The organism is Gordonia sp. IITR100 (genome assembly GCF_002009645.1).
Lineage (GTDB): Bacteria > Actinomycetota > Actinomycetes > Mycobacteriales > Mycobacteriaceae > Gordonia > Gordonia hongkongensis.
In genome coordinates this window covers 171,421-220,452 of the sequence record NZ_MVKV01000007.1, presented here as the reverse complement: position 1 = coordinate 220,452, position 49,032 = coordinate 171,421, and the positions used below count along the sequence as shown (strand labels likewise).

48 protein-coding genes and 1 pseudogene (1 of these 49 only partly in view) are annotated in these 49,032 nt (G+C 69.6%); 31 read left to right on the top strand and 18 right to left on the bottom strand.

The annotated features are described in order from the left end of the window. The coding region (locus B1818_RS13060; RefSeq protein WP_254859662.1) for an HNH endonuclease signature motif containing protein at nt 1-957 on the top strand (957 nt) is incomplete at its 5' end. Nucleotides 958-984: 27 nt separating this feature from the next. On the opposite strand, the gene B1818_RS13055 is transcribed toward B1818_RS13060, so the two are convergent. Beyond that, nucleotides 985-1,845 carry a hypothetical protein gene (locus B1818_RS13055; protein ID WP_226514265.1) on the bottom strand — a complete coding sequence of 287 codons (861 nt, stop codon included), beginning with the start codon at nt 1,843-1,845 and terminating at the stop codon, nt 985-987. A gap of 162 nt (nt 1,846-2,007) precedes the next feature. Further along, nucleotides 2,008-2,595 (bottom strand): HhH-GPD-type base excision DNA repair protein, encoded by a 588-nt coding sequence (locus tag B1818_RS13050; protein ID WP_058252513.1) that lies wholly within the window; start codon nt 2,593-2,595, stop codon nt 2,008-2,010. A 49-nt stretch (nt 2,596-2,644) separates the two neighbouring features. On the opposite strand from B1818_RS13050, the gene B1818_RS13045 reads away from it, so the two are divergent. Beyond that, entirely contained in the window at nt 2,645-3,190 is a 546-nt protein-coding gene (locus B1818_RS13045) for a hypothetical protein (RefSeq protein WP_058252514.1), read from the top strand. Nucleotide 3,191: 1 nt separating this feature from the next. On the opposite strand, the gene B1818_RS13040 is transcribed toward B1818_RS13045, so the two are convergent. The 5 genes and pseudogenes from B1818_RS13040 to B1818_RS13020 all read right to left on the bottom strand — a co-directional run bounded on the left by B1818_RS13040 (nt 3,192) and on the right by B1818_RS13020 (nt 8,051). Then, nucleotides 3,192-3,854, bottom strand: a complete 663-nt coding sequence (locus tag B1818_RS13040) for a lysoplasmalogenase family protein (RefSeq protein WP_058252515.1) — start codon at nt 3,852-3,854, stop codon at nt 3,192-3,194. Continuing rightward, the gene (locus B1818_RS13035) at nt 3,851-5,131 is read right to left on the bottom strand and encodes a S9 family peptidase (RefSeq protein ID WP_058252516.1); all 1,281 of its coding nucleotides are present in this window, start codon (nt 5,129-5,131) and stop codon (nt 3,851-3,853) included. The genes B1818_RS13040 and B1818_RS13035 overlap by 4 nt, the downstream gene beginning before the upstream one ends. A 52-nt stretch (nt 5,132-5,183) precedes the next feature. Further along, nucleotides 5,184-6,086 (bottom strand): hypothetical protein, encoded by a 903-nt coding sequence (locus B1818_RS13030; RefSeq protein ID WP_058252517.1) that lies wholly within the window; start codon nt 6,084-6,086, stop codon nt 5,184-5,186. A 234-nt stretch (nt 6,087-6,320) separates the two neighbouring features. Beyond that, nucleotides 6,321-6,977: pseudogene (locus tag B1818_RS13025) on the bottom strand (GAP family protein). 243 nt (nt 6,978-7,220) lie between these two features. Continuing rightward, a complete protein-coding gene (locus tag B1818_RS13020) occupies nt 7,221-8,051 on the bottom strand; it encodes a hypothetical protein (protein WP_078112959.1) in 831 nt (276 codons plus the stop codon). A 299-nt stretch (nt 8,052-8,350) separates the two neighbouring features. Between B1818_RS13020 and B1818_RS13015 the strand changes: the two genes are divergently transcribed. The 4 genes from B1818_RS13015 to B1818_RS13000 all read left to right on the top strand — a co-directional run bounded on the left by B1818_RS13015 (nt 8,351) and on the right by B1818_RS13000 (nt 13,040). Further along, nucleotides 8,351-9,418: a thiamine ABC transporter substrate binding subunit gene (locus B1818_RS13015; RefSeq protein ID WP_078112958.1), complete on the top strand. Its 1,068-nt coding sequence runs from the start codon at nt 8,351-8,353 to the stop codon at nt 9,416-9,418. A gap of 7 nt (nt 9,419-9,425) precedes the next feature. Beyond that, nucleotides 9,426-11,081 (top strand): iron ABC transporter permease, encoded by a 1,656-nt coding sequence (locus tag B1818_RS13010; RefSeq protein ID WP_078112981.1) that lies wholly within the window; start codon nt 9,426-9,428, stop codon nt 11,079-11,081. Continuing rightward, nucleotides 11,078-12,121, top strand: a complete 1,044-nt coding sequence (locus B1818_RS13005; RefSeq protein ID WP_078112957.1) for an ABC transporter ATP-binding protein — start codon at nt 11,078-11,080, stop codon at nt 12,119-12,121. Before B1818_RS13010 ends, B1818_RS13005 begins: the two co-directional genes overlap by 4 nt. A 70-nt stretch (nt 12,122-12,191) precedes the next feature. After that, nucleotides 12,192-13,040 carry a DMT family transporter gene (locus B1818_RS13000; protein ID WP_058252568.1) on the top strand — a complete coding sequence of 283 codons (849 nt, stop codon included), beginning with the start codon at nt 12,192-12,194 and terminating at the stop codon, nt 13,038-13,040. Nucleotides 13,041-13,047: 7 nt separating this feature from the next. On the opposite strand, the gene B1818_RS24185 is transcribed toward B1818_RS13000, so the two are convergent. Further along, nucleotides 13,048-13,224, bottom strand: coding sequence for a hypothetical protein (locus tag B1818_RS24185; RefSeq protein ID WP_091344396.1), 177 nt, complete (start codon nt 13,222-13,224; stop codon nt 13,048-13,050). Between the two features lie 209 nt (nt 13,225-13,433). Between B1818_RS24185 and typA the strand changes: the two genes are divergently transcribed. From typA to cofG, 7 genes are all read left to right on the top strand, one after another. Further along, entirely contained in the window at nt 13,434-15,344 is a 1,911-nt protein-coding gene (gene typA, locus B1818_RS12995; RefSeq protein WP_058252521.1) for a translational GTPase TypA, read from the top strand. A gap of 69 nt (nt 15,345-15,413) precedes the next feature. Beyond that, nucleotides 15,414-17,387 (top strand): ABC transporter family substrate-binding protein, encoded by a 1,974-nt coding sequence (locus tag B1818_RS12990; RefSeq protein WP_078112980.1) that lies wholly within the window; start codon nt 15,414-15,416, stop codon nt 17,385-17,387. Continuing rightward, nucleotides 17,384-18,274 carry an N-acetyl-1-D-myo-inositol-2-amino-2-deoxy-alpha-D-glucopyranoside deacetylase gene (gene mshB, locus B1818_RS12985; RefSeq protein WP_058252522.1) on the top strand — a complete coding sequence of 297 codons (891 nt, stop codon included), beginning with the start codon at nt 17,384-17,386 and terminating at the stop codon, nt 18,272-18,274. Before B1818_RS12990 ends, mshB begins: the two co-directional genes overlap by 4 nt. A gap of 4 nt (nt 18,275-18,278) precedes the next feature. Next, complete coding sequence (locus B1818_RS12980; RefSeq protein ID WP_058252523.1) at nt 18,279-18,677, top strand: hypothetical protein; 399 nt, start codon at nt 18,279-18,281, stop codon at nt 18,675-18,677. 60 nt (nt 18,678-18,737) lie between these two features. Continuing rightward, the gene (locus B1818_RS12975; protein WP_058252524.1) at nt 18,738-19,877 is read left to right on the top strand and encodes a hypothetical protein; all 1,140 of its coding nucleotides are present in this window, start codon (nt 18,738-18,740) and stop codon (nt 19,875-19,877) included. Nucleotides 19,878-19,930: 53 nt separating this feature from the next. Continuing rightward, nucleotides 19,931-21,436, top strand: a complete 1,506-nt coding sequence (locus B1818_RS12970) for an NAD(P)/FAD-dependent oxidoreductase (protein ID WP_139363020.1) — start codon at nt 19,931-19,933, stop codon at nt 21,434-21,436. Beyond that, entirely contained in the window at nt 21,433-22,680 is a 1,248-nt protein-coding gene (gene cofG / locus B1818_RS12965) for a 7,8-didemethyl-8-hydroxy-5-deazariboflavin synthase CofG (protein ID WP_058252525.1), read from the top strand. The genes B1818_RS12970 and cofG overlap by 4 nt, the downstream gene beginning before the upstream one ends. A 245-nt stretch (nt 22,681-22,925) precedes the next feature. Here the strand turns inward: cofG and B1818_RS12960 are convergent, their stop codons facing one another. Together B1818_RS12960 and B1818_RS12955 are read right to left on the bottom strand one after the other, a co-directional pair. Further along, on the bottom strand, nt 22,926-23,300 hold the full coding sequence (locus B1818_RS12960; protein ID WP_058252526.1) for a rhodanese-like domain-containing protein: 375 nt from the start codon (nt 23,298-23,300) through the stop codon (nt 22,926-22,928). Then, nucleotides 23,297-23,950, bottom strand: coding sequence for a cysteine dioxygenase family protein (locus tag B1818_RS12955; protein ID WP_078112978.1), 654 nt, complete (start codon nt 23,948-23,950; stop codon nt 23,297-23,299). The genes B1818_RS12960 and B1818_RS12955 overlap by 4 nt, the downstream gene beginning before the upstream one ends. A gap of 441 nt (nt 23,951-24,391) precedes the next feature. Here B1818_RS12955 and fdxA point away from each other — a divergent pair, with 441 nt between their 5' ends. Both fdxA and dapC read left to right on the top strand, forming a co-directional pair. Beyond that, nucleotides 24,392-24,721 (top strand): ferredoxin, encoded by a 330-nt coding sequence (gene fdxA, locus B1818_RS12950; RefSeq protein ID WP_058252527.1) that lies wholly within the window; start codon nt 24,392-24,394, stop codon nt 24,719-24,721. A gap of 10 nt (nt 24,722-24,731) precedes the next feature. Further along, nucleotides 24,732-25,874 (top strand): succinyldiaminopimelate transaminase, encoded by a 1,143-nt coding sequence (gene dapC, locus B1818_RS12945; RefSeq protein WP_058252528.1) that lies wholly within the window; start codon nt 24,732-24,734, stop codon nt 25,872-25,874. Nucleotides 25,875-25,886: 12 nt separating this feature from the next. On the opposite strand, the gene B1818_RS12940 is transcribed toward dapC, so the two are convergent. Then, complete coding sequence (locus B1818_RS12940; protein ID WP_058252529.1) at nt 25,887-26,129, bottom strand: DUF3072 domain-containing protein; 243 nt, start codon at nt 26,127-26,129, stop codon at nt 25,887-25,889. Between the two features lie 48 nt (nt 26,130-26,177). Next, complete coding sequence (gene dapD / locus B1818_RS12935) at nt 26,178-27,143, bottom strand: 2,3,4,5-tetrahydropyridine-2,6-dicarboxylate N-succinyltransferase (protein ID WP_078112956.1); 966 nt, start codon at nt 27,141-27,143, stop codon at nt 26,178-26,180. A 178-nt stretch (nt 27,144-27,321) separates the two neighbouring features. On the opposite strand from dapD, the gene B1818_RS12930 reads away from it, so the two are divergent. The 10 genes from B1818_RS12930 (at nt 27,322) to B1818_RS12885 (ending at nt 35,932) form a co-directional block, all read left to right on the top strand. Next, nucleotides 27,322-27,837: a DM13 domain-containing protein gene (locus B1818_RS12930; RefSeq protein ID WP_058252531.1), complete on the top strand. Its 516-nt coding sequence runs from the start codon at nt 27,322-27,324 to the stop codon at nt 27,835-27,837. Nucleotides 27,838-27,841: 4 nt separating this feature from the next. Next, on the top strand, nt 27,842-28,939 hold the full coding sequence (dapE, locus tag B1818_RS12925) for a succinyl-diaminopimelate desuccinylase (RefSeq protein WP_058252532.1): 1,098 nt from the start codon (nt 27,842-27,844) through the stop codon (nt 28,937-28,939). Nucleotides 28,940-28,985: 46 nt separating this feature from the next. Beyond that, a complete protein-coding gene (locus B1818_RS12920; RefSeq protein WP_065632642.1) occupies nt 28,986-29,765 on the top strand; it encodes a TIGR00730 family Rossman fold protein in 780 nt (259 codons plus the stop codon). A gap of 43 nt (nt 29,766-29,808) precedes the next feature. Beyond that, entirely contained in the window at nt 29,809-30,366 is a 558-nt protein-coding gene (locus tag B1818_RS12915; protein ID WP_078112955.1) for a TIGR00730 family Rossman fold protein, read from the top strand. Nucleotides 30,367-30,421: 55 nt separating this feature from the next. After that, nucleotides 30,422-32,227: a long-chain-acyl-CoA synthetase gene (locus B1818_RS12910; protein WP_078112954.1), complete on the top strand. Its 1,806-nt coding sequence runs from the start codon at nt 30,422-30,424 to the stop codon at nt 32,225-32,227. A gap of 71 nt (nt 32,228-32,298) precedes the next feature. Then, the gene (gene folP / locus B1818_RS12905; RefSeq protein WP_137809065.1) at nt 32,299-33,123 is read left to right on the top strand and encodes a dihydropteroate synthase; all 825 of its coding nucleotides are present in this window, start codon (nt 32,299-32,301) and stop codon (nt 33,121-33,123) included. Continuing rightward, the gene (locus B1818_RS12900; protein WP_055475896.1) at nt 33,120-34,148 is read left to right on the top strand and encodes a glucosyl-3-phosphoglycerate synthase; all 1,029 of its coding nucleotides are present in this window, start codon (nt 33,120-33,122) and stop codon (nt 34,146-34,148) included. The genes folP and B1818_RS12900 overlap by 4 nt, the downstream gene beginning before the upstream one ends. A gap of 138 nt (nt 34,149-34,286) precedes the next feature. After that, nucleotides 34,287-34,685: a DivIVA domain-containing protein gene (locus tag B1818_RS12895; protein ID WP_078112977.1), complete on the top strand. Its 399-nt coding sequence runs from the start codon at nt 34,287-34,289 to the stop codon at nt 34,683-34,685. A 105-nt stretch (nt 34,686-34,790) separates the two neighbouring features. Beyond that, on the top strand, nt 34,791-34,958 hold the full coding sequence (locus B1818_RS12890; protein ID WP_004019232.1) for a DUF3117 domain-containing protein: 168 nt from the start codon (nt 34,791-34,793) through the stop codon (nt 34,956-34,958). A gap of 2 nt (nt 34,959-34,960) precedes the next feature. Then, the gene (locus tag B1818_RS12885) at nt 34,961-35,932 is read left to right on the top strand and encodes a putative RNA methyltransferase (protein WP_078112952.1); all 972 of its coding nucleotides are present in this window, start codon (nt 34,961-34,963) and stop codon (nt 35,930-35,932) included. On the opposite strand, the gene glgA is transcribed toward B1818_RS12885, so the two are convergent. Next, the gene (gene glgA, locus B1818_RS12880; protein ID WP_217700286.1) at nt 35,911-37,074 is read right to left on the bottom strand and encodes a glycogen synthase; all 1,164 of its coding nucleotides are present in this window, start codon (nt 37,072-37,074) and stop codon (nt 35,911-35,913) included. The two genes, B1818_RS12885 and glgA, sit on opposite strands and share 22 nt — an antisense overlap. 129 nt (nt 37,075-37,203) lie before the next feature. On the opposite strand from glgA, the gene glgC reads away from it, so the two are divergent. Further along, nucleotides 37,204-38,418: a glucose-1-phosphate adenylyltransferase gene (glgC, locus tag B1818_RS12875; RefSeq protein ID WP_078112951.1), complete on the top strand. Its 1,215-nt coding sequence runs from the start codon at nt 37,204-37,206 to the stop codon at nt 38,416-38,418. On the opposite strand, the gene B1818_RS12870 is transcribed toward glgC, so the two are convergent. The 3 genes from B1818_RS12870 to cofD are packed head-to-tail and all read right to left on the bottom strand — an operon-like array spanning nt 38,415 to nt 41,391. Further along, complete coding sequence (locus B1818_RS12870; RefSeq protein WP_078112950.1) at nt 38,415-39,011, bottom strand: NUDIX hydrolase; 597 nt, start codon at nt 39,009-39,011, stop codon at nt 38,415-38,417. The two genes, glgC and B1818_RS12870, sit on opposite strands and share 4 nt — an antisense overlap. After that, nucleotides 39,008-40,357: a coenzyme F420-0:L-glutamate ligase gene (locus tag B1818_RS12865; protein ID WP_078112949.1), complete on the bottom strand. Its 1,350-nt coding sequence runs from the start codon at nt 40,355-40,357 to the stop codon at nt 39,008-39,010. The genes B1818_RS12870 and B1818_RS12865 overlap by 4 nt, the downstream gene beginning before the upstream one ends. Then, on the bottom strand, nt 40,354-41,391 hold the full coding sequence (gene cofD, locus B1818_RS12860; protein ID WP_078112948.1) for a 2-phospho-L-lactate transferase: 1,038 nt from the start codon (nt 41,389-41,391) through the stop codon (nt 40,354-40,356). The genes B1818_RS12865 and cofD overlap by 4 nt, the downstream gene beginning before the upstream one ends. 689 nt (nt 41,392-42,080) lie before the next feature. On the opposite strand from cofD, the gene B1818_RS24180 reads away from it, so the two are divergent. Then, nucleotides 42,081-42,338 (top strand): WhiB family transcriptional regulator, encoded by a 258-nt coding sequence (locus tag B1818_RS24180; protein ID WP_171011557.1) that lies wholly within the window; start codon nt 42,081-42,083, stop codon nt 42,336-42,338. 64 nt (nt 42,339-42,402) lie between these two features. On the opposite strand, the gene B1818_RS12850 is transcribed toward B1818_RS24180, so the two are convergent. Beyond that, complete coding sequence (locus B1818_RS12850; RefSeq protein ID WP_058252540.1) at nt 42,403-42,924, bottom strand: metallopeptidase family protein; 522 nt, start codon at nt 42,922-42,924, stop codon at nt 42,403-42,405. Nucleotides 42,925-43,066: 142 nt separating this feature from the next. Between B1818_RS12850 and B1818_RS12845 the strand changes: the two genes are divergently transcribed. The 3 genes from B1818_RS12845 to manA all read left to right on the top strand — a co-directional run bounded on the left by B1818_RS12845 (nt 43,067) and on the right by manA (nt 46,208). Further along, nucleotides 43,067-43,576: a DUF3499 domain-containing protein gene (locus B1818_RS12845; RefSeq protein ID WP_171011554.1), complete on the top strand. Its 510-nt coding sequence runs from the start codon at nt 43,067-43,069 to the stop codon at nt 43,574-43,576. Nucleotides 43,577-43,767: 191 nt separating this feature from the next. After that, entirely contained in the window at nt 43,768-44,925 is a 1,158-nt protein-coding gene (locus B1818_RS12840; protein WP_078112947.1) for a hypothetical protein, read from the top strand. Beyond that, nucleotides 44,922-46,208 carry a mannose-6-phosphate isomerase, class I gene (manA, locus tag B1818_RS12835; protein ID WP_078112946.1) on the top strand — a complete coding sequence of 429 codons (1,287 nt, stop codon included), beginning with the start codon at nt 44,922-44,924 and terminating at the stop codon, nt 46,206-46,208. The genes B1818_RS12840 and manA overlap by 4 nt, the downstream gene beginning before the upstream one ends. A 10-nt stretch (nt 46,209-46,218) precedes the next feature. On the opposite strand, the gene eccE is transcribed toward manA, so the two are convergent. Beyond that, entirely contained in the window at nt 46,219-47,934 is a 1,716-nt protein-coding gene (gene eccE, locus B1818_RS12830) for a type VII secretion protein EccE (RefSeq protein WP_254859660.1), read from the bottom strand. A 224-nt stretch (nt 47,935-48,158) separates the two neighbouring features. Here eccE and eccB point away from each other — a divergent pair, with 224 nt between their 5' ends. After that, on the top strand, nt 48,159-49,032 hold the 5' portion of the coding sequence (eccB, locus tag B1818_RS12825) for a type VII secretion protein EccB (RefSeq protein WP_078112945.1). Its footprint extends 623 nt past the window's final position; 874 of the gene's 1,497 nt are visible here — the first part of the coding sequence; its start codon is at nt 48,159-48,161; the stop codon falls past the right edge of the window.

The following is a 49,032-nucleotide window of genomic DNA, read 5'->3' as shown; positions in this document are numbered from 1 at the left end:
CCTGTCGATCCTGGAGGTTCGGCGGCGAGTACCGAGATCGTGATTCACGTGGTGACCGACGCCGACACCCTGGCCGGGGGGTCCGGACCCGGCTGGGTCGACGGGCACGGAGTCATCTCCGACGAGCATGTGCGCGACCTCGCCGCCCGGCCCGACGCGACGATCAGGCCGGTCACCCCGGTCCGCACACCACCGTCGCAGGTTGTCGCCGGCGGTCCAGTCGTGACCGGCGAGGGCGGATACGACGACGAGCCCACGCGGACGGCGAACATCGCCGCACCACAGCAGGCTACAGATGACACCGGCGGCGCGAGTGACGCGTCGACGGAGCCGCCGTCGTCGGGGATGGTGGTGGTCTACCCAGCTGCCCTGCCTGGTGACCCGTATCGGCCGACGAGTGCGTGTGCGGAGTTCGTGCGGGTGCGCGACGGCTACTGCACCGAGCCGGGTTGCACGCGTTCGGCATTCACCGCCGATGTCGATCACGTCGCCGAGTACGACCACGCCCGACCCGCCCGCGGGGGTGCGACCTCGAGTGAGAACCTCAACGCCAAATGCCGTCCCGGTCATCTCCACAAGACCCACGGTGACTGGACCGATGTGCAGTACCGCGACGACGAGGGCCGTCTGGTCACCGAATACGTCACGCCCGAGGGGTTTGTGATCCCCGGCGAGGCCGAAACCCTCGAAGACCTCTTCCCCAACCTGCGTCGCATCCGGTTCGAACAAGCCGCGAAAGCTCCACCGACACCGCGGATCATCGTGCCCGAACGGCAAGGCCGACAACAGCAAGGCCGACAACCGCGCACGATCACCGAACGCACCGCCGCCAAACACGCGAAGCGGCGAGAAGAACGTGCCCGCAACAAGGCACAACGCGAAACGAACCGCCGCGCCCGAACCGAGGCAGCCCACCATCAAGCGACAACCCACGACGACGAGCCCCCGCCATTCTGACCCGGCGCTCGGCGTGGCCTGTGGCGGCTAACCCCGCGGGTACCCGTTCGTGTCCGCCGGAGCGTCTCCGTGTCCATTGCCGCCCGACCCCTTCGGCGGACGGGTGAGGCGTTTGGGAAGTCGCTCGGCGAGACCGCCGAGCGGTGCGACCGTCTGGTTGAGCAGGTCGACGGTCTCGGCGAGCTCGTGGACCGTTTCCTGCATGGCGAGCAGGTTGGGTCCGAGCTGCCCGATGACCTCGGTGAGCTCGGAGATCCGGTCCAGCGGCCCGCCCGGTGCGATCGCGCGCTCGACCGCGCCGTTCTCGCCCAGGAGCTGATCGAGCAGGCCGTCGTCCTCGGCGAGCCGGTCCAGGATGCCTCCCGCGGCGGTCACCTTCTCCAGCACGCCGTCGGGCGCGGTCAACTTGTCGACGATGCCGCCCTCGGAGGTGAGGCGCTCGAGGATGCCCTCGTTCTCGGTGAACTGGTCGACCACGCCACCCGGCCGGGTCAGCCGGTCCAGCGGTCCACCCTTCGCGGTGAGGCGCACCAGGATGCCTCGTTCCTCGGCGACCTGGTCGAGGAGTCCGCCCTCGGCGGTGAGCTTGTCGAGCGGACCGTTCGGGGCGGTGAGCCGGTCGACGACACCCCCGGGATCGAGAAGTCGTTCCAGCGGACCGCCGTTGGCCAGGATCCTGCCGAACGGCCGCTCGGGGCCGAGTAGTTCGGACAGCTGGTTGAGGAGAGCGAGCGGCGTCCGGAGTGATCCGAGCTCGTCGGCGTCGACGCCCACTGCCAGTGCGATCTCGTTCTGCACGCTCCCGGCCGTGATGCGGGCGATGGCGACTGCGGACTCGGCTGCGCTGAGCACCACCCCGGTGACCGCGAAACCGAGTCGGAACGGCATCTCGACGAGCGCACGGCCTGCGTCCGCCGTGGCCACCGGTCTACGGTCGACGCGGCGACGGTCGGGTGGCGGCCGATCCGGAAGGGACTCCATGCTTTCCGACCCTAGGCCAACGGACCGGCGTTCGGGGCGAGGGTTCGGTGATTCCGAAGGGCGGTGTCGCTACCGCGCACCGGTCGCCGGCGCCTCTGCCGCCTTGGCGGCCTTCGCCGCCTTCTTGAAGTCGCGGACCTTCTGCAGCGACTCCGGGCCGGTCACGTCGGCCACCGACCGGAACCCCTTCTTGCTGTAGTCGCCGGCGACCTTGGTCCAGCCCGACGGCTTGACGTCGAGTTGCTTGGCGACGAGCGCGACGAAGATCTTGGCCTTCTGGTCGCCGAACCCGGGAAGGGCGCGCAACCGCTTCATCAAGTCCGCGCCGTCGGCGGCCTCGGTCCAGATGCGCGCGGCGTCGCCGCCGTACTCCTCGGCGACGACTTTCGCGAGCGCTTGGACCCGGCCGGCCATCGACCGTCCGTAACGGTGGATGGCCGGGGGAGTGGCACACAGGTCGGCGAACGCCTCGGGGTCGGCGTCGGCGATCTCGACCGGATCCATCGTGCCGAATCGGTCGCGGATCTTGGCCGGCCCGGCGAAGGCCCGTTCCATCGGGAACTGCTGGTCGAGGAGCATTCCCGTGAGGAGGGCGAACGAATCGGTCGAGAGGAGTTCGTCGGCCGCGGGTTCCTGCGCGATCTGGATCTTCGGCATGGGGTCGATTCTGGCAGACGGCACCCGCGTGCGGCTCTAGACTGCCCCCATGATGAGCGGGGAGAACACGGTCGGCTTCGAGAACGGCAGACGCCGGCGGGGGCGCGTCGGAGTGGGAACGGTCGCGACGGTGGCCGGCGTCGTGATGGCGCTGGCGGTATCGCTGTTCGGTGCCGGCGTCGCCGTGGCCGCGCCGGCAGACGACGGGGCGAACTACGTCACCACCCTGCGGTGCGACAGCGTCAACCCTTGGCCGGCAGGCACGGTCAAGGTCCGTGTGGACGTGTTCAACCAGATCCGGCACCCCGCGGACGGACTACCCGGACCCGTCATCGCGCTCATCGGCACCGACCGTGCCCGAGCCGTGGCCCTCGAATACACCTACGAGGTGTCGGTGTCGTGGCGGAACCTGCGGACCGGACGTACCGGCGTCACCACGGTTCCCGGCCGCGGGTACACGGTCAAATGGCAGGTCGACATCCATCCGGGCAGCGGTCCCGTCGCCTTCACGATCCGTCAGAAGATCGGTGCGCTTGCCTTCTTTCCGATGACCAATCCGAAGTACTCGACCTGCTCGGGCCGCGCGGTCGCCTGACTCACCGTTCGGCGAGTCCGCCGATCAGCAGGTACTGCGCGGTGAAATAGCTCGCGAGCACCCAGGCCTCGCCGGCCACCCGGAGTCGAGTGTCGGTGACCAGGTGTCGTCGATTGATGATCGCGAGGTCGGAGAGCAGGAAGAACCACCCGCCGGCCCGCAAGCGCGGCTGCGGCGCCGGCACGTCCGCCGCCAGCGCCGACATCGTCGCGAGCGTGTTGCCGTACGTCCCCAGAACCGGCAGCAGGGCAGGGCGGTGTCGGCTCAGCACCGTCGCCGACTCGGCGAGAACGCCCACCCGCGGCGTGACGGACCGAACCGACGGTCGTGCGCCGGCACGCCACATCGCGACCGCGTAGCTCAACTGTGCGCCCGCGAAAGACGTTGCACCCCTGCGGAGACAACGATCCTTCGCCGCCGGGTCGTCGTGTTCGAACTCCTCCTGCAACATGAACCGGTCGCCGAGCGCGGAGAACCCGACGACGGACGCCAGGGCGACGGTGTCGGCGACCGGGCGGCGTCGTGCTCCGGCGGCCACCCGCGCCGCGAGAAGCGCGATCGGCAGCGGTTTGGTGATCGCGGCGCTGCGTCGATCACCGACCGAACCGGCGATCGTAGCTGCCGCGGCAGTGGCCGCATAGGCGATCCGGAACGTTCGGTTCACCGCAGGACGCGGGCGACGAAGGCGCGGATGTCGGTGTCGGAGAACCGCTTCGACTGGGCGCCGTCAAGCGTCAGATAGGTACGCGCCGACACCTTGCTGTCGCCGACCCGGGCGTCGTTGAGGTACTTGAGGGTGAGCGGTACGACGACGGAGGTGTCCTGCAGGGTCTGCGTCATCAGGACCGGACGCTCGAAGCCGCGAGTGGGCAGCTCGGTCGCCTTGGTCAGCAGGGCGGTGAGTTCGGTGTTCCCCGACAGCGGTTTGGTGAACAGCGAACCGATGGCGAGACCGTCCACCTCACGCGCGAACTCGGTGACACACGACGCGGCGGCCTTGGTCAGCCATTTCTTGCCGGTGTCGGTGAGGTAGGCGTCGAGATCGAGGTCGGAGTGCGCGTTGCGGATGGCGCTCAGCGTGTACAGCGCGTCGGCGGCCAGCCCGGACGGCATCGCCGCGGACGACGGCCCGAGATTGGCCACGAGCGAACCGAACTGGGCGGGAATCGAACTCGCCGCGGCACCCTTGAAGTCGAGCTTGCCGCCCTGGATGGTCGGGGCCAGTCGGGCCAGCGTGATCGCGGCCGCGGCTCCCTGGCCCTCGCCGACCACTGCCCACGAGCGCGACAGGTTGTCGGCGATGTCCCGAGAGGCGCGCACCGCGTCGACGATGTTGCGGGCAGTGGCCTCGAGATCGTAGTACTGCGGCGTGCCGGGGGTCCCGACGCCCGCGTAATCGGTACTGACGACGGCATATCCACGACCGAGCCATCGCTTGAGCTCGTCGGTGTCCTCGGCGGTGGGCCGCGACGACGGTGCGCACCGGTCGGCGATGCCGCGCGAACCGTGGGCCCAGGCGACGATCGGCCAACCGCCGGCCGGCGCCCGCCCGCCCGGCACCATCAACACGCCCGAGGACAGATGGGCCTTGCCGTCGGCGCCGGTGCTCCAGTACGTGAAGTCGTTTCCGGACCCGGCGCCCGCTACCGTACGTGCCCGGGGGAGTTCGCGATTGGCGTAGACGGCGCCCGGCGTCTGTCCCGGACCTCGCGTGTCGACGGTGCCCGCATTGTCGTCGGCGGGCGCGCTGTTGTCCGTCGACGACGGTTCTGCCGACGGCTCGGCCACGCCTGGCGTCGATGTTCCCGGAGGTTCGGCCGCGGCCGTCGCCGTCATGCCGAAGGCGGCCGGGGCCACGACGATCGTGAGGGCGGCTGCGGCCGCGAGGGCGCGTGCGAGGTGGGCACTCCGTGGTTTCGAAGTGTTGCCGTGGGGGTTCATGTGTCGTCAGTTCGTTCTGTGAGGCGTGACAGGATGCGAAAGGCGTTGTGTGTCAGGCATTGACGATGCCGACGGCAGGTAGGAACCAGCAGTTCTGGGTACCGTTGCTGGCGTTGCCGAAGACTGCCGACAGGATGGTGCCGCTGCCGGTCTTCACCGGTGCCAGCCGGACCCCGGACAGCAGGGGCAGCGCCGTCAGCGCGGTGCGGTCGGTGATCGGGTCGAGATCGGCGAAGCCGCCCTGGAGCGTGCTGGTGTTGAACCACGCGACCTGCATCTTGCCGCCGCTACCGGCCGTCGGCGAGGCGGGCACGAAAGCGTATGCGGTCTCGCCCTTCTCGACGAGGTTGAGCTTCTCGGGCAGCTTCACGCCGGGGATCATGTCGAGCAGCGGCTTGAGCTGGGTCAGGGGGTCGGTCTTCATCGGCCACGGACCCGCCACGGCCCCTGCCCCGGCGGTGACGAGTCCGAGCGGGTTGTCGGCGGTGGGTGCGGTGCAGAACGGCGACACCGACGGGGTGAGCGTCTGGATGCCGAGCGTGCGCAGCAGGGCGATGGGGTCGGTCGGGGCCGCGACCGGAGTGGCGGCCGACGCGGGTGCGCCTTCGGCGGCCGCGGGGAGCGGGAGAGCTCCCGCACGCCCGGCGATGTCCTCGACCGAGAGTTGTCCGGCGCTCCCCATGATCGTCTGGGCGGCCTGCACGGCGATCTGGTCGACACCCGCGGCCTTGAGCAGACGTACCGCCCCGGCCAGCTCGGCATCGAACGGGATCGACAGCGCGCCGAGCAGGTTGGCGGGGATGAGGGGCTCGGCCGTCGCCGGCGCCGAGGTGGCGGTGAGGGTGGCCGCCGCGATCGCCACACCCATGAGACCGGCGCCGCAGCGCTGGATCGCGCGGCTGCGAGTGACGCGACGCGGAGCGTCGGAACGCGTGAACCGAGACGTGAGGGACATGGCTCTCCTTGGGGCAACCGGCGGTGACGGCCGAGCACCCGCCACGTGTGGCGGGTGTGACAGATGGGACTCGAGTTACAAGAGACCACGAAGACTCGGAACCCGGCAAGTCGCGAGTCCGACCTGTGACATGGGCGCGATCCGCGAGAGACCGAAACCGCGGCGAACTGCGGGTTCAGTGCCCTTGAGCACGGTCTCGGACCGCCGCACAGAGGCCGACCACCGCCGGCACGCTCAGCTCGCGCCGCCGATTCCCTTGCCGACCAACACGACTCCGATGACCAGGATCAGCACCGCCATCACCGTCGCGTTGTTCGCCTGCAGCCACGACTTGAGGCGGTCGAGTGGTTCGCGCAGGCGGGCCGCGGCGAGCTGGTAGCCCACGACCGGGACCACGACCGAGGTCGAGGCCAGGAGTGCGAAGACCGCCACCGCGATCACGTCCTGCGGCATCGACAGCGCACCCGAGGCGATCGAGACACCCGCCGCCGCGCAGAGAACGAGATTCTTCGGATTGATCGCCGCCAGCGCGAACGCGATACCCATGGTGGTCACCGGACGCATCTCGTCGATGGCCGACATCCATTTCGGCCTCGCGGACTCCGCGTGCCGGGCACGCCACTGACGCAACCCGACGACGAGCAGGACGACACCGAGCGCGATCTTCACTTAACCGGTGCTCGACGACGATCCGTCGAGGTCGACGGCGCTTCCGAGGGCCACGAAGACGGCCACCGCGACGACGATGCCGACAAGCCAGCCGATCGCGAAACCGATACTCGTCGTGCGCGCATGGCGTCCCAGGAGCATGAGGATCGCCGCGATGATCGGGATCGGCGACACCGCGACACCCACCGCAAGGGGTAGTAACTCACCGAGCACGGGTCCCATCGAGAACTCCTCACGACATGGTGCCGACAGATGACGTTTGTACGCCATGAGAGTGGCGAATGTCGGACTGTTTGCGTGACGGACGGTCTTGATATGTCTTGCATGCCATTTCGCGTTCTGTTCGGCCGATGTTCACGTGATCTGCCGCGCCTTCCGATAGTGGCGCCCTGAGCGCAGGTCCTCTCACGACGAAGGCACCCCGTCTGCGAGCCGGGGTGCCTTCGTCGTGAGAGGAGAAAGAGATCAGATGATCGCGAGCCCGATCACCGGGACGATGGTGCAGGAGACAACCTGCCCCTTCGTCTTCGTGGTGACGTTGCCGTGGATCGCCGAGATGACGCGGCCCTTGCCGGTCCGCGAGATACCGGTGAAGGTGCCGGGGCCCTCCTTCACATTGATCTTCGGGTTCCGCTTGAGCGTCGTGGTACCCGTGCGACCGGTGTCGACGTTGAACCAGCTGACCGTGAGCGGCGCGGCCTTGTTGTCGATCGCCGGACCCGTGCCGAGCGAGGTATAGACGTAACCGCTCTCGCCGCGCTTGGGGCCGGGGGCAGGTGCCTCCTGCGGTCCGGCGGTGACCAGGGCGCGACCGAGCGAACCGCCGCCGGGGATGCAGCCGAGGCCGAAGGTCGGGTAGAGGAATTCCTGGATCTTCGGGGCGTTCGGGCCCTGCGGGATCTCGGGATCGCCGGGCTTGGGCTCGGCGGCGAGCTGACGCGCGGCCTGCTTGCGGCCGGGTTCGCCGAGGAAGTCGGCGATCGAGCGCCAGATCTTGCTGACCTCAGCCGGCATACCGGGGGTGTCGGCGAACGACTGGGCCTGGCGGAGCAGGTCGACCGAGACCTTGCCGTCGGGTCCGGGCGTCGCCACGGAGCCGATGATCGCGGGAGCGAACGCGCCGAGCGAGTCCAGCACGCGCTGGTCGACCTTCGGGGCCGGGGCGGCCTGCGCGGCCATCGGCATCGCGAGTGAGGTCGCCGCCGCGAGCGCCGACACGGCGACGAGGAGTCGACGGGTCCGGAGTCGACGCGGGGCATGGCCGGATCGCAACCTCAGTGGCCGGGAGAAACGCACTGGTATGTCCTAACGGTCGTGGCGCCGACGATCAGTCGATCAGCGCCTCGCGGGTCGTGTCATCCGCCCGGGTGTCGGGTAGCGGACAGTCCATCCTCTCACCCGGGTCGTCGCGGGTCATTCTAAGCCCCCCGCGGGTTTCACTGTCCAGACCGCCGGTCTGTTACGGGTGGGGTTGTTGTGGTAATTGATGCAATTGTTATCGAAGTGACGTCGGGGCGGTTGAATCGTACGGACAGGCGGCAACCTGGTTGGATGAGGAGAATCGGGGATCGGGGACGGTCGAACAGGAGTCTGAAGTGACAGAGCTGCGCGCTGACGCGTCGGGTCGCCCACGCGGGAGGTCGCGACTGACGCGCCTGGTGGTCGGTGCCGTCGCGGTCGTACTGGCAGCGACGACGGCCAGTGCCTGCGCCGACGACTCGTCGTCGGGCGGCGAGGTCACGCTGCTCACCCACGATTCCTTCGAACTGCCGGAGTCGGTGATCGACCAGTTCCGCCAGGAGACCGGACTGACCCTGAAGATCGTGAAGTCCGGGGACGCCGGACAATTGGCGTCGACGGTGTCACTGACCCCGGGTGCGCCCAAGGGAGACGCGGTCTTCGGCATCGACAACACCTTCGCCTCGCGTCCGATCGACGCCGGCGCCCTGGAGTCCTATGAGTCACCCGCCGCGGCCGACGGTGCCGCCGATTTCGCGGTGCCCGGCGCGGAGGGGCAGCTCACGGCCGTCGACCGCGGGGATGTGTGCCTCAACATCGACGACGGCTGGTTCGAATCCAGGTCTCTGACCCCACCGGCGAGCTTCCGCGACCTGACCCGCCCGGAATTCGCCTCGCTCACCGCGGTGACCGACCCGGCGACCTCCTCACCGGGCACGGCGTTCCTGCTCACCACCGTCGGTGCGCTCGGAAACGGCTGGCAGGACTACTGGAAGCAGGTCGTCGGCGGCGGCGCGACCATCGTCTCGGGCTGGGAGGTCGCCTACAACCAGCTCTTCACCGCCGGAGAGGGCCGTGGCGACAAACCCATCGTGCTGTCCTACGCCTCGTCGCCGGCGGCGACGCCCGGGACGAGCGCGCTGCTCGATAGCTGCTTCCCGCAGGTGGAGTACATCGGCATCCTGAAGGGCACCCGGAACTCGACCGGCGCCCGCAGGCTCGTCGATTTCATGCTGAGTCCCACTGTGCAGAAAGAACTCCCGAACTCGATGTATGTCTACCCGGTGCAGCGCGACACCCCGCTGCCCGCGGGATGGCCGGCGCGCGCGGAGGTGCCCGCCTGGATGTCGTCGTTGCCGCCCGCCACGATCGCGGAGAACCGCGAGATGTGGCTCGATCAGTGGCGTGCCGCGGTCGGCCGGTGACGACTCGGTGACCCCGGCCGGGACAGTGGTGACCCGGGTGGCCCGGGCCGCCGGACCGGTTGCGCTGTGGGTGGTCCCGGCGCTGTTCGTCGTGGTGCTGTTCGCCTGGCCGGTGATCGCGCTCGTCCGGCGCGCCGTCACGATCGCCCGTGACTCCGGGGTGGGCCTGATCGAACTGCTCGACCGCACCGACGCCCTGGGGCTTCTGGGCGTCACCCTGGGCCAGGCGGCCGCCTCGACGGTCCTGGCGCTCGTCGCCGCCGCACCCATCGCGTGGTTGTTCGCCCGGGTCCGCGGGACCACCGCGGTCGTGCTCGCCGTCGTGGTGACCGTGCCATTCGTGCTGCCGACGGTCGTCGTCGGTGTCGCCTTCCGTTCTCTGCTGTCCGGCCCATTGGCGTTCCTGCACATCGAATCCGGGCTGCCGGCCGTGCTCGCGGCACACATGTTCATCAACATCGCCGTCGTCGTCCGCGTCGTCGGGGCGGCCTGGCGCAACCTCGACCCGCGGCTGCTCGAGGCGGCACGGTCGCTCGGGGCGGGCCGGATTCGGGCGACCATGACCGTGGTCGTGCCGCGCCTGGTGCCCGCCACGGCGTCGGCGGCCGCGCTGATCTTCCTGTTCTGTTCCACCAGTTTCGGCGTCGTGATCATTCTCGGCGCCGGGGAGCTGCGGACCCTGGAGACCGAGATCTACACGCAGGCCATCGGATACTTCCGGATTCCCGAGGCGGTCGCGCTGTCGATGCTGCAGATCGTGGTGGTCATGGCGGCGCTGCTGCTGACGCGGGTGTTCGCCGATCCGGCGAGCCGCGGATCGGGTGGCGGCGCCCGGCGGGCCGAACGGAACCGCAGGGTCGCCGGCGGCCGCTGGACGCGGCCGGCGGTCTGGGTGGTGGGGGCGTGGACAGCAGTCCTCCTCGTCGGACCGGTCCTGGTGCTGATGGTGCGGTCGGTCCGACCGGTCGCCCACGGCGACTGGACCCTCGCCGGCTACCGCGCACTGGCCGAACCCGTCAACGGGGTGACACCCCTGGAGAGCCTGCGCTATTCGCTGGTGACCGCCACCGCGGCGACCGCCATCGCCCTGGTGGTCGGTACGCTCGCCGCCGTCGCGCTGCATCGCGCGCACGGAGTCGTCGGGGCGATCGGCTCGGCCGTCTCGCTCATCCCGCTCGGGATCAGTGCTGTCACACTCGGATTCGGCTACCTCATCGTGCTGGCGTCGTTGCCGTACGAGATCGCCGCATCGCCCGCGGTCATCCCACTGGTCCAGGCCCTCATCGCGATTCCGGTGGTCATCCGCATCATGATGCCCGCACTCGAGTCGGTGCCGGTCCGGTTGCGGCATGCCGCGGCGACGTTGGGAGCCACGCCGTTTCGCGTGTTCGCGACCGTCGACCTGCCGATCGTCGGAAGGTCGATGGGGGCTGCCGGTGGGTTCGCCTTCGTCATGGCCCTGGGCGAGTTCGGCGCGACGAGCTTCCTCGCCCGCGCGGACACGACCACTCTTCCGGTACTCATCGGGTCCGCTCTGAACCGCCCGGGGGCCGAGAACCTGGCCACCGCCATGGCCGCCTCGGTGGTCCTCGTCATCGCGACGGTCGTCGCAGTCGTCGTGGTCGAGGCGTTCCGGCCCCGCTCGGAGGTGCCGCTGCTGTGACCACGCAGAGTTCATTGGAGATCTCCGACCTCACGGTCGCGTACGGCGGCGAGACCGTCATCGACGGTCTGTCGTGGCGGCTCGGGGGAGAGGGGTCGCTGGTGACCGCGATCCTGGGCCCGTCGGGGTGCGGCAAGTCGACCCTGATCCGGACGATCGCCGGACTCGAGTCGCCGGTCGGTGGAACGGTGCGGTTCGGCGGAGTCGACCTCGCCGGCGTCGAGGTCCATCGGCGGGACTTCGGGGTCGTCTTCCAGGACGGGCAACTGTTCGGCGGGCGCAGTGTCGCGTCGAACGTCGCGTACGGGCTGAAGGTGCGGCGCTGGTCGCGCCGCGCCATCGCCGATCGCGTCGCCGAGATCCTCGACGTCGTCGGACTCACCGGTTACGACAAGCGTCTCGTCGAGACCCTGTCGGGCGGCCAGGCCCAACGGGTCGCGCTCGCGCGTGCCATGGCCCCGCGTCCGCGTCTGCTGTTGCTCGACGAGCCGCTCGCCGCGCTCGACCGGCGGTTGAGAGACGAATTGGCCGTGGAGATCTCGGAGATCGTGCGAGCGGCCGGCGTGCCGACGATGGTGGTGACCCACGACCACGCCGAGGCCGCCACCATGGCCGACGAGATCGCGGTCATGCGGGACGGGGTGATGATCCAGACCGACGTTCCGGCGGCGCTGTGGCGACACCCGGTCGACGAGTGGACCGCGCGTTTCCTCGGCGCCACGACCGTCGTCGATGCCCAGGTCCGGTCGGGCGTCGCGCAGACCGTCCTCGGTGAGATGCCGCTGGATCGTCCCGACGGTCCGTGCCGGCTCGGCCTGCGGCCCGAGTCGGTGGCGATCGGACCCACGCCGTCCGATGCGCCGGAGAGGCCGGGAACGACGGCGACCGTCGTGCTCGTCGCCGAACTCCCGGCCGGCCCGCGCGTGCGCATCGACACCCCGGTCGGCGAGATCGATGCGGTCACCGATGCCTTCGTCGCGATCGGCGACCGGGTGCGGATGCGTCTGGTGCCGGAACGGGTCGCGGTGATCGGGTCGTGACGCCGCGTGGGCCGGCGAGGAGGTCGTCGTGCCGGTGACACGACGAGACGTGCTGGTCCCGCCGGGACTGATGGTCGTCGGAGCGACATCGATGTATCTCGGCGCGGCCGTCGCCGTCGGCCTGTTCGACGTCATCTCCCCGGCCGCCGTCGCGTGGTTGCGGATCGCCGGGGCCGCGCTGGTGTTGCTCCTGTGGGTGCGTCCACCCCGCGGCGCCTGGCGCTGGGAGCGATTGCGCCTCGCCGGATGCTTCGGGCTGATCACCGCCGGGATGAACATCGCCTTCTACGAGGCGCTCGCGCACCTGCCCCTGGGCACGACCGTCGCCCTGGAGTTCCTGGGCCCGATCGTGGTGGCCGCGTTGGGTTCTGCGACGCGTCGCGACGTCGCCGCACTCGTCCTGGCGGCGGTCGGCGTGGTCCTGATCGCGGACGTCCGATGGTCGGGAACGGCGATCGGCGTCGTCCTGGCGCTGACCGCGGCCGCCTGCTGGGCGGGGTACATCGTCCTGGGCAAACGGGTCGCGGCGCGAGGCACGGGCGTCGAGGACCTGGCGACCGGTTTCGCGGTGGCCGCGTTGCTCACCGCGCCGCTCGCGTGGTGGGTGGCCGACGCGGTACGCGCGGGGGCCGCGTTGCCGGTGGTCCTGGCCCAGGGGTTGCTACTCGGCATCGCCTCGACCGCGGTGCCGTACGCACTCGACCAGATCGTGCTGCGGCGGGTCGGCCAGGCGAGGTTCGCGATCCTGCTCGCGCTGTTGCCGGTGACGGCGTCGGCGATCGGGTTGCTCGCGCTGGCGCAGGTGCCGCGGCCCCTGGAAGCGGTCGGGATCGCGCTCGTCGCGGTGGCCGTCGCCGTGCGATCGGTCGACGACGACAACCGGTCCGACGATCGTGCGGCGGAGATGCCGCCGGGGTGACCGGGAATCAGGCGGCGCGCGCCTTCTTCAGTGCTTTGTGCAGCTCTTTCTTCGACATGTCGGAGGTGTCGAGCTTGCGCATCCGGTGAATGACCACCGGGCAGCGAACACAGCGCGTCGAACTCTTGCAACACTTCTTCTTGGGCTTCAGAGAGCCCACCTTGGTCGGGTCGACCTTCCCCATACGGCGAGGTTAGCAGACCCTAACTACGACTCTTGTGGGTGCTGTGATCGCGGTCTCACCGCCCGAGCCGATAGTCTGTGACGTTGAATCCCTAGGTGATCTGCTCCCCGCGCCGGTCAGAGCCGTTCGGCTGCGAACGTTCCAGACGTTCGGCAGTGACCCGGACGCCGGCCGCCGCTGCCGGTCCCCAACCACACGAAAGAGAGCCAGTGAGCGCTGTCCCCACCTTCCGCAACGTCGCGATCGTCGCGCACGTCGACCACGGAAAGACCACACTCGTCGACGCCATGCTGCGCCAGTCCGGCGTCTTCGGCGAGCGCGCCGAGGTCGTCGACCGGGTGATGGACTCCGGTGACCTCGAACGTGAGAAGGGCATCACCATCCTCGCCAAGAACACCGCGGTCCACCGGCGCCAGCCGGACGGCACCGAGGTCGTCATCAACGTCATCGACACCCCCGGCCACGCCGACTTCGGCGGTGAGGTCGAGCGCGGCCTGTCGATGGTCGACGGTGTGGTCCTGCTCGTCGACGCCTCCGAGGGCCCGCTGCCGCAGACGCGCTTCGTGCTCCGCAAGGCGCTGGCCGCCGAGCTGCCGGTGATCGTCGTCGTGAACAAGACCGACCGTCCGGATGCCCGCATCCAGGAGGTCGTCGACGAGACGCAGGATCTGCTCCTCGACCTTGCCTCCGACCTGGACGAGGAGGCCGCGAAGGCCGCCGAACTCGTCCTCGAGCTCCCCGTGCTCTACGCCTCGGGCCGCGCCGGTGTCTGCAGCACCGAGCAGCCGGCCGACGGCGAGATCCCGGCGGGGGAGAACCTCGACTCCTTCTTCGACGTCCTGCTCGAACACGTCCCGGCGCCCAAGGGCGACCCGGACGCACCGCTGCAGGCACACGTCACCAACCTCGACGCGTCGGCCTTCCTCGGCCGTCTCGCGCTCGTCCGCATCCACAACGGAACCCTCCGCAAGGGCCAGCAGGTGTCCTGGTGCCGCGAGGTCGACGGTGAAGCCGTCGTCGAGCGCGCCAAGATCACCGAGCTCCTCGCCACCGTCGGCGTCGACCGGGCGCCCGCCGAGTCCGCATCGGCCGGTGACATCGTGGCCGTCGCCGGTATGCCGGAGATCATGATCGGCGACACCCTCGCCGACCTGGAGAACCCGCAGCCGCTGCCGCGCATCACCGTCGACGAGCCGGCGATCTCGGTCACCATCGGCACCAACTCGTCGCCGCTGGCGGGCCGGGTGTCGGGCCACAAACTGACCGCCCGCATGGTCAAGCAGCGTCTGGACACCGAGCTGATCGGCAACGTGTCGCTGCGCGTGCTCGACATCGGCCGGCCCGACGCCTGGGAGGTGCAGGGACGCGGCGAGCTCGCCCTGGCCATCCTCGTCGAGCAGATGCGTCGTGAGGGCTTCGAGCTGACCGTCGGCAAGCCGCAGGTCGTCACCCGCAAGGTGGACGGCAAGGTCCAGGAGCCGTTCGAGCATCTGACCGTCGACGTGCCCGAGGAGTACCTCGGCGCGGTCACCCAGTTGCTCGCCGCCCGCAAGGGCCGCATGGAGCAGATGAACAACCACGGCACCGGCTGGGTCCGGATGGAGTTCATCGTGCCCTCGCGCGGCCTCATCGGGTTCCGTACCGACTTCCTCACCGAGACCCGCGGCACCGGCATCGCCAACGCGGTGTTCCAGGGCTACGACGCCTGGGCGGGCGAGATCCGGGCCCGCCACACGGGTTCGCTCGTCAGCGACCGGTCGGGAACGGTCACCCCGTTCGCGATGATCCAGCTCGCCGACCGCGGCACGTTCTTCGTCAACCCGGGCGACGACTCGTACGAGGGCCACGTCGTGGGGATCAACCCGCGCCAGGAGGATCTCGACATCAACGTCACCCGCGAGAAGAAGCTGACCAACATGCGTCAGTCCTCGGCCGACGTGATGGAGACGCTCGCCAAGCCGATGCAACTCGACCTCGAGGGCGCCATGGAATTCTGCGCCGCGGACGAGTGTGTCGAGGTCACCCCGGAGGTCGTGCGAGTGCGTAAGGTGCACCTCGACTCGACGACGCGCGCCCGTGAGCGCTCGCGGGCCAAGTCCCGGGATGCCGCCGTCAGCTGAGTGTCGATGGCGCTCCGGCGCCACACTACGGTGGCGGGTGCGTCCGACGGACCGAGAAGCTTCTTCGTCATGGGGGTATCCGAGGTGAATCGCGCGAGACCACGACCGGGCCGCGAGGCCGCGAACCGGGTCCGTGGGCGGTTGCTCGGCATCCTCTCGTGCAGCGTCGCCCTGCTCGTGGTGCTCACCGCCTGCATGTCGGATCCGCCGCCCCCGGTCCGCGACACCGGGCCACCGCCGACCCCGACCGAGTACCCGGTGGAGAAGACGATCTACATCGCCACCGACTCGGTCGGATCGGGCTTCAACCCGCACATCGCCGCCGATCAGAACCCGGTGACGACGGCGGTCGCGGCGATGACGCTGCCCAGCGCGTTCGCGCCGGTCCAGACCCCGGGCGGGACGGTGTGGGAACTGCAGCGCTCGTTCGTCACCTCCGCGGAGGTGACGTCGCGGGCGCCGTTCACCGTGACCTACCGCATCCACACCGACGCCCAGTGGTCCGACGGCCTGCCGGTGACGGGCGACGACTTCAACTTCCTGTGGCAACAGATGTCCCGGCAGCCCAACGTCGTGGCACCGGCCGGCTACCGGCTCATCGACTCGGTGCAGTCCCGGGAGGGCGGCAAGGTCGTCGAGGTGCGGTTCGAGTCGCCGTACCCCGCGTGGCGAGAGCTGTTCACCGGATTGCTGCCCAGTCACGTGCTCAAGGGTGCGCCGGCGGGCTTCCAAACCGGGATGGACACCGGCAAGCCGGTCTCGGCCGGGCCCTACGCGATCGTGGGGATCGACAAGACCCGCGACGAGGTCCGCCTCGCCCGCAACGACCGGTACTGGGTCACCCCGCCCCGGTTGGATCAGATCGTCCTCCGCCGCGCCGGCACGTCGGCCCAGATGCTCGACTCCGTACGATCCGGCGACTCGGCCATCGTGGCCCTCGGCGCCTCGCCGGCCACCGACGCGGAACTGACCGCGCTGCCCGGTCTCGAGACCGCCCGCAGCCTGACGTCGCGGTCACTCGGTGTCAGCGTGAACGCCCGCACCGACGCGATGAGCTCGGTGGAGGTCCGGCGCGCGATCCTCGGGTTGGTCGATCCGCGACTGACCACCTTCGCCGGTGCCGGCGACTGGGTCGTCGAACCGTTCGCGAACACCGTCTTCGCGCCGTCGGATCCGGGCTATTCGCCGGTCGACCGCCCGCGCCTCGGACCGGCCGAGGTCGACGCCCTGCTCGGCGCCGCCGGTTACCGCCGCGCCGCGCCCGAGCCCGTCGGCTCGGCATCCCCGGTGCCGTCGGCGTCGTCGTCGGAGCCCTCCTCGGTGTCGCCATCGTCCCCGTCCGGGTCCACGCCCGCGTCCGAGGCGCCGTCCGCCGGCGGCTCGGCGACGCCCGGGGTGAGCGAGACCCCGATCGAGGGTCTGGTCGAGGTGCCGGAACTGCCCGAGGGAATCCTGCCGTTCCAGCGCGACGGGCAGGACCTCATCGTCCGTGTCGGTGCGGTCGCCGGCGATCCGCGGACCACGTCGGCCGCGTCGAGCATCGTCGACCAGCTCCGAGGTGCAGGGGTGCGCGCTCAGGTCGTGACGCTGCCCAACAGCGAGCTGTACGGGTCGGCGCTCACCAACCAGCGCGTCGACCTGGTCGTCGGGTGGTCGGGGCTCGGCGTGCCGCCGGCGTCGTCGCTCGCGTCGCAGGTCGACTGCAACCAGCCCAAGCCCGGTACCGAACCGTCGCCCGCGACGCCGCCGACGCCCACCAGCATCGCGCCGAGCGGTGGCGATCCCGGGGACAGCTATGCCAGCAACGTGTCCGGGTTGTGTGACCCGCGGCTCATCGAGCTCGCGCGCACCGCACTCTCCGAGGACGACCCGATCCCGACGCTGAACGAGGCCGAGCCGCTCCTCGCCGCGCAGGCGATCTACCGGCCGCTGTACCAGGACTCGATGGTCGTGGGCACCACGTCCGCGGTGCGCGACGTCCCGCTCACCGGACCCATCCAGGTCTCGATCTTCGGGACCGCGGTGAACTGGGAGCTGTCGTGACCGGTACCCCCGCCGGTCGTCGGTTGCTGCTCGTGCACGCGCATCCCGACGACGAGACGATCATGACCGGCGGCACCATCGCCCGGTATCTCGCGGAGGGCGTCGACGTGCGGGTGCTGACCTTCACGCTGGGCGAAGAGGGTGAGGTGATCGGGGACGAGTGGGCGCAGCTGGTCGCCGACGGCGGTGCCGATCAGTTGGGGGGCTTCCGGATTCTCGAGCTCTCGCGGGCACTGGCCGCGCTCAGCCCCGACGGCCGCGCGCCGCTGCGGCCGCGGTTCCTCGGCGGCGCCGGGCGCTGGCGGGACTCCGGCATGGCCGGCGCGCCGTCCGCGAACCACCCGCGCGCACTCGTGCGGGCACCGTTCGACGAGCCCGTGAGAGCGTTGGTCGACGTGCTCACCGACTTCGCACCCCAGGTGGTCGTCAGCTACGACGTCTCGGGTACGTACGGCCATCCCGACCACAAACTGGTGCACGAGGTCACAACGGCCGCGGTCGCCCGGGCCCGGGAAGTCGGGCCGGGCCCGACCAAGATCTACGAATCGGTGACCGAACGCACCGCACTGGACTCCGGGCTCGCCGGCGTGGCCGCGGTACCCGACGGCTGGCGGATGCCCCGCGACGGTGAGCTGCCGAGCTATCCCGACGTCGACATCACCACCGAGATCGACATCAGCGCGTACCTCCCCCAGAAGGTGGCCGCCCTGGCCGCCCACGCCACGCAGGTGACCGTTGCGGCGTCCGGGACCGAATACGCGCTGTCGAACAACATCCTGCAGCCGATCGCCCGCGCGGAGCATTTCATCCTCACCGAACCAGAGCGTCACGAGTCCCTCGGTGCCACGGACACGCGCGAGTCGGACCTGTTCGCCGGGATCGACTGACTCGATGGCCCGCTTTGTTCGGCCCGTATCGGGTTCCGTCGTCGACCGACTGCTCCTGGGGTTCCTCGTCGTCGACGGGTTCGCGATCGGGCTCCTGAGCGTCGCGTTCACCTATCAGCGCTTCGGCGGCGTCGCCCTGCCCGTCGCGGCACTTGCCGCCGGCGTGGTCAATGCGGTCCTGCTCTGGCTCGCGGCCGGCCTCACCGCGACCCCGTGGCGGTACGGGCCCCTCGCCGCATGGGGGCTCGTCGTCGTGATCGCCGGCGGGCTCCCCGGCCCGGGCGGGGACGTCGTGCTCTCGATCAGCAGTGGTTACCTCGTGCAGACCCTGCTGCTCGTCGTCCTCGGTGTCGGGCCGTGCGCCGCGCTGGGCTGGACGGGGCGGCTGCCCGAACCCGACTGACCACCGCTCCGCAGGGGCGCTCCGCGTTGTGTCGCGAGGGGCGGCGTTAGAGTGAAAGACATGCTTCTGCGCGCGTGGGCCGAAGACATCATGGCCCCGATCGAGCGCGTCACGGCCGCACTGAGCCGTGTCCGTGACGACCCGACTCTCGGGGCCGACGCCCTCGACGATGACGGCTGGGTCGCCCTCCTGGGTGCCTCGGGTGCGCAGCTCGACGAATTGTGCGAACTGGCCGACACCGTGCGTCGGCAGGTGACCGACGCGGAGGTGTTGACCTTCGTGGTCAACCGCAACTTCGACACCGGGGTCGTCAGCCGGCTCGGACCCGACGACCCGGGTCTCGACGAACTGGTCGCCGAGGCGGTCGCACTCGGCGCGACCGAGATCTGCATGCAGGGACCCCTGCCCGCCGAACTGCCGGCCGACGGATACGTCCGACTCGTGGAGGACATCACGGGTGCCGCCGACGGGCTCCACCTGCACGCCTATCGGGCCCCGGAGATCGTCGACGGCGCCGAGCGTGCCGGGATCACGATCGTCGAACACCTCGAGCGGCTGCGGACAGCGGGCCTGGGGTCGGTGCCGGGGACCGCCGCCCAGATCCTCGACGACACCGTCCGGGTGACGCTCTCACCCACCGGCACGGCGCCGCCGGTCGGCAGCTGGGTCGACGTCATCGAGACCGCCCACCGCGTGGGTCTCTTCTCCACCGCGACTATGCTCTACGGGCACGTCGAGACGCCCGCACACCAGATCGCCCATCTTCGACTGCTACTCGAGATCCAGCGTCGCACGGGCGGTTTCAGCGAACTCATCCTGATGCCACTGCTTCCCGAGAACGTGCCGCCCCACTTGGCGGACACCGCCTCGCGGACCGCGTCGGAGCGAGAGACCCGCGCGTTGCACGCCGTCGCCCGCCTCATGACCGCAGGCCTCCTCGATCATCTGCAGGTGGCGTGGACCAAACTGCCCGCGGCCACCGTCGATCTGGTGTTGCGCGGCGGGGCGGATGACCTGGGTGGGCTGTTGCTCGACGGCACCCTGATGCCGGGCGCGGGACCGGAGTCAGGTCGTGTCCTCGACGCCGCGGCTGTCGTCGACATCGCGGCGCGAGCCGGACGGAGGCCGCGTCAGCGCACCACCCGCTACGGGGTGCCGGAGCCCGACCGGCAACTCCCGCTGCCACAGGTGTCCGCGTGAGCCGGAGCATGTCTTCCGGGCGGGCGGCCGGAGCGCAGCAGCGCGCGCTGACGATGGACGACGTGGATGTCGCCATCATCGGCGCGGGCTTCGCCGGGCTCGGGATGGCGACGCAGCTCGCACGCCGCGGGCGGGAGTCCTTCGTCGTGCTCGAACGCGCCGACGGCGTGGGGGGCACGTGGCGCGACAACACCTATCCCGGCATCGCCTGCGACATCCCCGCCCATCTGTACTCGTTCTCGTTCCGGCCGCCGGCCGATTGGTCGGCGCGGTTCCCTCGTGGCGCCGAGATCCGCAGCTATCTCGAACAGATCGTCGTCGACGAACGACTCGCCGACCGCATCGAACTCAATCGCGAACTACGCGAAGCGGTCTGGGACGAGCAGGGGGCGCACTGGGTGATCACGGCGGCGGCGCCGGACGGCCGGGCCCTCACCTTCCGCGCTCGCTCGCTGGTGCTGGCGGTCGGACGGTTGTCGGAGGCGCGCATCCCCGACATCGACGGACTCGACACCTTCCCGGGACAGGTCGTCCACACGGCCGCCTGGCACGACGACGTCAACGTTACGGGTGCGCGGGTCGGGGTCGTCGGAACCGGTGCGTCGGCGGTGCAGCTCATCCCGCATCTCGCCGACGCCGCGGACGATCTCGTCGTGTTCTGCCGTACGCCACCGTATGTCGTGCCGCGCGCGGACCGTCTCTACACCGACGACGAACGCGCTGCCATGCTCGACCCCGTCGTCGCGGCGGAGGTGCGCGACCGACTGCTCACCGAAGCCGATGCGGCGTTCCGGCAGCGGCTCGGGTTGCATCCGGACATCGACGAGATCCGTTCCCGTGCACGGGATCACCTCCACGGGCAGGTGGCCGATGCCGACCTTCGTGAACAGCTGGCCCCCGACTACGAGATCGGTTGCAAGAGAATCCTGCTCAGCGACGACTTCTATCCGGCACTGCAGCGGCCCAATGTGGTGTTCGAGTCGAGTGCTCTGACGTCGGTCGCCGAGACCAAGGCCACCGCGCACAGTGGTCACACCTACGATCTCGACGTCCTGGTGATGGCAACCGGTTTCGAATCCGCACGCCCGCCCGCCGCATCGCGCATCACCGGTCGTGCCGGTCGGCGGCTGTCCGACCACTGGTCTGCAGGCATGACGTCCTATGCCTCGACCGTGGTCAGCGGTTTCCCGAACATGTTCGTCCTCGACGGGCCCAACGCGGCGCTCGGCCACAACTCGGCGATCTACATGATCGAGACGCAACTCGACTACGTCCTGGGCGCGCTGGAGTACATGGCCGGCAACGGGATCACGACGCTGGCGGTCTCGCCTGCCGCCGAAGACGAATACACGCGGGAGATCGACGCTCGCAGCGAGTCGACGGTGTGGCTGACCGGTTGTGAGAGTTGGTATGTCGACCCCGACAGCGGTCGCCTGACCCTGTTGTGGCCGGGCACCGCGGCGTCGTTTCGCGAACGCAACGGCACCTTCGACCCCGAACCGTACGAACCCCGTCCCGACGACGCCGGCACCGGAACACCTGAGGAGGGTGAGGAATGACCGAGCAGTTGACCGTCCGCGCGGCCCTGGACGCCGCGCGCGACCGGGCGCCGATCGGTCTCGACGAGGCCGTGACGCTCCTGTCCTGCGCCGGAGACGACCTGGTCGAACTGCAATCGATCGCCGGGGCGCTCCGAGACGAGGGGCTGGCCGCGGTCGGCCGGTCCCGGCAGATCACCTACTCCCGCAAGGTGTTCATCCCGCTGACGCGCCTGTGCCGCGACCGGTGCCACTACTGCACCTTCGTCACGGTCCCCGGAAAGCTCGCCCGCGCGGGGGAGGGGCTCTATCTGGAACTCGACGAGGTCGTCGACCTCGCGCGCCGCGGTGCCGAACTCGGCTGCAAGGAGGCGCTTTTCACGCTGGGTGACCGCCCCGAGGACAGGTGGCCGCAGGCCGGCGAATGGCTGGCCGAACGGGGTTACTCCTCGACGCTGGACTACGTTCGTGCCGCCGCGGTCGCCGTGTTGTCGGAGACAGGTCTGCTGCCGCACCTCAATCCCGGGGTGATGAGCCTCGAGGAACTGCTCCGTCTGCGCCCGGTCGCACCGTCGATGGGCATGATGCTGGAGACGACGTCGCGTCGCCTGTTCACCGAGAAAGGCCAGGCACACTACGGAAGTCCCGACAAGGACCCGCTGGTCCGCATGCAGGTGCTGCGCGATGCGGGCACCGCTCGTGTCCCGTTCACCACCGGGATTCTGGTCGGGATCGGCGAATCACTCACCGAGCGGGCCGAATCGCTGCTGGCTCTCGCGGATGTGCACGCCCGAGGCGGGCACATCCAGGAGGTGATCGTGCAGAACTTCCGGGCGAAGCCGGACACCGCGATGCGCTCCACCCCCGACGCGGAGATGACCGAGTTCCTCGCCGCCGTCGCGGTCGCCCGGGTCGTCCTCGGCCCACACATGCGGATCCAGGCGCCCCCGAACCTGGTGTCGCCCGCCGAATGTGCCGCGCTGATCGCCTCCGGCGTCGACGACTGGGGTGGGGTGTCGCCGCTGACTCCCGATCACGTCAACCCGGAACGCCCGTGGCCTCACCTCGACGCCCTGGCCGCCCGCACCGCGGAGTCCGATTTCGTTCTCACCGAACGCATCACCGCGCAGCCGCCGTATGTGCTGAACGGTGCCGACTGGATCGACCCGGCACTGACCCAGCACGTCGCCGCGCTCGCCGACCCGGTGACCGGCCTCGCCGTCGACACCCGCCCGGCTCCGCGTCCGTGGCCCGCCGTCGCTTGAGAATCACTCTGCGCCCTCGAGGTTGCGTGCGGAGTCCCGCCCCCGCTCCCTGAGGAGCGCCCGGAGCTTGCGGAGGGCGCGTCACGAAGGGTCTTCGCAACCCGACTCACCAGGACCCTTCGTGACGGCCTCCGCAAGCTCCGGCCTCCTCAGGGAGCAGTGATTGGGCTCGCGCCGAGCACGGCGAGTTCTTTCGTAGTCCACGACGGCCGCCAGGCCGCAGACACCGACGTGCGATCGAAGGGTCAGCCGAGAACGGGTGCGAGCGCTTCGTATCCGCCGACGACGTCGGTGGCGCGATGTAATCCGAGATCCTGCAGGGCCGCGGCGGCCAGGCTCGACGTATACCCCTGGGAGCACAGGACGATCCAGCGGACGTCATGGTCGACGGCCTGGTCGATGCGCGCGTCGCTCGCCGGGTCGCACCGCCATTCGAGGACATTCCGTTCGATGACGAGAGCACCCCGGGCCTCGCCCTCCTCCGCGCGCTGCGCCGCGGGACGGATATCAACGAGCACCGCCCCGTCGGCCAGCTCGGCGGGGACGTCCACGGCCTCGACCCGCGCGATCCGCGACCGTGCGTCGGCGAGCACGTCGTCGATGGTGCGGGGAGTGCTCATTCGGGCTGGTCGGTGAGAACGGTCCGGTCGCGGCGCAGGTGGCCGCCCTCGGAGATGTCGTAGTAGGACATCGCGGTCAGCGGCGGTGAGTAGGCGTGCACGCTGAGCGTCGGGGTCACCAGCGGGCTGGTCTCCGCACCGATCTCCGGTGCGGCGACGACCGGGTTCCGCACGACGTCGTGCACCCACCCGAGAGGGAAGGCGGCCTGGTCGCCGGCGTCGAGGATGCGCACCGCCAGATCGTCTCCCGTCCAGTGGTACTCGCGCAAGCTGCCCGACAACACCGTCAGGGCACCGAGCGAACCGGCGTGGTCGTGGAGTTCGGTGGCCTCGCCCGGGGTCCAGCTGATCAGCCACACGTCGACGTCGTCGTCGGCGTGCAGGCGCGTCGACCAGCGATGCCGTTCGTCCCAGACGTCCGGGAGCAGGTCGTCGTGGCGACCGTCGAGGACGTCTGCGACGCCCTGGTCGGTGATGCGGAGGAGGTCGGCGGGCCGGAGCCGCGTCGGCAGGTGACCAAGGGCGCGCGGGGCCGCAGTACCCGGACGCTCGCGCAGCGGCGACGACGTCCGAGCCCGATTCCGGGCGGAGGAAAGAGACGATATGGCGGACTGAGGCGCCCGTTCGGTGCGGGCGAGGGTGGAGGTCATGGCGAATCCTTGCGAGGGTCGAAGAGGATGTGGTGAGGCCGATCGGTTCAGCAACAGCACATCGACATCGACCGCGCGGTGGGTCGGTGCGGCACCCGGGCACATGCGCCCCTGGGTCGGTGTCCGGTGAGGACGGATTCGTCGACGACGATCATGCGCCCGACTCTGCACGCGGATCGTCGCGGCGTCGAGGTTTGGCGGCACGCTGAACGAAACCCGGAGCGGCGTCTCGCGGTCGGCGATGTGATCCTCGTTACTCAAACCCGGATTCGGGCGCCTCTGGACGGGGGTCGATTTCGTCGCAGCGTCTCCCGGGGCGGATACTGTGGGGTGCGGTTCGACCAGCCCTCGGGCCGCACCGGCGCCGACGCCGGAGTGCCGTTCGACGCCGAACTGCGTTTCTCGTCGCGCCGACCCGGATCTTCCCTAGCGAAGGAGTGAGTGGTGACCTACATCATCGCGGAGCCTTGCGTCGACGTGTTGGACAAGGCTTGCGTGGAGGAGTGCCCCGTCGACTGCATCTACGAGGGTGGACGCATGCTCTACATCCAGCCGGATGAGTGCGTCGACTGTGGCGCGTGTGAGCCGGTGTGCCCGGTCGAGGCGATCTTCTACGAGGATGATGTTCCCGACGAATGGGAGCCCTACGTCAGCGCGAACGCCGACTTCTTCGACGACCTCGGCTCCCCGGGCGGCGCCAGCAAGGTCGGCAAGACCGAGGCCGATCCGGCGTTCATCAAGGGTCTCCCGCCGATGAACGAAGAGGACTGACCGCCTCCGCATGAGCAGTCCTGTCTCCCGTACGGCTGCGCCCCTGCGCGTCTCCTCGACCCGCGTCAGCGGGCGTCTGCCCGACTTCCCGTGGGACACGATCGCCGATGCGAAGGCGACGGCTCAGGCCCACGCCGATGGCATCGTCGACCTGTCGGTCGGGACGCCCGTCGACCCGGTGCCCGCACTCATCCGCGACGCACTCGCCGAGAACTCGGCGTTCCCGGGATACCCGACGACGATCGGGATCCGCGAGTTGCGGCAGGCGGCCGCGGAGTCGCTGATCCGACGCCACGGGGTCACATCGCTCGACGAGTCGGGAATCCTGCCGGTCATCGGTACCAAGGAGGCGATCGCGGGCCTGGCCTCGACCTTCGGGCTCGGACCCGGCGACGACGTGGTGATCCCCGAGGTCGCCTACCCGACCTATGAGGTGAGCGCCCTGCTCGCCGGTGCGCGGGCGGTGCGGGCCGATTCGACCGTCGCGCTGGGACCGATGAACCCGGCGCTGATGTTCATCAACTCGCCGTCGAATCCGACCGGCAAGGTCCTCGGCCTCGATCATCTCCGCAAAGTCGTGGGATGGGCGCGCGAGCGGGGGACCGTCGTCGTGTCCGACGAGTGTTATCTCGGTCTGAGTTGGGAGGGCGAGCCGCTGTCGATCCTCGACCCGAGGGTCTGCGACGGCGACCACACCGGACTGCTCGCGGTCCACTCACTGTCCAAGATCTCGAACCTGGCGTCGTATCGCGCCGGATTCTTCGCCGGCGACACCGAACTGATCGCCGAATTGCTCGCGGTCCGCAAGCACGCCGGACTCATCGTGCCGTTCCCCGTCCAGGGAGCGATGACCGCCGCACTGGCAGACGATGCACACGTCCATGAGCAGCGCGAGCGTTATGCCGAGCGTCGTCGGCTGCTCAAAGCAGCTGTGGAGGGTGCGGGATTCCGGGTCGACCATTCCGAGGCGGGCCTGTATCTCTGGGCCACCCGGGACGAACCGTGCCGGGAGACCGTCGCCTGGCTCGCCGACCGCGGAATCCTCTGTGCTCCAGGCGATTTCTACGGTCCGGCGGGTGAGCGCCACGTTCGGATGGCGCTCACCGCCACCGATGAGCGGATCGGTGCGGCCGTCGCTCGTCTGACGGCCTGACACCGGCCCTGCTCAGCCGCGACCGCTCTTCTGTTGCAGGCGGTCGATCTCCTCGGACGCCTCGGCTTTCGTGAGGTCGGCCGAGAGGGTCTCGCCGGCCTCCCGTGCGAGGGTGTCGAGATAGCTCCGCTGCGCGCCGGTCATCGGCTCGTCGCCGGTCACCCAGTCGTCCGGGTCCTTCTCGGTGGAGTTTCCGGCGCCCGCGCCGAGGACGTCGTCGATATCGTTCGTCGAACGATTGTTCGATGTGCTCATGGGCCCACCATACGTCGGGATCACGAATCCGGCCAGTGAGCCCCGGTGTCAGTCGTTCTTGTGCAGCGCCTCGTTGAGGGCGATGCCGTCGCCCTTCCACGGCACGACCTCGACCGCGCCGGTCAGGCTGTTGCGACGGAACAGCAGGTTGGACTGGCCGGACAGGTCGCGCGCCTTGATCTGCGTGCCGTCGGGTCCGGTGACCTTGGTGCCGGCGGTGACATAGAGGCCCGCCTCGATGACGCAGTCGTCACCCAGCGGGATGCCGCAGCCGGAGTTCGCGCCGAGGAGGCAGCGCTTGCCCAGCGCGATGATCTCCTTGCCGCCGCCCGACAGGGTGCCCATCGTCGAGGCGCCGCCGCCGATGTCGGAGCCGTCGCCGACGACGACGCCCGCGGAGATGCGACCCTCCACCATCGACGACCCGAGGGTGCCGGCGTTGAAGTTGACGAAGCCCTCGTGCATCACGGTGGTGCCGGCCGCGAGATGCGCGCCGAGGCGGATGCGGTCGGCGTCGCCGATCCGTACGCCACCGGGCACCACGTAGTCGACCATGCGCGGGAACTTGTCGATCGAGTAGACGGTGACCGGTCCGCGGGCGCGCAGCTTCGCCCGTACCGACTCGAAGTTGTCGACCGCACACGGGCCGTGATTGGTCCACACCACGTTGGTGAGCATCCCGAAGATGCCCTCGAGGTTGGCGCCGTGCGGGGTGATGAGGCGATGCGACAGCAGGTGGAGTCGGAGGTAGACGTCGTAGGCGTCGATGGGTGCGGCGGAGATGTCGGCGATGCCGGTGCGGACCGCGACGGTCTTGACCCCGCGGGCCTCGTCGACGCCCACCAGCTCACGGAGGTGGGCCGGTGTCGACTCGTCGTCGAGGATCACGGTCTCCGCGGTCTCGACCCCGTCGAGTTCGGGTTCGGGGAACCAGACGTCGAGGACGACGCCGGGAGTCGAACCCCCGTCGATCACGGTCGCGATGCCAGTTGCGTGTGCGCCAGTAGATGTCACGACAGGTGAGTCTAGGTGATCGACACCGGCGCCCCCGCCCCGCCACCGGTGCCCCGGCGTCATCCATTCGGCCCAAAGACCTGGTCACGCGCTGTGCGCCGCTCGTAGGGTCGCCAGCATGACCGGTCATCCCCAGCCATCTGTACCGCCCCGGCGCCGCCGACGCCGCTGGCCGTGGGTGTTGGGCGGGGTCGGCGTCGTGATCGTGGCGGCGCTGGCGGTCGGGGCCGTCGTCTTCCAGCCGTGGCTGATCTTCGTCGACACCGAGGTCGACGACGCGATCCCGGTCGCGGTCACCCCCACGACGTCGACGCCGGGGCAGCCGCCGCCCGCCGGGCCGGTGGTCGTCTCGCGCGGCAGCCTGATCAGCCATGAGCACTCGACATCCGGAACGGTCTCGATCATCGAACAGCCCGACGGCTCACGCGTGCTGGCGATCGAGGACCTGGACACGACCACCGGCCCTGATGTCCACGTGTGGCTGTCGCAAGGGGACGTGGTCGAGGGGTTCGCCGGGTGGCGAACGGCCGCGGACGTCCCGCACGTCGACCTCGGCATGATCAAGGGGAACAAGGGCAACCAGGTCTACGAGATCCCCGCCGACGTCGAGCTGGCCGACTATCCGTCGGTGTTCCTCTGGTGCGTGAAGTTCAGCGTCTCCTTCGGCGCCGCGGAGATGGGCTCACTACGGTGAGGGAGTGAGCACCGACCTCGACCTGACCGCCGACCCCGTCGAACTGACCGCCGCGCTCGTCGACATCGAGAGCGAGTCGCGCAACGAGTCGGCCATCGCCGACGCGGTCGAGGCCGCGCTGCGCGCGCAGACGAGCGGATTCGAGATCCTCCGCCATGGCAACCGGGTCCTCGCACGGACCGACCGGGGGCACGCCCAGCGGGTCATCCTCGCCGGGCACCTCGACACCGTGCCGGTCGCCGGCAACCTCCCGCACCGCCGCGAGATGGATTCGGAGGAGGGCGACGTCCTGCACGGATGCGGCACCGTCGACATGAAGTCCGGTGACGCGGTGTTCCTCCACCTCGCGGCGACGCTGCCGGAGCCGGCCTCGGATCTGACGCTGATCTTCTACGACTGCGAGGAGATTGCCGCGGAGTTCAACGGCCTGAACGACATCGAACGCGAACTCCCCGAGTGGCTCGCCGGTGACGTGGCGATCCTCGGCGAGCCGACCGCGGGGCTCATCGAAGCCGGATGCCAGGGGACGCTGCGGGTCCGGTTGTCGACGACGGGAACCCGGGCGCACTCGGCCCGGTCGTGGATGGGCGACAACGCCATTCACAAGCTCGGCGGTGTCCTGACCACGCTGGCGGGCTACGAGGCCCGTCGGGTCGACATCGACGGCTGCGAGTACCGCGAGGGTCTGTCGGCGGTCGCGGTCGGCGGCGGGGTGGCCGGCAACGTGATCCCCGACGCCGCGCACGTCGATGTCAACTTCCGCTTCGCCCCGGACCGTTCGATCGACCAGGCGCTCGACCACGTGCGCGAGGTGTTCGCCGCCGACCTGGCCGACGGCAGGATCGGGCTGGAGGTCACCGATTCCGCGGCCGGCGCCCTGCCGGGGCTGGGGCACCCGGCGGCCGCGGCGCTCGTGGCGGCCGCGGGCGGACGCTTCCGCGCGAAGTACGGCTGGACCGATGTGTCGCGGTTCTCGGCGCTGGGCATCCCCGCGGTGAACCTGGGCCCCGGCGATCCCAATCTCGCGCATCGCGTCGACGAACGGGTGCCGGTGGAGCAGATCCGCGCGGTGACCGACCTACTGCGCACCTACCTGTCCTGAACTGGCGAGACCGGCGGGACCGGACAGCGCTGCTAGCGTGACCGCCATGTCGACCACGCCCGAACCGGAACCCGTCGAAGACGGAACGAACCCCGACACCTGCTACGTCGGCCCGATCCGGATTCGGCGAGACCAGCGCGGCAAGACCACGGACCGCCGCCTGCTGGAATGGGTCGACCCGCGCGACGCCACGCGTCGTTCTGAACGGACCATGCGTGACTCCTGGCGGGTCCTGCGCATCCAGTCCGAGTTCGTCGCCGGGTTCGATGCGATGAGCGAGGTCGCCGAGGCCGTGACCGTCTTCGGCTCGGCGCGACTGCATCCGGAGTCGCCGGAGTACGCGCTCGGTGTCCGCGTGGGCCGAGCGCTGGGCGAGGCCGGTTACGCGGTCATCACCGGTGGCGGACCCGGTGCGATGGAGGCCGCCAACCAGGGCGCACATCAGGCCGGGGCGCAGTCGATCGGACTCAACATCGAGCTGCCCTTCGAACAGGGCCTCAACCCGTGGGTCGATCTCGGCATGAACTTCCGCTACTTCTTCGTGCGCAAGACGATGTTCGTGAAGTACGCGCAGGCGTTCGTCTGTCTCCCCGGCGGGATGGGCACCCTCGACGAACTCTTCGAGGCGCTGACCCTCGTGCAGACCAAGAAGGTGGTCCGGTTCCCGATCGTGCTGGTGGGCAGCGACTTCTGGGGCGGCCTGCTTGCCTGGATGCGCGACGTCCTCGCCGCGCGCGGGATGATCTCGCCCGAGGATCTGGACCTGCTCACCGTCGTCGACGATCCCGACGACGTGGTCGCCGCGATCGAGGCCGCGACACCCTGAGGGTCGATATGACCTTCCCGGCCGACGATGGCACGATTGCCCGGTGAGTACTGTCTGCGTCTATTGCGCCTCCGGTCCCGTCGACCAGCCCTACCTCGATCTCGCCGCCGAAGTGGGTCGGACGCTCGCCGAACAGGGGCATGTGGTCGTCTCCGGTGGCGGGAACATCTCCATGATGGGCGCGCTGGTCAACGCCGCTCGCGAGGCCGGTGGCCACACGGTCGGCATCATCCCGCGCGCACTGATGAAGCACGAGGTCGCCGACCTCGGGTCGGGCGAACTCGTGGTCACCGAGACCATGCGCGAACGCAAACGCCTCATGGACGAGCGTGCCGATGGGTTCATCACCCTTCCAGGCGGGATCGGGACGCTCGAGGAGCTCTTCGAGACCTGGACCGGGGGCTACCTCGGGATGCACGACAAACCGGTCGTCCTGCTCGATCCTGTCGATTTCTACGCGCCGTTGCTCGACTGGCTGCGAGAGTTGTCGACAACCGGGTTCGTCGCCCGACGATCGCTCGACCGGCTGCTCATCACGCGGTCGGTCAACGACGCGGTGGAGTTGGCGACAGCACGGGAAGGCCTTGCTACCGGCCGGTAAGGTAGCGCCTGAGTGCGCGGGGCACTCGAAACGCCAGCGGGAGAGCGGAGGGCAGATGTCCCAAGGGGTCGAGCAGCAGGACAGTCGGCAGCAGAGTGTGAAGAAGACCGTCGGTATCCCCGACATCCTTCGCGGCGTGGTGAAGATGGCGCCACATGCGACCGGGATGATCAAGCACGCGCCGGGGCTCATCCGACGCCCACCGGAGGCCAAGCGGACCATCGGTTCGGTCTTCCAGAAGCACGCGGCCGAACACCCCGACCGGCCGTTCGTCCGGTTCGAAGGCCGCACGACCACCTACGGCGAGGCCAACCGCCGCGTGAACCGTTACGCCGCAGCACTTTCCGCCGACGGCGTCGGCAAGGGCGACGTGGTGGCGCTGCTCTCCAAGAACTGCACGACCGACCTGCTGCTGATGCTCGCCACCGTCAAACTCGGCGCGATCGCCGGGATGCTGAACTACAACCAGCGCGGCGAGGTGCTCGAGCACAGCGTCGGCCTCCTCGAGGCCAAGGTCCTCATCCACGATCCCGAGTGCGCGGAGGCCTTCGAGTCGATCCCGGAATCGGTCCTGCCCGAACACGTCTACGATTTCGCCGCGTTCGACGCCGCGGCCGAGGGACTCTCGGAGGCCGATCCCGAGGTCACCGAGCAGCTGCCCGCATCGACCAAGGCGTTCTACATCTTCACCTCCGGCACCACGGGGATGCCGAAGGCCAGCGTGATGAGCCACAACCGGTGGCTGGCGAGCCTGTCCGGCATCGGCGGTCTCGCCGTTCGGTTGCGCCACAGCGACACCATGTACGTGCCGCTGCCGCTCTACCACAACAACGCGTTGTCGGTGTCACTGTCCTCGGTCCTCGCCTCGGGTGCGTGCATCGCCATCGGACGCTCGTTCTCGGCGTCGAAGTTCTGGGACGACGTGATCCTCAACCGTGCGACGGCCTTCTGCTACATCGGCGAGCTCTGCCGCTATCTCCTCGTCCAGCCCGAGAAGCCCACGGATCGTCAGCATTCCGTGCACACCGTGGTCGGCAACGGTATGCGCCCGGACATCTGGGACGAGTTCCGCGAGCGTTTCGGGGTCGACCGCGTCGTCGAGTTCTACGGGGCCAGCGAACTGAACCTCGCATTCGTCAACGCGTTCAGCGTCGACAAGACCGCCGGCTTCTGCCCGCTCCCGTACAAGATCGTGGAATACGACGAGGAGGGGAACCCCAAACGCGGCGACGACGGTCGGCTCGTGAAGGTCGGCCGGGGTGGTACCGGCCTGCTGCTCGCCCAGATCAGTGACCGGGTCCCCGTCGACGGCTACACCGACTCCGAGGAGACCGAGAAGAAGATCATCCGGGACGCCTTCAAGGACGGCGACTCCTACTTCAACTCCGGTGACCTGGTCCGCGATCAGGGCTTCGCGCACATCGCCTTCGTCGACCGGCTCGGCGACACCTTCCGGTGGAAGGGCGAGAACGTCGCCACCACCCAGGTCGAGGGGGCGGTCGACTCTTATCAGGCCGTCGCCCAGTCGGTGGCATACGGCGTCGAGGTCCCCGGTACCGACGGTCGCGCCGGGATGATCGCGATCAAGCTGCGCGAGGGCGCCGACCTCGATCCGAGCGCGTTCGCCCGCCACCTCTACGACGCGCTGCCGTCGTACGCGGTGCCGCTGTTCGTTCGGATCGTCGACGACTTCGAGCAGACCTCGACCTTCAAGAACCGCAAGGTCGAGCTGCGCAAGGAGGGGTACACCGACGCCGAGGCCGAACGGCTCTACGTGTTGCTCGGCAAGGAGAAGGGCTACACGGAGTTCTACGACGACTACCCCGACGATGTCGCCGCCGCCAAGGTGCCCAAGGGGTGAGTTCCGGCCCGGAAACGTCGGCATCGGACACGCTGTGCGGGCGGCGGGTGCCGACCGACCGCGCGTTGGTGATGGCGATCGTCAACCGCACCCCTGATTCGTTCTACGACCGAGGTGCGAGCTTCGACGACGCCGCCGCCCAGGCGCACGTCGACCGGGTCGTCGCCGAGGGTGCCGACATCATCGACGTCGGTGGGGTCAAGGCCGGACCCGGACGCGAGGTCGACGCCGCGACCGAGGCCGCCCGGGTCGTCGGCATGATCGCCTGGATCCGCGACCGCCATCCGGACGTGCTGATCAGCGTCGACACCTGGCGCAGCGAGGTCGCCGACCAGGCCTGCGCCGCCGGCGCGGATCTCATCAACGACACCTGGGCGGGATTCGACCCCGACGTCGTCGACGTCGCCGCCGAACGCGGGGCCGGGATCGTCTGCTCGCACACGGGTGGCGCGCGGGTGCGGACCCGGCCGCACCGCGTCGCATACGGGGATTCGGTCGACGCGGTGGTGGCCGACGTGATCCGGGAGGTGACCTCCGCGGCCGACCGGGCGCTCGCTGCCGGGGTGCGTCGAGACTCGATCGTTATCGATCCGACGCACGATTTCGGCAAGAACACTCACCACGGGCTGGCTCTGTTACGCGGTGTAAAAGATCTTGTTAACACGGGCTGGCCGGTCCTGATGGCGCTGAGCAACAAGGATTTCGTAGGGGAGACTCTGGGTACAGACCTAACGCACCGATTGGAAGGGACTCTGGCCGCGACAAGTCTGGCCGCCGCCCAAGGCGCCCGGATCTTCCGCGTCCACGAAGTCGCTGCCACTCGTCGCGTGGTCGACATGGTCGCTGCCATCGCGGGAGCGAAACCACCCGCCCGAACAGTCAGGGGACTCGCATGACCAAGCAGCAGAAGCGACGTAAGCCCAGCACCGTCAGCCGGGACAAGGCCGCCATGTGGCCGACGGTCGCCCAGACCCCGGGGACCGAGCAGCGCTGGTCGGCAACCCACACCTGGGAGCAGCCGGACTGGACGATCGACGACCTCGTCGACGCGAAGAACGGCCGGACCATCTCGGTGGTGCTGCCCGCGCTGAACGAGGAAGAGACCGTCGCCGACGTCATCGCCACGATCATGCCGCTGTACGGCACCCTGGTCGACGAGATCATCGTGCTGGACTCCGGGTCCACCGATGCCACCGCCGAGCGCGCGCTCGCCGCCGGCGCGCAGGTGATCTCCCGCGAGGAGGCGGTACCCGAGCTGGACCCGGTCAAGGGCAAGGGTGAGGTGCTGTGGCGTTCGGTCGCCGTGGCGACCGGCGACATCATCGCATTCGTCGATTCCGACCTCATCGACCCGGACCCGATGTTCGTGCCCAAGATGCTCGGTCCGCTCCTGCTGAACCCCGAGATCCAGCTCGTGAAGGGCTACTACCGGCGCCCGCTGCGCACGGGCGGTACGCACGACGCGAACGGTGGCGGACGCGTGACCGAGCTCGTGGCACGCCCCCTCCTGGCATCCCAGAAGCCGGATCTCACCGCGGTCCTCCAGCCACTCGGCGGCGAGTACGCCGGCACCCGCGAGTTGCTCTCGTCGGTGCCGTTCGCGCCGGGCTACGGGGTCGAGATCGGCCTTCTCATCGACACCTATGACCGGTACGGCCTGGCCGGGATCGGTCAGGTCAACCTCGGGGTCCGAACCCATCGCAACCGCCCGCTGGTGGAATTGGGGGTCATGAGCCGCCAGATCGTCGGAACCCTGATGCGCCGCTGCGGCATCGAGGACTCGGGCGTCGGGCTCACCCAGTTCACCGCCGAACCCGACGGCTCCTTCACGCCGCACACCACCGAGGTCTATCTCGAGGATCGTCCGCCGATGAACACCGTGCGCGCCCTGACCCCCAAGGCCGAGGAGATGGCCTCCTAGGCGGCTCCGGACCTGATGGGCCGGACCTGATGAACCCGGCCCCGACCCGGCGACGCCGCCCGCCCTGACGCGGGTGGCCGTCGCCGGGTCGGTGCTGTGCCGGGCCGTCGTCCGGGCGCTTCTGCCAGGATGGAACGCATGCAGACGCTGCTGCTGTACCTGCTGATCATGGGACTCGTCGTCGCGATCGTGTTCGCTGTCGTCTGGTTCGTGTTCGGACGCGGAGAAGATCTGCCGCCGGTCGAGCCCGACACCACGCTCACCCGGTTGCCGTCGGTGGGCATCACCGGTGACGACGTGCGTGCGTTGCGCTTCGCCCAGACCCCGCGTGGTTACAAGCAGGCCGAAGTCGACTGGGCGCTGGCACGTCTCGCGCGTGAGGTCGACGACCTGCGGTCGGTGATCACGCGTCTGCGCGAACGGGAGTCGGTGCCCGGGGCGGAAGCGGGCGCGGCTCCGGACGATCCCGCCGCTGGTATCACCGGGAACGGCGGCGTGGACGCCGGGCGGTCCGGCCCGCCGAGCACCCCCCGGTAGGGGCCGTACGTCGAGACCGCGCGGCGCGCGTGTCGCGCACTGACAATCGTGTGCGACCCGGGCACGTATCATGTTCGGAGCAGGGACCTTGAAGGGAGCTTGAGAATGGCGGCAATGAAGCCACGTACTGGGGACGGCCCCCTCGAAGCGGCCAAAGAAGGGCGTGGAATCGTTGTCCGGATTCCGATCGAAGGTGGAGGTCGACTGGTCGTCGAGCTGACCGCCGACGAAGCAGCCGCGCTGGGCGAGGAACTCCGCGGGGTAACCGGCTGAACATGCCCCACGAGGGCAGTTCCCATGAGGCCCGGGCGGACCCACCGACTCCGCACCGGGCGCATGGCCTCACTTCGGTACTCGAGATCCTGCGCTGCCCGGTGTGTACCGGGCGCCTGTCGGCCGACGGCGCGTCGCTGCGCTGTCCGCAGGCGCATTCTTTCGACCTCGCCCGTCAGGGCTATGTCTCACTGCTCGACGGCCGGTCCGGCGCGCTGCGCGCCGACACCGCAGCCATGGTGGCCGCCCGAGCCCGCGTGCACGACTCCGGTTTCCTGCTCCCCGTGGTCGATTTCGTCGCCGGCCGCGCGGCCGAGGTCACGGGTGGACACGACCGGCCGGTGATCCTCGACGCGGGGGCCGGTGGCGGACACTATCTTCGCGCCGCGGTCGAGGCGAGTGGGGTGCCCGGCGGTGACGGACGGTCCTCGGCCGCCGGAATCGGCCTGGACCTCTCGAAGTACTGCGGGCGGGCCATGGCGCGGGGACCCCGGCCCCTCGCTGCCGTCGTCGCCGACGTCTGGCTCGGACTGCCCGTCGTCGATGATGCTGTCGCGGTGGTGCTCTCGGTGTTCGCGCCGCGCAACGCGAGCGAGTTCGCCCGCGTACTGGCCCCTGATGGCGCACTGATCATCGTGAGTCCGGGGCCCGACCACCTCGGCGAACTCATCGAGCCGATGGCGATGCTGCGTGTCGACGAGGCCAAATCCGAGCGCCTCCGTGCCTCGCTCGACGCGGGCTTCGAAGTGGTCGACGAGTCACCTGTCCGGTACTCCGCAGACGTCGACGCGCAGACCGTGGGGGATCTGGTCGCCATGGGCCCGTCGGCATTTCACTCCGACGAGGCCGACATCCGCTCGCGGGCCGCGGCCTTCGCCGGGGACGGTCGGGTGCCGGCCACGGTGTCGGTCGTGGTGACCACGTGTCGGCCCGTCCGCGGACGCTCACCCGCTCAGCGCCGTACGGACTCGTAGACACCCAGCGTCTGTTCGGCGATCGACGCCCAGGAGAACTCGGCCTCGGCGCGTTCGCGGCCGGCCACCCCCATCGCCGACGCCGCCGCATCCGAGGCCACCGCGTTCACCGTGTCGGCGAGATCGTGTTCGAAGGTCGCCGGATCGACGGGGTCGTACCGCACGAGGCGGCCGGTGACGTTGTCGCGCACCACCTCGGGAATGCCGCCGACCGCCGAGGCCACCACCGCGGTACCGCAGGCCATCGCCTCGAGGTTGACGATGCCCAGCGGTTCGTACACCGATGGGCACACGAAGACCGTTGCCGCGGTCAAGATCTCGCGGATCCGGGGGAGTGGGAGCATCTCGCGCACCCAGTGGACGCCGGGACGCGAGGCGGAGAGTTCGCCCACCGCGCTCTCGATCTCGGCGCCGATCTCCGGCGTGTCGGGGGCACCAGCACAGAGGACGAGCTGGATGTCCGGATCGAACCGGTGCGCCGCGGCCACCAGATGTGCGACGCCCTTCTGCCGGGTGATCCGGCCGACGAACGCCACGATCGGGCGGTCCGGGTCGAGCCCGAGTGCGGTCGGCGTCGAGTCGGGTCCGAACGGATCGTCGACCGGGAACCATTGAGATGTGTCGATCCCGTTGCGCACCACATGGACACGCTCAGGGTCCAGACGCGGGTAGGTGTCACAGATCTCGGTGCGCATCCCCGAGCTCACCGCGATCACCGCGTCGGCGTACTCCACCGCGTTGCGTTCCACCCAGCTCGACACCCGGTACCCGCCGCTGAGTTGCTCGGCCTTCCACGGGCGCGACGGTTCGAGCGAGTGGGCGGTCAGCACGTGCGGCACGTCGTAGAGCTGTCCCGCCAGGTGCCCGGCGAGGCCGGTGTACCAGGTGTGGGAGTGCACGACGTCGGCACCGGACGCACCCACCACCATCCGCAGATCGGCCGACAACGTGGTGATCGCCGCATTCGCCCCGGCCAACCCCGGGTCGGGGGTGTACACCGCGGCGGTCTCCCGCTCGGCGCCCATGCAGTGCACGTCGACGGTGATGAGATCGCGCAGATACCGGACCAATTCGGTGACGTGGACCCCGGCGCCGCCGTAGACCTCAGGTGGATATTCCCGTGTCATCATCGCCACCCGCATGATCTCGACGCTAGTGCCAACGCGCGCAGATCGCCATCGGTGCTGCCAAACCCTGGTCGCGACCGACGCCACGCATACTGACCGCCCGGTCATCTGGCCGACGGCTTCGATCGCGGTTAAGTTGGGGGAGTGAGATCTGAGCCGCACGTCCTCGGCATCGTCCTCGCAGGCGGCGAAGGCAAGCGTCTGTACCCGCTGACGATGGACCGCGCCAAACCTGCGGTGCCCTTCGGCGGCGCCTACCGGCTCATCGACTTCGTGCTGTCGAACCTGGTCAACGCCGGTTACGAGCGCATTTGCGTGCTGACACAGTACAAGTCGCATTCGCTGGACCGGCACATCTCGCAGACCTGGTGGACGTCGGGATTCCACGGCGAGTACATCACCCCGGTGCCGGCCCAGCAGCGACTCGGACCACGCTGGTACACCGGCAGTGCCGATGCGATCTTCCAGTCGATGAACCTCATCACCGACGAACGACCCGAGTACATCGTCGTCTTCGGAGCCGATCACGTGTACCGGATGGATCCGTCGCAGATGGTGGCCGCGCACATCGAATCCGGCGCCGACGTCACGGTGGCCGGGATCCGCGTGCCCCGAGCAGAGGCGGTGGCCTTCGGCTGCATCGACTCCGACGAGAGCGGGAAGATCACCCGCTTCCTGGAGAAGCCGGCCGATCCGCCCGGCACGCCGGACGATCCCGACGTGACGTTCGCGTCGATGGGCAACTATGTGTTCACCACCGAGGCGCTGGTCGACGCGCTGCGCGCCGACGCCGCCGACTCGGACTCCGACCACGACATGGGCGGTGACATCATCCCGGCCTTCGTGCGCCGGGACACCGCCTTCGTCTACGACTTCAAGGACAACCAGGTACCCGGTGCCACCGAACGCGACACCGGTTACTGGCGCGACGTCGGAACCCTGGATGCGTTCTACGAGGCGCACATGGACCTGGTGTCGGTCCACCCGATCTTCAACCTCTACAACGGCCGCTGGCCCATCCGCGGCGAGACCCACAACCTGCCGCCCGCCAAGTTCGTCCAGGGCGGGGTCGCGGAGGACTCCGTGGTCGGTTCCGGATGCATCATCTCCGCCGGCACGGTGCGCAACTCCGTGCTGTCGTCGAACGTCATCGTCGAGGACGGCGCGGTGGTCGAGGGCAGCGTGCTGATGCCCGGCGTGCGCGTCGGCAAGGGCGCGGTGGTCCGCAAGGCCATCCTCGACAAGAACGTCGTGGTCGGTGACGGCGAGCAGCTCGGTGTCGATCTCGAGGCCGACCGCGAACGGTTCTCGGTGAGCGCCGGCGGTGTGGTCACCGTCGGCAAGAACATCCAGGTTTAGCGCCGCCGCCCGTCGCGTAGGGCCGCGTCGATGAGCGTCGCGATGTCGTCTCCGGCGTCGTCCGGAAGCGCGTCGACCGGCCACCAGCGGAGGTCCACGGACTCGTCACTGCATACGACGCGGGGGAGTTCGCCGTCGGGCGTCGGGGCGGCGACCACCCGGTAGCGGACGTCGAGGTGGCGGGTGGGGACTCCCAAGGAGCAGGTGATCGGGTGGGTGTGGAGGTGGACCATCCCGTCACCGGCGAGCGTGGGGTCGGCGGTGTCGAGCACGAGTTCGGGCATGCCCGACTCTTCTCGCGCCTCGCGTAGCGCCGCGCCGGCGAGGGAATCGTCGGAGGGTTCGCAGTGACCGCCGAGCTGTATCCACTTCCCGACGCGGGGGTGCAGGGTCAGCAGAACGTGTCGGCGCGTCGCGTCGAAGACGATCGCCGAACCCGTCAGATGTCCTGGTGCGCAGGCCCGAAGACACCCGTCCGGGGACGCGGCGAGGAACTCGAGATATGCGTGACGCAGGGAGTCCTGGGCGGGATCGGGTGTCTCCCACCGTGTCAGGGCCTCGACGGCGGAGGCGTGCAGCGACTCGGCGGTCACAGTTCGACGACCCACTCCGCGGTGGGGGCGGGGTCGCGCAACCCGGCCGGTTCGAGCGGATGTCCGATGGCGACGGCCCCCAGCGGTTCCCAACTCGGATCCAGATCGAGGACGCGGCGCACCGCCGGCGCGGCGAAGATGGTCGACCCGACCCAGCAGCTGCCGATGTCGCGGACCGCCAGCGCGGTGAGCAGGGTCGCGACCGCCCCGCCCGCGGCCACGGTGAACATCGTGTGCTCGGCGGCGTTGCGACGATCATCGGGGTAGTCGTGGGCGCCCTCGGGCACGAGGAACGGGATCACCAGTTCCGGGGCGTCGTAGAGGATCTGGCCGCGCCGCAACCGTTTCTCGATGGACTCGGTTGTCTTGGAATCCGATTCGAGGTCGGCGCGCCACTCCTGCGCCATCGCGTCGAGGAGTTCCCGGCGCCGCGGGCCGGACCGCACCCAGACGAAGCGGACCGGATGCGTGTGGTGCGGAGCGGGGGCGGTGAGCGCCTCGCCGAGTGCGGCACGCAACTCGGCGGGGTCGACAGGCCGGTCGGCGAAGTTCCGCACCGAACGCCGCGTGCGGATGGCCTCGCGACGTCCCTGGGCGATCGCCTCCTCGGTCCCGAGGCGAAACAGGTCCTCCTCGTAGGGGCGGATCAGATCGGCGGCCGTGGTCCCGTCGTCCGCCGGACCGAAGCCGCGGACGACGGCGACGGGGACCGCCGCGAGTTTGCCCTTCACGAGATCCGCCGCCGCGGCGAGTTCGTCGGCCACCGCGATCTCGGTGACGATCAACGGGTTTCCGTAGTCGTCGACACCGCCCTCATACGGATGGGTCACGGCGATGCCCGACGCGCCGATGGCGACGTCGGTCTGCCCGGTCCGCCAGGCGCGGCCCATCGTGTCGGTGATGATCACCGCGACGTCGAGGTCGTCGGCCTCGGCGATGGCGAGTCGGAGGGCCGCCGCGCTGCGGTCGGGGTTCTCCGGGAGCAGCGCGAGCTGGTCGCTGCGTACGTTCGAGCCGTCGATCCCGGCCGCGGCCTGCACCAGGCCCAGCCGGTTCTCGGTGATCAGGGTCCGGTTCTTGCGTGCCAGCACGCGTACCGATTCGTCGTCGACGAGGCGCCGGCGCAACGCGTCCCGCTCCTCGGGGTCGCTCGGCGCGTCGACCATCCGGCCCTCCGCCTTGGAGATGATCTTGCTGGTGACCACCAGCACGTCGCCGGACTCGAGCCAGGGTGCGGCGCCGAGGATCTCGCCCGCGACGTCGGAGTCGGCGGTGAACTCGGGCAGGCCGGTCACCGGCCGGATCTCGAGATGTCCCGGTGCGCGGTGGTCGGGGCGAGCGGTCACTGCACGCCCTTGTTGGTCTCGGGCAGCGGTACGTCGACGAGCGCGCAGGCCGCACGCACCATCTGCGCGGTGGCCGCGGGGTCGGTCATGAGCAGCGGTGCGGTACCGACGGCGATGCCGTCGACAGCGGCGTGGTCGCCGTCGGCGATGAGCCAACCGTCGAGAATCCCGTTGCCGCTGCGGGCGCCGTAGTGTCCGGCGATCCCCTGTGCCGAGGACTCGACCTCGATCACGGACAGGCATTCGTCGGCCATGCCGCGCAGGGGACGGTTGTCGATGACCGGTGAGATCCCGACCACCGGGGCCTTGGTCTGGCGCAGCGCGCTGCGCATCCCGGGAACACTGACGATGGCGCCGATGCTCACGACCGGGTTCGACGGCGCGAGGAGGATGACATCGGCGTCGGCGATCGCGTCGAGGACGCCGGGTGCCGGCGCCGTGTCGTCCGAACCGACCTGCGCGAAGCCAAAGGTGGGGATCTGCGCGCGATGGCGTACCCACCATTCCTGGAAGTGGATCGCGACCCGTTCGCCGTCCTCGCCGTCGGGTTTGGCGACCACGACGTGGGTTTCGTGACGATCGTCGGTGACGGGCAGGAGCCGCACCCCGGGGACCCAGCGCCGGCACAGGGCGGCCGTGACGTCGGACAGCCGGTACCCGGCGTCGAGCATCTGGGTCCGGATGAGGTGGGTCGCGAGATCGCGATCGCCGAGGCCGAACCAATCCGGGTCGGCCCCGTATGCGGCGAGTTCCTCTTTCGCGCGCCAGGATTCGTCGCGCCGACCCCACCCGCGTTCGGGATCGATCCCGCCCCCGAGGGTGTACATACAGGTGTCGAGGTCGGGGCAGATGCGGACGCCGTGCATCCAGGCGTCGTCGCCCACGTTCACGATGGCGGTGATCTCGTGCTCGGTCGCCGGGGCGCCGGACGCACCGTCCTGGGGGGCCGGGAACGCCGTCGGGCCGAACAATTCGCGCAGACCGAGGAGGAATCGTGCCCCTCCGACGCCCCCGACGAGTACGGTCACCTTCACAGCAGGTACTCCTTCACACCGCCACTGTAGTGCGCGGTGCGAGTCGGCGGTCAGGCGCTGTCGGTGCGGTGCGGATGGTTTCGACCCGTGCCGGGTTCGGTGTGACATTCACGTCGGGTTGAGGTCAATGTCGTGTCGAGTCACAGGGTTGTCGGATCCTGGTGGTAAACAGAGAATCTTTGACTTCAACTTGACCGGGACCGCCTTGGGCGTGTGTAATCACATCAGTGTCATTCCGAGTTTGAGATCGAGAACCTTCGGATCGAAAACCGCTGGACTTCAACGGATTCGATCGTATGTTCGAACTCGGGAGAGGGTCGGTTCCGGCACTTCGCGGGCCGTCGCTCGGGCGCTGTGTACGTCTGATGTGGGTGTTTCCACATCCGTAGTACAAGTGGTGTGGCAACAGTGGTGGGTGCGGCACACAGGCCGTGTTCGCAGAGGACGCAGAAACTACCAACATCCCGAGCTAGGAGGCGCCGACGATGGCTTTGGAAAACCCGATCGGCAATCCGCTTGAACCACAGAACCGCCCGCAATTCACCGCCGAATTCAACACCCTTGGCCCCGTTGATGATTCGATGATCGGCGGCACTGCCGCCGCGTCGGCCATCGGCATCGGGACCGACTTCGGGTCGCCGCACGGGCCCGTCGCCGACGACGCCGACCCGGGTCGTCGTCATCTTTCGTTGGTGCCCAACGACTTCGACGATCTCTTCGACGCCGTCGAAGAGCAGTGGCAGGACCGTGCCCTGTGTGCGCAGACCGACCCCGAGGCGTTCTTCCCGGAAAAGGGTGGGTCGACACGTGAGGCCAAGCGGATCTGCCAGGGCTGCGAGGTCAAGTCCGAATGCCTCGAGTACGCACTGCACAACGACGAACGCTTCGGTATCTGGGGCGGCCTGTCGGAGCGTGAGCGCCGGCGTCTCAAGCGCGGCATCATCTGACCGGCGTCACCATCTGAGCGGACGGCTCGCGACGGAGTCGTCCCCACCGATCATCGACCGCGGATCACTCTGGTCCGCGGTCGATCGTGTCTTCGTCGACGCCCAGATGCGTCGCCACCTGTTGCACGAGTACCTCGTGGATCAGATCCAGCAACTCGGTGCCCTTCTTGGCCCGGGACTCCAGTGGCCGGCGGAACAGGATGATCTGCGCCCGCGTCGGTGCGCCGTTCACATCCATCCCGGCCGGGATCAGCCGTGCGAGCGGCACCGCACCGTCGGCGGTCACCTCGTCGGGCCACTCGACCGTCTCGGGGTCACGGGGCAGGAGCCGGGGGATCTCGTCGACGGCGATGTCGAGTCCGGCGATCTGGTCATGCCACTGCGCGTCGATCTCGGCGAACGCCTCCAGGGCGACCGCGTCGAATTCATCGGACCGGCTGTTGTGGGCGGGCACGCCCTGTGGCAGCAACGGCGAGCGCAGTCCCCGTCCGCGACGATCGCGGTGACGACCCGTCCGCCGACGACCGCGGCGCGCCTCCGGCAGGCCGGAGGAGCCACGTGGAGTCGGCTTCGGGTCGATACGCATGGCGAGAGTGTAGGAGGTCGGACGAGTCCGTGTCTCCTCCGGTCACTGCGTGTCTGCTCCGGCGGTCCGGGTCTTCGCTGGCCGCCCGCCCGGTGAGCGTGTCGCCGACGCGGTTGCGAGCGACGAGGGCTAATCTCGTCACGTGAAGCTTCCCCGACTGTGCTGCCGACCCGGCTGCGCCCGATCCGCGGTGGCTACCCTGACCTTCGTCTATGCCGAGTCGACCGCGGTGATCGGTCCGCTCGCGACGTCGCAGGAGCCGCACTCGTGGGACCTGTGCGACGATCACGCCCGCCGGATCACCGTCCCGCGCGGTTGGGAGATGCTGCGCAGCGAGCGGGGATTCTCCGCGCCGCCGGCCGAGGATCAAGAGCTGACCGCGCTCGCCGAGGCGGTTCGGGAAGCCGGAGCCGTCGCCGGCGGTGGACGCCCGCGGTACGTCGACCGCAGTCCGATCGACGCCCTCGACGCCTTCGAGGACACCGCGTTCGTCGAGGCCCATCGCGATGCCGTGGACGACCGTCGGACGGGTCGGCACCGCGCCGGCCCGGTCGATGCACCGTCGCAGCCGGCCGGGGCCCCGCGACACCAGACCCGGCCGCGCCCGGGGCGCCGCGGACACCTGCGGGTACTGCCGGACCCGGTCGACTGACCGGTCACCACCGCGCGGGGGGCGTGGACCACACAGACGTCCGGAGGAGACGTCGCGACCGTGACCATGCACCCGTTCCCGTCGAGCGCGCGCCGTATGCCGTCGACTGTGCAGTGGCTGCGGAGTCCGGTGTTGTCGGGACTGTGCCGAGTACGTGCGCGCCGACTCCGCGACCTGGCTACCCTGGTGACATGCGAACCGGTTCCCCCGACCTCGACGACGCCGAGGAGCTGATCTCGGCCGATGTCGACGGTTTGCTGAGAGCGGTCGCGCTCGCCGGCGCACAGGTGCGCGCCGTCGCCGAAGCGGTGCGCGAAGGCGTGCTCGCCCCGCTCGCGGACCTGCGTCCCCGTAGTGTCATCGTGGTCCACGGTTCCAGCGGCGTCTCCCATCGGGCGACCGACTTCGCGGTGGCCACGCTCGGGGCCCGGGTGGACGTCCCGGTGGTCAGCGGTCCGGTGTTGCCCGGGTGGATCGGCCCGCTCGACGTCGTGATCGTCGCCGGCGACGATGCCGGGGACATGGCGCTCGCCGACGCCGCCGCGCGGGCGTTACGCCGGCGGGCCGAGGTCGTGGTGGTCGCACCCGTGGCCGGGCCTCTGCGAGATGCGCTGGGCGGCAACGGGATCAACCTCGCGCCGCGGTTCGACATCGAACCCCGCTTCCGCTTCGTGGGGTTCGCCGCTGCGCTGCTCGCGGTGTTCGGTGCGCTGACCCAGGTCCGGTTCACCGGGAGCGTGCCCGCACTCGACGACCTCGCCGACGCACTCGACGACGAGGCCTCGACCGGACACCCGGCCCGCGACGCCTTCCACAATCGCGCCAAATCGCTGGCGCTGCGCGTCCAGGGCCGCCCCACCGTCTGGACGGCGGACAGCCCGGCCGGCGCGGCCATCGCCCGGCATGCGGTCGCCGGGCTCGTCGGACTCTCCGGGATCGTCAGCGCCGCAGCCGAACTCACGGACGTCTCGCGAATGGTGCAGTTGCTCGGGTCGCGCTCGGATGTCGCACCGAGTGCGGACTCGATCTTCTACGATCCCGACTTCGACGGACCCCCGGCAGCTCCCGCGCCGCGTGTCCAGGTCGTCTCGACGGGGCGGCGGGAATGGTTCACGCGTCAGCGGATCACCGGTCTCGGCGAGGTCGATCTCCTCGTCGGAATCGATCGTGCGCAAGAGACTTCGGCCGCCGGGGGCGCGAACGGCCGCGAGTGGGAGGACCGGCGTCCGGCGCCGGGTGAGGATCCGGTGGCCGACGGCCCGGGGGATGTACTGGATTTCCTGATCGTGGCACTACGGGTCGAGATGGCGGCGGTGTACCTCCGCCTGGTTGGGAACGCGTTGCAATGAGGATCATCGACGGAGTGGTGCGGCCATACGCCTGGGGGTCGCGGACCGCGATCGCGTCCATGCAGGGTAGGTCCGTGCCGTCGGCGCACCCGGAGGCGGAGCTGTGGTTCGGGTCCCATCCCGCGGGTTCGGCTCGGTGCGTCGATGTCGCCGGGATCGAGCAGGATCTCGTCGATGTGATCGACGCGGATCCGATCGGCACGCTCGGCGCGGCAAGCACGGCGGCTTTCGGCGAGCGTCTGCCGTTCCTCCTGAAGGTGCTCGCCGCCGAGGAACCGCTGTCCCTGCAGGCACATCCGTCCGCCGAACAGGCCCGGGCCGGATTCGAACGCGAGAACTCCCGCGGTGTCGCGCTCGAAGCCCGCGACCGCAACTACCGCGATCCATGGCACAAGCCCGAACTGATCGTCGCGACGACCCCGTTCGACGCCCTGGCCGGCTTCCGTCGACCGGAGGACACCATTCGGTTGCTCCGCGCACTGCAGGTCAGTGAGCTCGACCCCTATCTGGGGATGCTCGCGGGGCAGCCGGACTCGGAGGGGCTGCGGGCGCTCTTCACGACGTGGCTGACGCTGCCCGAGTCGCTGCTCCGTCAGCTGGTCCCGGCGGTACTCGCCGGCGCGGTCACCGTGCTGAGCACAGGTGAGACGGAGTTCGTCGCCGAACTGCGGACGGTGTGTGAACTCGGGGAGGCCTACCCGAACGATCCCGGTGTCCTGGCATCGTTGCTGCTCAACAACATTCACCTCGAACCCGGGCAGGGTCTCTATCTGTCCGCGGGCAACCTGCACGCCTACCTCCGCGGTACGGGCGTGGAGATCATGGCGAACTCCGACAACGTGCTGCGGGGCGGACTGACGCCCAAACACATCGACGTTCCCGAGTTGTTGCGCGTCCTCGACTTCACCCCGGTCGATGTCTCGGACCTGACCCCGCAGATCCGGACCGTCGGCGCCGAGCGCGTGTACCTCACCCCCGCTCCCGAATTCCGGCTGTCGCGTGTCGAACTCGACGGGACGGGCCTCCACCACGCCTCGTCGATCTGCTTCGACATGCCGGGTCCGCAGATCCTCGCCGTGCTCAGCGGCGCGGTGGAGGTCCGACCGGCGGGTGGCAACCCGCTCACCGTGACGGCCGGACGGGCGGTGTGGATCACCGACGACGACCCGGACGTCATCGTCCGCGCGGCGTCGGCTCGTGCGGTCTTCTACCGCGCGCTGGTGCCGGCCGCGGTCTCGGCGCAACCCGACCTGACCTCATCGGTGGCGTCCGCGTCCGAATGATGTCAGTCCGTCAGCGCCGAACCGGAGTAGCCGCAGCGGTGCCCGCGGGTTCGGGGTAGCCGCCGATCAGGTTCCATTCGTCGGGGGTCGCGACCATGGTGACCAGGATCGGTCGCCCACCGGTGTCGAGTGCGATGTCCTGTGGCGTACGCGGATTCTGACGCAGCGCGACGGTGGCGCCGTCGGCGGGTTCGCCGAGGCCCGGTGCGACGACGATCATCCGCGTGGTGTCGGGTTTTGGGGAAGGTGGCGCCACACCGTCGACGATGACCAGGCCGGGGCCGGGGCGCGCCGGGGTGCGGTCGCCCGAGAGTGACAGCGCGCTCGGATCGCCCACGGCGGTGACCACCGGGGTCCACCGGTGCGGGCGGTCGGTGTGCACGCGCACCGCGGCACCGACCGCCACTGCGCGGAGAGCGATCTGGGCCACGACGTGAATGCCCGCGGCCACCGAGACCGTGGAGATACCGGGTCCGACGAGCCGGGTGGCAACCGCGCGGCCGGCGTGGTCGGCGCCGATGAGCTGGCCGCAACCGCCTGCCGGGATACGCGCCGAGGCGAGGAACGCCTCCGCCTCCGAACCCGTGAGTGCGGGTACGGCCCGGTCGAGCCGGGTCGGCGTCGAGATGGGGAGACTCGCTGCGAGAGCGTCGAACTGGCGGCCGTCCAGGGGGATCAGACCCGCGGGCCATCCACCGAGTGCGCGCCGCGCGGCGGGGAACTCGTTGACGCGGACGATCCCGGACACCTCGACCGTCGTGCGATCGCCGCGACGCCTGCCCTCGGTGACTCGTGGGCACAACTTCACGGTGACGGTCGTCGAGACCGCGGAGTTGACCCAGATGCCGCGCAGCACGTCGGTCAGGGCGGCCGGTTCGACGGCGGCGCTGCGCATCCGCAGACCGGCGACGCCGACCGAGTCGCGTTCCTCGGCGAGCGAGTCGAGGCTCGCGCCCTCGATGAGCTGCGCCGTGATGGCGGTGATCTGTGCCGCCGACAGGATGGTCGTCGACAAGCCGTGTTCGGCGAGCCTCTTGGCGACGCGGCGGGTGGTCACCGTCGCGGTGCGCAGTGCACCGGTCGCGCCGCCCCCGCGGCGGGCGACGGCGTCGGCGCAGTCGAGGGGATTGAGCCGGAGGACGACCAGCACCGACCGTTGGGCCGTCGCCGACAGCGGGCCCAGGGTGCGGTCGTAGGTGTCCGGCGCGATGCCCGAACCCCACACACGCACACCGTGACTGATGACCTCGATGGAGCTGAGCCGGATGTCGTAGGGACTGATGCACTCGGCCAGGACGCCGAGGGGCACCACCTGGCCCGATTCGTCGCCGAGTTCGCTGTGGCCCGGGGTCAGGTAGGTGACGGCCGGGCTGCCCGGGTCCACCCGGACGACGGTGACCAGGGTGTCGCCGACCCACCTCGCGCCGATGGTCGTCGGAGCCGATGTCCGCCGTGCGGTGGCGTGGGTGCTGGGGGCGGGCAGCGGGATGTCGAACGGGGCCGGGGCGAGATCGGCGTGGTCGCGGCGCATCCGCGACCAGGAGAACGACAGATTCGCCACGATTCGGCCGAACACCGACGGCCGGCCGCCGACCCGCACCAGACCTGCGGAGACGACCGCGGCCACGCCGAGTGCGGTTGCACCCCAGACGCTGCCGGACACCACCCAGACGACGAGTCCGAGTGCCAGCACCGCCTCGATCACGACGAGTGTGGGCAGTGCCATCCCACGCCTGTTCCGCTCCACGGTTGCGACCCCCTCGATCACCGCTGCCGACTGGCGTGTGCCGTCCACCGAGAGTGTGCACAAGCGGTGGAGCCCCACACGTCAGGGGCATGTTTGTCGGTTAGGCTACTACCGCGCGGCAGGGGGTATGCCGCAGGAGATCACAACCCGCTCGCCGCCGGAGAAGGTCCGACGCCGCGGCCCGGGTGCGGACAGGGGGAGCCGTGGCACGTCAGCTGACGACCAAAGCCCAGGTCAACGGCTACCGTTTCCTGATCAAGAGGCTCGAGCACGCGCTGGTACGACGCGACGTCCGGATGTTGCACGATCCCATGCGTTCACAGTTGCAGGCGCTCGTGGTCGGGACCGTCCTCGGTCTGCTGGTCCTCGGCGGGTGTGGAATCTGGGGCCTGATCCGGCCGCAGGGGTCCGTCGGCGACGCCACGATCATCGTCAGCAAGAACAGCGGCAGCACCTACGTCCTGATCGAGGACACCCTGCATCCCGTCCTCAACCTGGCCTCGGCACGGCTGGTGACGGGCAGCTCGGAGTCGCCGACCTCGGTCGGGGACAACAAGCTCAAGCCGTACCCGCGCGGACCCCTGTTGGGCATCCCGGGTGCGCCGGCGGCACTGCCGAAGTCGGCGCACCCGGACTCCTCCACCTGGACGGTCTGCGATTCGTCGACCGTGTCGGAGGCGCCGGCCGAGTCGATCGAGCAGACCGTCATCGCCGAGACGCCGCGTCTGGGTGACGCGATCGGGACGGCGCGCCCCGCCGACGCCGTGCTCGTCGACGGCGGCGACGAGACCTTCCTGGTGTATCAGCTGTTCCGGGACGGTGTCTGGAGTCCGGTCCGTGCCGCTGTCGACACCGAGAGCGCGCCCGTCATGCGGGCCCTCGGCCTCGAGGGGGCCACGCCCCGGCAGATGTCCACCGGCCTGCTCAACACCTTCCCACTGGTCGATCCGCTTGCCGTGCCGGAGATCTCGGGCGCCGGCCAGCCCGGGGCAGTCGACGGCGCGAGCGTCGGCAGTGTCGTCAAGTCGGTCGGTGTCGACGACACGACGTCCTATCACCTGGTCCTGCGCGACGGGG

Coding starts and splice junctions, on each gene's coding strand:
- B1818_RS13055 (WP_226514265.1), bottom strand. CDS start 1,845: ATGCCGTTCCGACTCGGTTTCGCGGTCACCGGGGTGGTGCTCAGCGCA.
- B1818_RS13050 (WP_058252513.1), bottom strand. CDS start 2,595: ATGCCGAAGATCCAGATCGCGCAGGAACCCGCGGCCGACGAACTCCTC.
- B1818_RS13045 (WP_058252514.1), top strand. CDS start 2,645: ATGATGAGCGGGGAGAACACGGTCGGCTTCGAGAACGGCAGACGCCGG.
- B1818_RS13035 (WP_058252516.1), bottom strand. CDS start 5,131: ATGAACCCCCACGGCAACACTTCGAAACCACGGAGTGCCCACCTCGCA.
- B1818_RS13030 (WP_058252517.1), bottom strand. CDS start 6,086: ATGTCCCTCACGTCTCGGTTCACGCGTTCCGACGCTCCGCGTCGCGTC.
- B1818_RS13000 (WP_058252568.1), top strand. CDS start 12,192: ATGGTCGTCGGAGCGACATCGATGTATCTCGGCGCGGCCGTCGCCGTC.
- B1818_RS24185 (WP_091344396.1), bottom strand. CDS start 13,224: ATGGGGAAGGTCGACCCGACCAAGGTGGGCTCTCTGAAGCCCAAGAAG.
- B1818_RS12990 (WP_078112980.1), top strand. CDS start 15,414: ATGGGGGTATCCGAGGTGAATCGCGCGAGACCACGACCGGGCCGCGAG.
- B1818_RS12980 (WP_058252523.1), top strand. CDS start 18,279: ATGGCCCGCTTTGTTCGGCCCGTATCGGGTTCCGTCGTCGACCGACTG.
- B1818_RS12975 (WP_058252524.1), top strand. CDS start 18,738: ATGCTTCTGCGCGCGTGGGCCGAAGACATCATGGCCCCGATCGAGCGC.
- B1818_RS12970 (WP_139363020.1), top strand. CDS start 19,931: ATGGACGACGTGGATGTCGCCATCATCGGCGCGGGCTTCGCCGGGCTC.
- cofG (WP_058252525.1), top strand. CDS start 21,433: ATGACCGAGCAGTTGACCGTCCGCGCGGCCCTGGACGCCGCGCGCGAC.
- B1818_RS12960 (WP_058252526.1), bottom strand. CDS start 23,300: ATGAGCACTCCCCGCACCATCGACGACGTGCTCGCCGACGCACGGTCG.
- B1818_RS12955 (WP_078112978.1), bottom strand. CDS start 23,950: ATGACCTCCACCCTCGCCCGCACCGAACGGGCGCCTCAGTCCGCCATA.
- dapC (WP_058252528.1), top strand. CDS start 24,732: ATGAGCAGTCCTGTCTCCCGTACGGCTGCGCCCCTGCGCGTCTCCTCG.
- B1818_RS12940 (WP_058252529.1), bottom strand. CDS start 26,129: ATGAGCACATCGAACAATCGTTCGACGAACGATATCGACGACGTCCTC.
- B1818_RS12920 (WP_065632642.1), top strand. CDS start 28,986: ATGTCGACCACGCCCGAACCGGAACCCGTCGAAGACGGAACGAACCCC.
- B1818_RS12910 (WP_078112954.1), top strand. CDS start 30,422: ATGTCCCAAGGGGTCGAGCAGCAGGACAGTCGGCAGCAGAGTGTGAAG.
- folP (WP_137809065.1), top strand. CDS start 32,299: ATGGCGATCGTCAACCGCACCCCTGATTCGTTCTACGACCGAGGTGCG.
- B1818_RS12900 (WP_055475896.1), top strand. CDS start 33,120: ATGACCAAGCAGCAGAAGCGACGTAAGCCCAGCACCGTCAGCCGGGAC.
- B1818_RS12895 (WP_078112977.1), top strand. CDS start 34,287: ATGCAGACGCTGCTGCTGTACCTGCTGATCATGGGACTCGTCGTCGCG.
- B1818_RS12890 (WP_004019232.1), top strand. CDS start 34,791: ATGGCGGCAATGAAGCCACGTACTGGGGACGGCCCCCTCGAAGCGGCC.
- B1818_RS12885 (WP_078112952.1), top strand. CDS start 34,961: ATGCCCCACGAGGGCAGTTCCCATGAGGCCCGGGCGGACCCACCGACT.
- glgA (WP_217700286.1), bottom strand. CDS start 37,074: ATGCGGGTGGCGATGATGACACGGGAATATCCACCTGAGGTCTACGGC.
- B1818_RS12850 (WP_058252540.1), bottom strand. CDS start 42,924: ATGCGTATCGACCCGAAGCCGACTCCACGTGGCTCCTCCGGCCTGCCG.
- B1818_RS12840 (WP_078112947.1), top strand. CDS start 43,768: ATGCGAACCGGTTCCCCCGACCTCGACGACGCCGAGGAGCTGATCTCG.
- manA (WP_078112946.1), top strand. CDS start 44,922: ATGAGGATCATCGACGGAGTGGTGCGGCCATACGCCTGGGGGTCGCGG.
- eccE (WP_254859660.1), bottom strand. CDS start 47,934: ATGGCACTGCCCACACTCGTCGTGATCGAGGCGGTGCTGGCACTCGGA.